The organism is Paenibacillus sp. Z6-24, assembly GCF_054161335.1.
This window is the reverse complement of sequence record NZ_CP096398.1, coordinates 1207501-1265171: the sequence shown is the minus strand read 5'-3', so window position 1 is coordinate 1265171 and position 57671 is coordinate 1207501. Positions and strand designations below refer to the sequence as shown.

General features: G+C 50.2%; 46 protein-coding genes, 10 tRNA genes, 2 rRNA genes and 1 riboswitch. Of the genes, 6 read left to right on the top strand and 52 right to left on the bottom strand.

Translation table 11 applies throughout. The features are described from left to right. Positions 1–30: 30 nt before the first annotated feature. From M1D61_RS05700 to cymR, 12 genes are all read right to left on the bottom strand, one after another. Positions 31–1389 (bottom strand): peptidase U32 family protein, encoded by a 1359-nt coding sequence (locus M1D61_RS05700; protein WP_458121500.1) that lies wholly within the window; start codon positions 1387–1389, stop codon positions 31–33. 29 nt (positions 1390–1418) lie between these two features. Beyond that, positions 1419–2348, bottom strand: a complete 930-nt coding sequence (locus M1D61_RS05695) for a peptidase U32 family protein (RefSeq protein ID WP_458121499.1) — start codon at positions 2346–2348, stop codon at positions 1419–1421. A gap of 218 nt (positions 2349–2566) precedes the next feature. Next, entirely contained in the window at positions 2567–3541 is a 975-nt protein-coding gene (mltG, locus tag M1D61_RS05690) for an endolytic transglycosylase MltG (RefSeq protein WP_458122418.1), read from the bottom strand. Between the two features lie 197 nt (positions 3542–3738). After that, complete coding sequence (locus tag M1D61_RS05685) at positions 3739–4047, bottom strand: DUF1292 domain-containing protein (RefSeq protein WP_458121498.1); 309 nt, start codon at positions 4045–4047, stop codon at positions 3739–3741. A gap of 4 nt (positions 4048–4051) precedes the next feature. Next, positions 4052–4348 carry a DUF1292 domain-containing protein gene (locus M1D61_RS05680; protein ID WP_017813467.1) on the bottom strand — a complete coding sequence of 99 codons (297 nt, stop codon included), beginning with the start codon at positions 4346–4348 and terminating at the stop codon, positions 4052–4054. 11 nt (positions 4349–4359) lie between these two features. After that, the gene (gene ruvX / locus M1D61_RS05675) at positions 4360–4776 is read right to left on the bottom strand and encodes a Holliday junction resolvase RuvX (RefSeq protein WP_458121497.1); all 417 of its coding nucleotides are present in this window, start codon (positions 4774–4776) and stop codon (positions 4360–4362) included. A gap of 16 nt (positions 4777–4792) precedes the next feature. Then, on the bottom strand, positions 4793–5053 hold the full coding sequence (locus M1D61_RS05670; RefSeq protein ID WP_046213411.1) for an IreB family regulatory phosphoprotein: 261 nt from the start codon (positions 5051–5053) through the stop codon (positions 4793–4795). A gap of 431 nt (positions 5054–5484) precedes the next feature. Continuing rightward, positions 5485–8112 (bottom strand): alanine--tRNA ligase, encoded by a 2628-nt coding sequence (alaS, locus tag M1D61_RS05665; RefSeq protein WP_458121496.1) that lies wholly within the window; start codon positions 8110–8112, stop codon positions 5485–5487. A gap of 495 nt (positions 8113–8607) precedes the next feature. Beyond that, positions 8608–8814, bottom strand: a complete 207-nt coding sequence (locus tag M1D61_RS05660) for a hypothetical protein (RefSeq protein ID WP_017813463.1) — start codon at positions 8812–8814, stop codon at positions 8608–8610. Positions 8815–8962: 148 nt separating this feature from the next. Next, entirely contained in the window at positions 8963–9469 is a 507-nt protein-coding gene (locus M1D61_RS05655) for a PRC-barrel domain-containing protein (RefSeq protein ID WP_458122417.1), read from the bottom strand. A 121-nt stretch (positions 9470–9590) separates the two neighbouring features. After that, a complete protein-coding gene (locus M1D61_RS05650; RefSeq protein WP_458121495.1) occupies positions 9591–10739 on the bottom strand; it encodes a cysteine desulfurase family protein in 1149 nt (382 codons plus the stop codon). A 247-nt stretch (positions 10740–10986) separates the two neighbouring features. Continuing rightward, a complete protein-coding gene (cymR, locus tag M1D61_RS05645) occupies positions 10987–11406 on the bottom strand; it encodes a cysteine metabolism transcriptional regulator CymR (protein ID WP_046213407.1) in 420 nt (139 codons plus the stop codon). A gap of 247 nt (positions 11407–11653) precedes the next feature. Between cymR and mnmA the strand changes: the two genes are divergently transcribed. Further along, positions 11654–12778: a tRNA 2-thiouridine(34) synthase MnmA gene (mnmA, locus tag M1D61_RS05640; protein WP_458121494.1), complete on the top strand. Its 1125-nt coding sequence runs from the start codon at positions 11654–11656 to the stop codon at positions 12776–12778. A 456-nt stretch (positions 12779–13234) separates the two neighbouring features. Beyond that, the gene (gene eno / locus M1D61_RS05635; protein WP_458121493.1) at positions 13235–14506 is read left to right on the top strand and encodes a phosphopyruvate hydratase; all 1272 of its coding nucleotides are present in this window, start codon (positions 13235–13237) and stop codon (positions 14504–14506) included. 144 nt (positions 14507–14650) lie between these two features. Here the strand turns inward: eno and crcB (M1D61_RS05630) are convergent, their stop codons facing one another. From crcB (M1D61_RS05630) to M1D61_RS05585, 10 genes are all read right to left on the bottom strand, one after another. Continuing rightward, the gene (crcB, locus tag M1D61_RS05630; RefSeq protein ID WP_458121492.1) at positions 14651–15016 is read right to left on the bottom strand and encodes a fluoride efflux transporter CrcB; all 366 of its coding nucleotides are present in this window, start codon (positions 15014–15016) and stop codon (positions 14651–14653) included. Next, on the bottom strand, positions 15006–15398 hold the full coding sequence (crcB, locus tag M1D61_RS05625) for a fluoride efflux transporter CrcB (RefSeq protein ID WP_458122416.1): 393 nt from the start codon (positions 15396–15398) through the stop codon (positions 15006–15008). The genes crcB (M1D61_RS05630) and crcB (M1D61_RS05625) overlap by 11 nt, the downstream gene beginning before the upstream one ends. A gap of 65 nt (positions 15399–15463) precedes the next feature. Then, positions 15464–15532, bottom strand: a riboswitch (Fluoride riboswitch). 190 nt (positions 15533–15722) lie between these two features. Beyond that, positions 15723–17042, bottom strand: coding sequence for a replication-associated recombination protein A (locus M1D61_RS05620; RefSeq protein ID WP_046213402.1), 1320 nt, complete (start codon positions 17040–17042; stop codon positions 15723–15725). Positions 17043–17461: 419 nt separating this feature from the next. Further along, a complete protein-coding gene (locus tag M1D61_RS05615) occupies positions 17462–19618 on the bottom strand; it encodes a HelD family protein (RefSeq protein WP_458121491.1) in 2157 nt (718 codons plus the stop codon). 255 nt (positions 19619–19873) lie between these two features. Beyond that, positions 19874–21169 (bottom strand): NCS2 family permease, encoded by a 1296-nt coding sequence (locus M1D61_RS05610; protein ID WP_458122415.1) that lies wholly within the window; start codon positions 21167–21169, stop codon positions 19874–19876. 129 nt (positions 21170–21298) lie between these two features. Then, positions 21299–22054 (bottom strand): tRNA threonylcarbamoyladenosine dehydratase, encoded by a 756-nt coding sequence (locus M1D61_RS05605; protein WP_046213399.1) that lies wholly within the window; start codon positions 22052–22054, stop codon positions 21299–21301. 130 nt (positions 22055–22184) lie between these two features. After that, positions 22185–23966 carry an aspartate--tRNA ligase gene (gene aspS, locus M1D61_RS05600; RefSeq protein WP_046213398.1) on the bottom strand — a complete coding sequence of 594 codons (1782 nt, stop codon included), beginning with the start codon at positions 23964–23966 and terminating at the stop codon, positions 22185–22187. A gap of 97 nt (positions 23967–24063) precedes the next feature. After that, complete coding sequence (hisS, locus tag M1D61_RS05595) at positions 24064–25308, bottom strand: histidine--tRNA ligase (RefSeq protein ID WP_046213397.1); 1245 nt, start codon at positions 25306–25308, stop codon at positions 24064–24066. 893 nt (positions 25309–26201) lie between these two features. Continuing rightward, positions 26202–26660 carry a hypothetical protein gene (locus M1D61_RS05590; RefSeq protein ID WP_458121490.1) on the bottom strand — a complete coding sequence of 153 codons (459 nt, stop codon included), beginning with the start codon at positions 26658–26660 and terminating at the stop codon, positions 26202–26204. A gap of 125 nt (positions 26661–26785) precedes the next feature. Further along, the gene (locus M1D61_RS05585; RefSeq protein WP_458121489.1) at positions 26786–27292 is read right to left on the bottom strand and encodes a type 1 glutamine amidotransferase domain-containing protein; all 507 of its coding nucleotides are present in this window, start codon (positions 27290–27292) and stop codon (positions 26786–26788) included. 200 nt (positions 27293–27492) lie between these two features. On the opposite strand from M1D61_RS05585, the gene M1D61_RS05580 reads away from it, so the two are divergent. Next, the gene (locus M1D61_RS05580; protein ID WP_458121488.1) at positions 27493–27717 is read left to right on the top strand and encodes a DUF378 domain-containing protein; all 225 of its coding nucleotides are present in this window, start codon (positions 27493–27495) and stop codon (positions 27715–27717) included. A gap of 191 nt (positions 27718–27908) precedes the next feature. Here M1D61_RS05580 and dtd read toward each other — a convergent pair whose 3' ends face one another. Together dtd and M1D61_RS05570 are read right to left on the bottom strand one after the other, a co-directional pair. After that, positions 27909–28367, bottom strand: coding sequence for a D-aminoacyl-tRNA deacylase (gene dtd / locus M1D61_RS05575; protein ID WP_458121487.1), 459 nt, complete (start codon positions 28365–28367; stop codon positions 27909–27911). Between the two features lie 107 nt (positions 28368–28474). Then, positions 28475–30655 (bottom strand): RelA/SpoT family protein, encoded by a 2181-nt coding sequence (locus M1D61_RS05570; protein ID WP_458121486.1) that lies wholly within the window; start codon positions 30653–30655, stop codon positions 28475–28477. Positions 30656–31091: 436 nt separating this feature from the next. Here M1D61_RS05570 and uraA point away from each other — a divergent pair, with 436 nt between their 5' ends. The 3 genes from uraA to M1D61_RS05555 all read left to right on the top strand — a co-directional run bounded on the left by uraA (position 31092) and on the right by M1D61_RS05555 (position 34036). After that, positions 31092–32411, top strand: a complete 1320-nt coding sequence (gene uraA / locus M1D61_RS05565) for a uracil permease (protein ID WP_458121485.1) — start codon at positions 31092–31094, stop codon at positions 32409–32411. Between the two features lie 243 nt (positions 32412–32654). After that, positions 32655–33704: a bifunctional transcriptional activator/DNA repair enzyme AdaA gene (locus tag M1D61_RS05560; protein ID WP_458121484.1), complete on the top strand. Its 1050-nt coding sequence runs from the start codon at positions 32655–32657 to the stop codon at positions 33702–33704. Then, positions 33704–34036, top strand: a complete 333-nt coding sequence (locus M1D61_RS05555) for a hypothetical protein (RefSeq protein ID WP_458121483.1) — start codon at positions 33704–33706, stop codon at positions 34034–34036. Before M1D61_RS05560 ends, M1D61_RS05555 begins: the two co-directional genes overlap by 1 nt. 100 nt (positions 34037–34136) lie before the next feature. Here M1D61_RS05555 and M1D61_RS05550 read toward each other — a convergent pair whose 3' ends face one another. The 28 genes from M1D61_RS05550 to M1D61_RS05415 form a co-directional block, all read right to left on the bottom strand. Further along, a complete protein-coding gene (locus M1D61_RS05550) occupies positions 34137–35330 on the bottom strand; it encodes a cation:proton antiporter (protein WP_458121482.1) in 1194 nt (397 codons plus the stop codon). A gap of 2 nt (positions 35331–35332) precedes the next feature. Next, complete coding sequence (locus M1D61_RS05545) at positions 35333–35827, bottom strand: cation:proton antiporter regulatory subunit (RefSeq protein ID WP_458121481.1); 495 nt, start codon at positions 35825–35827, stop codon at positions 35333–35335. A gap of 507 nt (positions 35828–36334) precedes the next feature. After that, the gene (locus tag M1D61_RS05540) at positions 36335–36853 is read right to left on the bottom strand and encodes an adenine phosphoribosyltransferase (RefSeq protein WP_458121480.1); all 519 of its coding nucleotides are present in this window, start codon (positions 36851–36853) and stop codon (positions 36335–36337) included. Positions 36854–36880: 27 nt separating this feature from the next. After that, entirely contained in the window at positions 36881–39295 is a 2415-nt protein-coding gene (recJ, locus tag M1D61_RS05535; RefSeq protein ID WP_458121479.1) for a single-stranded-DNA-specific exonuclease RecJ, read from the bottom strand. A gap of 11 nt (positions 39296–39306) precedes the next feature. After that, entirely contained in the window at positions 39307–40290 is a 984-nt protein-coding gene (locus tag M1D61_RS05530; protein WP_458121478.1) for a cation diffusion facilitator family transporter, read from the bottom strand. Positions 40291–40369: 79 nt separating this feature from the next. After that, positions 40370–41281, bottom strand: a complete 912-nt coding sequence (gene secF / locus M1D61_RS05525) for a protein translocase subunit SecF (RefSeq protein ID WP_458121477.1) — start codon at positions 41279–41281, stop codon at positions 40370–40372. Next, positions 41271–42755 (bottom strand): protein translocase subunit SecD, encoded by a 1485-nt coding sequence (gene secD, locus M1D61_RS05520; RefSeq protein WP_458121476.1) that lies wholly within the window; start codon positions 42753–42755, stop codon positions 41271–41273. The genes secF and secD overlap by 11 nt, the downstream gene beginning before the upstream one ends. 215 nt (positions 42756–42970) lie before the next feature. Continuing rightward, entirely contained in the window at positions 42971–43255 is a 285-nt protein-coding gene (locus M1D61_RS05515; protein ID WP_458121475.1) for a post-transcriptional regulator, read from the bottom strand. Between the two features lie 154 nt (positions 43256–43409). Next, positions 43410–44729, bottom strand: coding sequence for an SLC13 family permease (locus tag M1D61_RS05510; RefSeq protein ID WP_458121474.1), 1320 nt, complete (start codon positions 44727–44729; stop codon positions 43410–43412). A 215-nt stretch (positions 44730–44944) separates the two neighbouring features. Then, positions 44945–45262 (bottom strand): preprotein translocase subunit YajC, encoded by a 318-nt coding sequence (yajC, locus tag M1D61_RS05505; RefSeq protein WP_458121473.1) that lies wholly within the window; start codon positions 45260–45262, stop codon positions 44945–44947. 133 nt (positions 45263–45395) lie between these two features. Then, complete coding sequence (gene tgt / locus M1D61_RS05500; RefSeq protein WP_046213381.1) at positions 45396–46535, bottom strand: tRNA guanosine(34) transglycosylase Tgt; 1140 nt, start codon at positions 46533–46535, stop codon at positions 45396–45398. A 159-nt stretch (positions 46536–46694) separates the two neighbouring features. Next, positions 46695–47723, bottom strand: coding sequence for a tRNA preQ1(34) S-adenosylmethionine ribosyltransferase-isomerase QueA (queA, locus tag M1D61_RS05495; RefSeq protein WP_458121472.1), 1029 nt, complete (start codon positions 47721–47723; stop codon positions 46695–46697). Between the two features lie 6 nt (positions 47724–47729). After that, on the bottom strand, positions 47730–49850 hold the full coding sequence (locus M1D61_RS05490; protein WP_458121471.1) for a SpoIID/LytB domain-containing protein: 2121 nt from the start codon (positions 49848–49850) through the stop codon (positions 47730–47732). Positions 49851–50726: 876 nt separating this feature from the next. Beyond that, positions 50727–51743: a Holliday junction branch migration DNA helicase RuvB gene (gene ruvB, locus M1D61_RS05485; protein WP_458121470.1), complete on the bottom strand. Its 1017-nt coding sequence runs from the start codon at positions 51741–51743 to the stop codon at positions 50727–50729. Between the two features lie 89 nt (positions 51744–51832). Then, positions 51833–52450: a Holliday junction branch migration protein RuvA gene (ruvA, locus tag M1D61_RS05480; protein ID WP_458121469.1), complete on the bottom strand. Its 618-nt coding sequence runs from the start codon at positions 52448–52450 to the stop codon at positions 51833–51835. Then, positions 52447–52950, bottom strand: coding sequence for a crossover junction endodeoxyribonuclease RuvC (gene ruvC, locus M1D61_RS05475; RefSeq protein WP_458121468.1), 504 nt, complete (start codon positions 52948–52950; stop codon positions 52447–52449). Before ruvC ends, ruvA begins: the two co-directional genes overlap by 4 nt. Before the next feature lie 466 nt (positions 52951–53416). Continuing rightward, positions 53417–53490: transfer RNA gene (locus tag M1D61_RS05470), tRNA-Pro, on the bottom strand. A gap of 6 nt (positions 53491–53496) precedes the next feature. After that, positions 53497–53576, bottom strand: a tRNA-Leu gene (locus M1D61_RS05465). Positions 53577–53603: 27 nt separating this feature from the next. Then, positions 53604–53680: transfer RNA gene (locus M1D61_RS05460), tRNA-Arg, on the bottom strand. 5 nt (positions 53681–53685) lie between these two features. Continuing rightward, positions 53686–53760 (bottom strand) — tRNA-Gly (locus M1D61_RS05455). A gap of 101 nt (positions 53761–53861) precedes the next feature. Further along, positions 53862–53937 (bottom strand) — tRNA-Asp (locus M1D61_RS05450). Between the two features lie 7 nt (positions 53938–53944). Continuing rightward, positions 53945–54018: transfer RNA gene (locus M1D61_RS05445), tRNA-Met, on the bottom strand. A 21-nt stretch (positions 54019–54039) separates the two neighbouring features. Beyond that, a tRNA-Val gene (locus tag M1D61_RS05440) sits at positions 54040–54115 on the bottom strand. An 8-nt stretch (positions 54116–54123) separates the two neighbouring features. Next, positions 54124–54195: transfer RNA gene (locus tag M1D61_RS05435), tRNA-Glu, on the bottom strand. Between the two features lie 86 nt (positions 54196–54281). After that, positions 54282–54373 (bottom strand) — tRNA-Ser (locus M1D61_RS05430). Between the two features lie 3 nt (positions 54374–54376). Next, positions 54377–54452: transfer RNA gene (locus M1D61_RS05425), tRNA-Asn, on the bottom strand. 41 nt (positions 54453–54493) lie between these two features. Continuing rightward, a 5S ribosomal RNA gene (gene rrf / locus M1D61_RS05420) occupies positions 54494–54610 on the bottom strand. A 71-nt stretch (positions 54611–54681) separates the two neighbouring features. Next, a 23S ribosomal RNA gene (locus M1D61_RS05415) occupies positions 54682–57606 on the bottom strand. Positions 57607–57671 lie beyond the last annotated feature (65 nt).

The window sequence follows — 57671 nt, the reverse complement described above, 5'->3', positions numbered from 1 at the left end:
GGTTATGAGAACGTTCCATCGGCCGCTGAATTACACAGCAGCCGACATTTTGACCTTTTTGGCATTTTTTTTGCGCATCATATCAAAGTAGCGCACCGGCTGATCTACTTTCATTTTGATTTTTTGCAGTGGATGGCGGGCTGCATCCAGTTCATTGCCTTCTTCATCCCAGATCTGACCTACAATCTGCTTGAAGAATGTATTCCCCGGACCGAAAAATTCAATTTCCTGTCCCGGTTTGAAGTTGTTGCGCTGCTGGATGGTAGCCATTCCGGTCACCGCATCATAATCCAGTACCAGCCCGGCAAAGTCGTAAGGTACGGCTTTGTCTTCCGGCTCGTAGATATGATCTTCATTATCCGGCGTATCATAGAAAAATCCGGTATTCAGCGGACGGTTGGCTGCCTTGTTGATATCCTCCAGCCATTCCGGCTTGAGCACATAATTTTCCGGATCAGCCATATAGGAGTCGATCGCCTGACGATACGCATTAACCACCGTAGCGACATAGTGGATTGATTTCATCCGGCCTTCAATTTTGAAGCTGTCGATACCGACTTCGATCAGATCCGGAATGGATTCCAGCATGCACAGATCCTTGGAGCCCATGGAGAACGGATTATCATTCTCTTCATACAGCGCCTTCTGATTGACACCAAGACGGAACTGCTCCAGTACACGGTTGTCAGCCGCTTCCTCTTCGGATATCCATTCTTCCTGCGAACGGGCATCCTCAAACAGGTCGTATTTCCAACGGCAGGACTGACAACAGCCGCCACGGTTGGAGTCACGATCGGTAAAGTGGTTGGACAGTACGCAGCGTCCGGAAAAGGATGAACACATCGCTCCGTGAATAAATGCTTCGATTTCCACATCGACATGCTTTTTGATCTCGGCAATCTCTTCCAGGCTGGTCTCGCGGCCCAGAACGACACGCGGCAGTCCTTCTTCTTTCCAGAACTTCACGGCCTGCCAGTTGATCGTCGACTGCTGGGTGCTCAGATGAACTTCCAGCTTTGGCGCGCAGCGCAGGGCAATCTCGATAATGGTCGGATCGGCGACGATAATTGCCGAGATTCCGGCATTCTCCAGATTGCGCAGGTATTCTTCAATACCATCAATATCTTCATCATGGGCATAAATATTCGTAGCTACGAATACTTTAGCACCATATTTATTGGCAAATTCAACGCCTTCCCGCATCTCTTCAAAGCTGAAGTTATCCGCGTTGGACCGAAGGCCGTATTTTTGCCCGCCGATGTACACAGCGTCTGCACCATAATGGATCGCAAACTTGAGCTTTTCCAGATTGCCTGCAGGTGCAAGCAGTTCCGGCTTGGCGAGACGATGACGTTTTCCGAAATATTTTGGTTTATCCATGGTACTCATGGAGATCTCCCCCTTGATCTTGTTGCTTATCAATACACCTGTTCCTTGTAAAAGAACCCAAAACCGAGCTCACGTTCCGGATCTTGCAGACGACGCACCCCATCCAGCCATTCTTCCTTGAATTCATAACTATCCGGATCGGCTGCGTAGACATCAATCGCCTGGCGATAGGCACGAACGACAGCTTCATTGTATGCGATCGGCTTCAATATTCCTTCGATCTTGAAGCTCTGCACGCCTGCTTCCATCAGCAGATGCAGATCTTCCAAAATACAGATATCTTCCGAACTCATAATATGGGTACCATTGCTGTCCTCGTAGATCGGGAACTTCTCATCCCGGCGCTCCGCTTCAATCAGGAACAATCCACGCTGCAATCCCAGATCACCGCTCACTTCTCTACCCTGATGTTCCATATAACTCTGCACAAGCCGACGTTTGGAATGATAAATATTGGTCATACCATGTACCTGTACCTGGGCTTCCACTTCCATTTTGTCCATCATGCCTGTGATCTCGTCCATATTCAGCTCACGTGCCAGCACGGCTCGAGTCGCGCCTTTGCGGCCCCAGTAGTTGGCTGTGGATGAATTGGTCGAAGTCATTTCGGCATTCCAGTGCAGTGCCATCTCCGGTGCAATCTCCCGTACTGCCGTCAGTACCGACGGATCGCCAAACTCTATTCCGTCTACACCGGCATCACGCAGAGAAGCGATATAGGCTGGCAGCTCTTCCAGCACATCATTGGTCATCAGATTATTAACAGCTGCATAAATGCGTTTGCCCTCGGCATGCACATACGCTGCCGCTTCGGCAATCTCTTCTCTTGTAAATTCGCCGGGCATACGCATGCCATAACGTTCCTCACCGACCAGAAATGCGTCGGCCCCTGCTTCTGCCAGACGGCGCAGCTCCTCCATTGAGGCTACAGTCACCAACAGTTCGGGTTTGTTACTCATGTAAAGCCACCTCCCAGCCTGTACGGCTGTATATTCATACTGTTTCTGCGGGGTTTCCCTGTCTTGCTACATTGTTCATTGTATCAGTAATTCTATCGTTCTAACCGCCCTGGAGTGAATATATATTGTCTATTCCTCTCGTGTACGGACAGACAGGGATATACTCCGGACCAGCCGGACTATATCCCTGTGTATGTGTATGTTCTCACGATGCTGTCTTAGCCGCCGCTATCGGTACTGGTTGCTTTGCTGGTCTCAATATTTTTCAGATGTTGCTCGTAGGTCTTGGCAAACAGATGACTGCCGGAACCATCCTTTTTGGTTACATAATACAGATATTCCGACGTCTTGGGTTCCAGTGCGGCCCGGATCGCATCAATCCCCGGATTGGCAATCGGTCCTGGTGGAAGTCCTTCCTTCAGGTACGTATTGTACGGGCTGTCAATCTCCAGATCGGAGTACAGCAGACGCGATTTTTGCTTGCCCAGTGCGTATTGGACGGTGGCATCAATTTGGAGTCTCATGTTCTGTTTCAGACGGTTATCGATTACACCGGCGACTTCAGCGCGTTCCTCCGGTACGACGACCTCACGCTCCACCAGAGAGGCCTCGGTCAGCAGCTCATGCAATGACAATTTGCGCGTTTTGAGCTTGGCATCGAGATCGTCGATACTGTTCAGGTTAGTGCGTGTACCCGCCAGCATATTGGCAATCACATCTTCTTCGGTACTCTCAATCGGAAGATTGTAAGTGGCCGGGAACAGATAACCTTCCAGCGGATGAAGAATGCCTTTACCGGTCGGTACATTCCATTCACGTGCCTGCTTGAACCCGGACGGATCATCGACCAGTGCCATAAACCTGGCACGATCCACAAACCCTTCACCACTCAGTTTGTCGGCAATCTGGGTTACCGTATATCCTTCCGGGATGGTAAACTTCATCGTCTTCGGAACGATGACTTCTGCGTTGTTCAGCTTGGTAATGATCTGTTCGTATGTCATTCCTGGTGTGAATTCATAATCGCCTGCCTTGAACTGACTGCCCTGGCTGTTCATTTTCAGATACAGCCTGAATGCAGTCGCATTCCGGATCAATCCTTTCTCTTCCAGCTGATCGGCCAGCACCTCGCTGGACGCCCCCTGTTCGAGTGTATAAGCAACCGGCTGCTCTGACGCATCCGTTGGCTGCATCGCACGCCAGCCGTATACTGCTATTCCCACAACAATAATGATAACGATCAAAAACAGACAACCTAATCTTCCAGCCCGCCTACGCAATGGATATAACATCTCCTTTTACAGCCAAAAAGAGCGGAAAGATTCCGCTCTTTTCAGGTAAGTACATGAGTTGAGCACTTCACAGGAATACGTGTTGTAACCAGCCGTGATTAATCTTCAAACGGTAATGTCAGTTCGTCATACAGCTCGGCTACATCTTCCCATTCATCGTCATCATCGATCGTTACCAGCTCTGGACGTCCTTCAGTGGAGTCGATAATTTTGAGAATATCAACTTCATCCTCCGGCAGGCCTGTGTCTTTTTGCAGTACAGCATAAGCACCGGTCTCCGTCTCAAACTCGCTGATTAGACGATAAACTGTTGTCTGGCCCTGCTCATCGGTCAATTCGATCAGCACACCATAGGCTTCCAGCAGTCTTGTTGTTAACTTGACGCTACTCGCAGAAAGATCGCTCATCGGTTTATTCACCATCCAATTCAGCAACTAATGTATTGAACGTTTCTTCAACAATCTGCCATTCCGCTTCATCTTCAATGATGTAGAGTTTCAGATCGTCTTCTTCCTCTTCATAACGGAACGCATATACTTCGTCGGTATCGTCCTCTGTGGCTTCCATAGGCACGACCATCATATATTTGGCGTCCGAACCGTCGACTTCGAATTTCATGATGACTTCAAATTCCTCTTCGTTACCCTCATCATCAGGAATGTAAATAATTTCTGGTTCGTCCTCAAGCAAATTTTGATCCTTCGCCATATTAACCACCCTCACCTTTTACTTTTAGAATCCAAGTAATTTTGTAGTATCAAGCTTGCGGCCATCTTGTCGACGACCTGCTTGCGTTTCTTGCGACTTACATCAGCCTCAATCAATGTGCGCTCGGCTGACATTGTTGTAAGCCTCTCATCCCATAGGTGAACAGGCAGCTGCACAGATTCCCGAAGGTGTTCTGCAAAATCGACACATAGTTGACCACGTGGACCAATGGAACCGTTCATGTTTTTGGGAAGACCCACGACAATCTCGGTGATCTCATGCTCCCGTATAAGCTCGGCAATTCGTTCGTCTACAGCCGGGTTGCGCTGACGGTCGATGACCTCGACTCCCTGAGCGGTCCAGCCGAATGCGTCACTGACAGCGACACCGATCCGGCGGTCTCCGTAATCCAGTCCTAATATTTTCATTGCTTACGCTCCGCTTCTACCGATGACTGGCCAGGTAGGAACGGACCAGTTCTTCTATTAATTCATCCCGCTCTTTCTTTCCGATCAGGCTTCGCGCATTGTTATGACGGGGAATATAAGCGGGGTCCCCCGAAATGAGATAGCCGACAATCTGATTAATCGGATTGTACTCCTTCTCGACCAGTGCATCGTACACGGTGAGTAGTATTTCCTGTGAGGAGGTCTCCTGCTCATCACCCTTCACACTAAACTTGACCGTTTTGTCCATGGAGTCCACTCGCTGACACCTCGCTTTTCGGAAAAAGTGTTTGCTCACACGCTTCCTCAAAATGGAATCCCCTGATGTTCATGTTGATTCTTTCTCATCATAACACAACAAGGGATATACGAGAAATATTTACGCTAAAACAAATCAAAAAGTTACAATTTTTTAAAAGACTGGGTGGAAAATTCCAGCCGTTATGTGCGTCAAGCGCTGCGGAAAGGGATAGGGCACGTCCTCCGGTGGAGCACAGGAATCTTTGGAGTAGGTGGAAATGAAGATTCCTGTGCTCCAATGTCGTCCTTTGCCCTATTCCCTTGCCTCCGCTCTGTGCTTGTTTCATACATCCCACGTCTGATCTCCAAACCGATTTTTAAATTGAATTGTGGGTGGAGTACGCAAAATGAGCAAAAGTAATAGTTAGTTTTGATCCTGAAGCTTACAAATTAGACCGATGCAACGTGTTTCTTGGCTGCTTCGAGTGCTTCGTTCAGCTTGGATGCGTCTTTACCACCGGCCTGGGCCATGTCCGGACGTCCGCCGCCGCCGCCGCCGCAGATCGCTGCGACTTCTTTGACGAGCTTGCCGGCATGCAGACCGCGGTCGATACCGGATTTTGGTACGACGACGACAAAGTTTACTTTATCATCGATCGCTGCGCCCAGTACGAGTACAGCTTCAGGAAGTTTGCCTTTGAGTTCATCGGCCAGGCCGCGCAGGGCGTCCATACTGGATACGTGTACTTCGGTCGCCAGCAGCTGGGTGTCACCGATCATTTCAGCTTTGTCTGTCAATTGTCCCGCTTCGATCAGGCTCAGCTTGCTTTGCAGGGATTCGTTCTCACGGCTCAGCTCACGCAGCTGCTGGTTCAGCGCTTCTACACGTTTTGGCACGTCATGTACATTGGATTTCAGCTGTACAGCGGCCTGCTTGAGCAGATCCAGCTGGCTGTCCAGGAACATGTAGGCCAGACGTCCGGTTACCGCTTCGATCCGGCGTACGCCTGAACCGATACCGCTCTCGGATACGATTTTGAACAGACCGATCTGGGACGTGTTCAGTACATGGCAGCCGCCGCACAGCTCAATGCTGTAATCGCCGATTTTGACCACGCGTACGATATCGCCGTATTTCTCGCCGAACAGTGCCATTGCGCCCAGTTCTTTGGCTTCGTCAATACCCATGTAGTTGATTTCCACGTCCAGTGCTTTCCAGATTTCCTGGTTGACACGGCGTTCCACATCCGCCAGTTCTTCCGGTGTGATGCTGCTGAAGTGGGAGAAGTCAAAGCGCAGACGCTCTGCTTCGACCAGGGAACCTGCCTGGTTGGCATGGTTGCCAAGCACTTCCTTGAGCGCTTTGTGCATCAGGTGAGTGGCGGTATGGTTTTTGATAATATCATTACGGTTCGGTGCATCGACCTGGGCGGTAACGACATCACCGACAGCCAGTTCGCCGGAGCTTACGGTTACGATATGAACCGACTGTCCGCGTGGTGCCTTAAACAGTGTTTCAACCGAAGCTTCCACCTTGTCGCTGATCAGCAGACCAAGATCGCTTACCTGACCGCCGCTCTCTGCGTAGAAAGGTGTCACATCCAGAACGACCTGTACCGATTCGCCTGCGCCTGCATTTTCCACAAAAGCATCGTCCTTAATAATCGCTGCCACTGTGGATTGTACAGTCAGCTGCTCGTAGCCGATAAATTCGCTCTTGCCTTCAAAGTCGGACAGTACGCCGCCCTGTACTTTCATGCTGCCGCTGTCCTGACGGGCTGCACGTGCACGGGTACGCTGCTCTTCCATCGATGCATCAAAGCCAGCTCGGTCAACGGTCAATCCGTTCTCCAGTGCATAGTCTTCGGTCAGATCGAACGGGAAACCGTACGTATCATACAGTTTGAATGCATCGGCGCCGCTGATCACGTTTTGTCCCTGCTGCTTGGCCTGCTCAGCCAGTTCAGCCAGAATATTCAGACCGTCAGACAGCGTCTCGTGGAAGCGTTCTTCCTCGGTACGGATGATTTTCTCGATATATTCGCGCTGCTCGACAATGGTTGGATAGTACATACCCATCACATCGCCAACCGTTTTTACGAGGCTGAACAGGAACGGTTTGTCCAGACCGATTACTTTTCCGTAACGAACGGCACGGCGCAGCAGACGGCGGATGACATAACCGCGTCCTTCATTGGAAGGCAGTACGCCATCACCAACAGCGAAAGTTACCGTACGCACATGGTCGGCAATGACTTTGAGTGCGACATCGGTCTCTTCATTTTGCTTGTAGGTTACGCCTGCGATTTGAGCCGTTTCCTGGATCATCGGCTGGAACAAGTCGGTGTCGAAGTTGGAATCCACGTTCTGGATAATGGATGCAAAACGCTCCAGACCTGCACCTGTATCGATATTTTTGTTAGGCAGCGGAGTGTAGCTGCCGTCTTTGTTATGGTTAAACTGGGAGAATACGAGGTTCCATACTTCCAGGAAACGCTCGTTCTCGCCGCCCGGGTACATTTCCGGATCATTCGGGTCCAGCTTGCCGTAGGCATCGCCACGATCGTAGAAAATCTCGGTACACGGTCCGCAAGGGCCTTCACCAATATCCCAGAAGTTCTCTTCCAGCTTGATGATGCGCTCTGCAGGCAGACCGATCTTCTCGTTCCACAGTTTGAATGCTTCTTCATCTTCCGGGTATACGGTTACGGACAGACGCTCCGGATCAAAGCCGATCCATTCTTTGCCTGTCAGGAACTCCCATGCCCAGGTAATCGCTTCTTCCTTGAAATAATCGCCAATGGAGAAGTTACCCAGCATTTCGAAAAACGTGTGGTGACGGCGGGTTTTGCCGACGTTTTCAATATCATTGGTACGAATACATTTCTGCGAGTTGGTAATACGCGGATTTTCCGGTTTGACACGACCGTCAAAATACGCTTTCAGTGGAGCCATACCGGCGTTGATCCACAACAGAGATGGATCGTTGTTTGGCACGAGCGGTGCACTCGGCTCAACGTTATGTCCTTTGCTTTCAAAAAAAGCGAGCCATTTGGAACGAATTTCACTTGCTTTCATAAGTAATGAGCCTCCTTGGGGGTATGGACAGCATTTCGCAAAATGCTATGTAACAGCCTTAAAATCTAAAAAACGCCCCTGTCAAAGATCAGGGACGGTATTCTTGTATTCCGTACAGCGGTGTATCCCTGCAACCCTTTTTTATTATGCAAAGGCTGGTGAACAACAGGCATTAACCCACTGTATATCCAAATCACACAAATTACTGGCATTATCCGGGATTTCACGGCTTTTCAACAACCTATATCAGTATATCCAGCGTGCGAAAGTCTGTCAATCGTACAGCGCACCGCTGCGCCTGCGATGACAGTGATTTGTCTATGTCTGCCATCCCTGCTGCAAAAAGGCCTCCGGCCGATCCACTGTACATCGTTATTGAGGTACGCGATCTGCCGGGGCCTGTGTCATCAGCCTGCTGCTATATAAAGGGTATGTATTCTGCTAAGACTGTATGGTTACCGACCAACACCTGTACATACCATCATGTGTAAATGTTCACGAGGACATCTGCGCATGGGCAGATGCAGCCACCGGCTTCTCGATGAACAGATCGTCCAGCGAACTGAGCGTGCCATCCTCTTCCACCTGATACACTGACATTTTACCGCCGTTAACGGTCAGTTCAATGAAGCAGCCCCAGCAATAAAACTGATGGGAGCCGATCTTGCCGATATCTTTGGAACTACAGTTTGGACATTTCACTCCGCGCTCACCCTATCCGTCTAAAAGTTTGGGCAGTTGACCCATCCTTTGACGCTTGTCCTGATCTTCTCACACCGCAAAATACAAAGGTATCCTGTGTCTGCTTTAATTAATCAGAATTAACCGTCGATACAGCATCAACTGCAAATCAAAGGCATTCCTCCAACCGCTGATCACTGGCCATCGGCGCCATTATGGCGCTTTCACCAAAAGCGATCTGACTGCTGACAGGAAGCCATTTTCTGCCGCCAATTAAATCCGAGATAAAACCGTCACTGATTTCGATCCCGGTAATGCTTTTACCCAGTTCCGGATTAAAGTAAACATCCGAGACATACCCCAGTCTGGCACCATCGCTGGTCAGGACGGGCATATCCTTGATTTTGTTGTCTCCAAGAAGAAATGTATGCTTAATATCGTCAGCCGCCACCTGGCGCACTGCCTGTTGATTACGAATCATAATAGCGTCCTCGCCATAGGAGACAATATCTTCCCATATGACCGTACGGACCTGCAGTGAAAATAACCCTTTGCCTTCCAGCTCAAATCCCTGGACAGACCAGTCTTCCCCTAAGATGAAATCATGAATCTTGCCAAGCTGTTTGCCATCCTCGATATCAAATACGGCAAGCCCGATCATTCCTTGCATCTTCAACACTGGCAGGACCTCCTTATCGCACAAATTGCGCAGGTACGGAAATACATTCCTTCCTGCCCGGCTTGTTGGCGTCGTCTGACCTCTTCCCTCCCTTAGTCACCACACAGGGGAGCCCTGATCATCGTCTACGTACGCGTTGCAAAATGGTTGCAATTTTATGAGCGGTGCGCTCTATTTCTTCCCTAGTATTACCCAATCCAAAGCTGAAGCGAATCGCCGAATGCAGTACATTTTCAGGAAGCTGCATTGCCTGGAGCACATGGGAGATTTCCAGTGATCCGGAAGTGCAGGCCGATCCGCTCGCTGCAGCAATATGCTCCATATCCAGGTTCATCAGCATTGTCTCGCTGGTCACGCCAGGGAAGCTGATATTCAGAATATGCGGCAGGGAGCCTGACAGCGGTGTATTGACCACAAATGTGTCGGCGCCCGCTTCCTGTTCCAGGGTGTCGATCATGAGCTGACGCAGCCCGGTGAGCTGCTCCATGCGGCCTTCCAGCTGCTCTGTCGCCAGTTCGACCGCTTTGCCGAATCCGGCGATTCCGGCCAGATTCTCCGTACCGGCGCGGCGCTTGCGTTCCTGCAGTCCGCCATGCAGCAGCGGCTCCAGCTTGGTGCCCTGGCGTACATATAATGCGCCGATTCCCTGCGGACCATTGATTTTGTGGGAGGAGAGGCTGATCAGATCGACCGGCAGCTCGCTGCAGTGGATCGGTACAGCACCCAGTGCCTGAACCGCATCGGTGTGAAATACGACGCCGTGCTGCTGTGCGATCATGCCGATCTCGTGGATTGGCTGCAGAGTGCCGACTTCGTTATTGCCGAACATAATGCTGATCAGAATCGTATCCGGGCGAATAGCCACCTGTACGTCTTCGGGATTCACGCGTCCTGTGGCATCCACCGGCAGATAGGTCACTTCATAACCGCGGCTCTCCAGCGCCTCGCAGGCGTGCAGCACGGCATGATGCTCGATCTGTGAAGTGATGATATGGCGGCCTTTTTCCTTCAGCGCTTCGGCGGTTCCGAACAGTGCCATATTGTCGCTCTCGGTGCCGCCAGCGGTGAAGACCAGTTCATTCGGATGACAGCCGAGAGAGGCAGCGATGCTGTCACGCGCATTGCTCACGATCCGCTTGGCCGCACGTCCAAAGGAATGCACACTGGACGCATTGCCGTGAGTACCGGTCATTACCTGCATCATTGCCTCCGCTACCTGTGGATGAATCGGCGTGGATGCGGCATGGTCAAGATAAATGGATTTCATAATAGAGTCACCTGAACTTTCATGGGAATGGGAGATATGGACAGACATTTCAATATATATCAATTCAACAAATAGTCATCTGGATAGTTGGCAGCACAACGACAAAAAACGGAAGGGGCGGCTCTTCTGCCAATGTACCCTTCCGCGATCCGTTATGCTACTGCTGCCGGATGCACGAAAGCGGCTATGAATCACGCTCCGGTGCATCCGGCAGGGTATGTCGTTACCGGTCAGGATATGACTGGCTTTAGATGTAGAACATGTAGTTGTCTTCCTGTCCCTGCTCGCGATAGCTGATCAGGTCCTGCAGGGTCGTGGAATCGATCACTCCCGCGATCGCATCCCGAATCTGCATCCACAGATGGCGTTTGGCCGCTACATCTTCATCGGTAAAGTCAACGACGGAGATGGGACCTTCCAGTACGCGGATGACCTCGCCTGCCGTGATCTGCTCCGGCTCGCGGGACAGAATATAGCCGCCGTAGGCACCGCGGATACTTTTGACCAGACCGGCATTGCGCAGCGGTGCGATCAATTGCTCCAGATAGTGCTCGGACAGCTGGTTTTTCTCGGCGATGCTTTTGAGGGAAGTCGGTCCTTCGCCAAAACGGCCGGCCAGCTCCATCATAATTGTCAGACCATAACGTCCTTTGGTTGAAATTTTCATAAAAACACCTCATCTTTGATTTGACCAAAATCACGAAAGATTATTGCTTTATTTAGTAAGAGGAATTATAATTAGCAGTTGCATATCCGTTACGCACTTTCAATAATTCAGTGTATTCCGATCTTTATTCTTAACTATCGTAACATAGATATGCAGGGTATGGGAAATAATTCATTATTCGAGGTTTAACGACATATAGAGCTGTCCGGGAGACAGCCGAATTCTTTTATCAGGGAAGTGATCAGCCATGACCAAAGCAATATCAGACACACGTGTCGTCGTCGGCATGTCCGGCGGTGTGGATTCTTCTGTCACCGCGCTGCTGCTCAAGGAGCAGGGTTACGACGTAATCGGCATTTTTATGAAAAACTGGGATGACACCGACGAGTTCGGCAATTGTACCGCCGAGGATGACGCGGAAGACGTACGCCGCGTATGCGAGCAGATCGGTATTCCCTATTATACGGTGAACTTTGAAAAGGAATACTTTGACAAAGTATTCTCCTACTTCCTCGATGAGTACAAGCGCGGACGGACGCCGAATCCGGACGTCATGTGCAACCGTGAAATCAAGTTCGGGGAATTCCTGAACAAGGCGCTGGATCTGGGTGCGGATTATGTGGCCACAGGTCACTATGCGCGTGTCATTGAAGAAAACGGACAGTACAAACTGCTCCGCGGTGTAGACAACAACAAGGATCAAACGTACTTCCTCAATGCACTCAGCCAGCAGCAGCTGTCCAAAGCGATGTTCCCGATCGGCCATCTGCCGAAGCCGGAAGTACGCCGGATCGCTGCCGAAGCCAATCTGTACACAGCCAAGAAAAAAGACAGCACCGGTGTCTGCTTTATCGGTGAACGCAATTTCCGTGAATTCCTGAGCAACTATCTGCCAGCCAAATCCGGCGAGATGGTCGATATCGCCACCGGTGAAGTCAAAGGCAGACATGACGGTCTGATGTACTATACGCTCGGACAGCGCCAGGGACTCGGTATCGGCGGTTCCGGCAACGGTAACCCATGGTTCGTCGCCGATAAGGATCTGGAGAAAAATATCCTTTACGTCGTGCAGGGCGATGCTCATCCAAGTCTCTACTCGACCGGCCTGATCGCTTCCGGTGTCAACTGGATCGACGGAACGGTTCCGGCAGCAGGCACAACTGTGAAATGCACCGCCAAGTTCCGCTATCGTCAGCCGGACCAGGGTGTAACACTGACCTGGCAGGAAGACGGTAATGTGCATGTACAATTCGATGTACAGCAAAAAGCCATTACACCGGGACAGGCTGTTGTCTTTTATGACAGTGAGACCTGCCTTGGCGGCGGTACGATTGATGTCGTTGAGAAAGTGCCTTATGAGGCATTGGTATAATTTTTATATATATCGCTGTTCATCCACTCGAATAGGGCTTGTCAGCGTATAGGTTTATAACCTCATCCATTTTCTTCCTGTTTTATCGTTTGGCATGGTAACAGACCGTGTAAAAACACAATAGGGAGAATAATGGTTGACGGTTGATTAGAATGAGCTTTATGCATATGCTTGGAATATACAGCGCTCCCTGCTGATAAGGTCTCTGGCTTTAGAGACCCTGCACAGGGGCGCTTTTTTTATTCTCCGCTTCTCATATTTAGAGGCAACTTTTAGTTCCAGCCTTTTAAAAGCTGTTTTTAAGAGACATCTTCACAATCACATCTTTGTGCATATTTCCATCTTTTTTGTAAAAGTATGCCAAACATCGCTTGTTCTGCTGCCATGTCCTCTCCCTTCCGGTTCACCCGCATTTGTTCTCATCTTCAGTATTTTATCTACAGGAGGAGTCCTACTATGCCCAGTGCTACGATTTGTGCGATGCAAGGAAGAGAAATATTCGATTCACGCGGTAATCCTACACTTGAGGTTGATGTGCTGCTTGGTGATGGCACTTGGGGCAGAGCGGCTGTGCCGTCCGGTGCATCCACCGGTGAGCATGAAGCGGTCGAGCTGCGCGACGGAGGCAAACGTCTGGGCGGCAAAGGGGTACGCCAGGCGGTTCAGCATGTCAATGAGACTCTGTCCGAAGCGCTAAAAGGACACTCACCATTCGATCAGGCTGCTGTCGATCAGGTGATGATTGAGCTGGATGGCACACCGAACAAATCCAGACTCGGCGCTAATACGATTCTGGGCGTATCGATGGCGGTATGCCGTGCGGCGGCGCAATCGCAGCGAATGCCTCTTTACCGGTATCTGGGCGGTGTAGACAGTGAGCTGCCGCTGCCTTTTTTCAATATTATTAATGGCGGCAAGCACGCAGAGACAGGCATTGCGATGCAGGAGTTTATGATTACACCGGTAGGTTCCACGCATTTCCGGGAAGGGATGGAACGGGTGGTGGAGACGTATCATATGCTCGGTTCGCTGCTGTCTGCCCGCGGCTTGGCTACTTCTGTCGGCGACGAAGGCGGTTTCGCGCCACAGCTCGGCTCCAGCGAAGAAGCGGTCAAGCTGATGGTCGAAGCGATTGAACAGGCCGGTTATGAGCCTGGCAAGGAGATCGCGATTGCGCTGGACCCGGCAGCCAGTGAATTTTACCGGGATGGAGTCTATCATTTTGAAGGGAATCAATGGGACAGCGGCCAGATGAGCGATTACTATGAGCAGCTGATTGGCAGCTATCCGATTATCTCTATCGAAGACGGCATGTCGGAAAAGGATGAGACCGGATGGCAGGCGATGACCCAGCGGCTCGGACAAAGGGTTCAGCTGGTGGGAGATGATATTTTCGTGACCAATCCGGCGATTTTCCGTGAAGGTATCCGCAAGCATATTGGCAACTGCATTCTCATCAAGCCCAATCAGATCGGCACCGTATCCCAGTCCATGGAAGCGATCAAAATGGCCCGGATGGCCGGTTACACGACAATGATCTCCCACCGCTCCGGCGAGACGGAAGATACATTTATTGCCGACTTTGCGACCGGCATGAGTGCAGGCCAGGTTAAGACCGGCGCGGTTGCCCGTACCGAGGGAGTAGCCAAGTATAACCAGTTTCTGCGGATTGAAGAAGAGCTGAGCAAGTATGCTCGGATGGCTCCTTTTGTCTATCCAGGGCAGTAAGCGGCAAGGAGGCAGATGGGATGATCCGACCAGATCGTCTCACCTGCAATCCTATTCCCTTTAATACGAAAAACAGCTTCCTCTCCCGGCAGGAATGAGGAAGCTGTTGTATGATGTATGCTATGATGCCTGAACCACTACCTTTTATAAATATAGATGACCAAGCATAAGCCCCAGACCGGCCAGCACAATGCCGCATACATAGGATAAGCCCAGATAGCTGAACAGGGTCGTATGTTTCTGCTGCAGATGCAGTTCAATATTTTCCAGCTTGAACGTGGAAAAGGTGGTAAAGCTGCCCATGAATCCGGTACCGATCAGCAGCTGGATATGCTGGTCTGCTCCCGAACCGACCAGCATTCCGAGCAGAAACGAACCTGCACTATTAATCAGAAATGTCGCCAGCGGGAAATTCATCGGCCATCTGCGCTTCATCCAGTTGGACAAAAGCAGCCGCGCCAGCACACCCAATACCGCTCCACCCGCGACCAGCAAAATGTTAATGAACATGCGGCGCCTCCCTGCGTGACAGCCATCGTTCACTCAGGTAAAACCCAAGCCGCGAAGCCATGAGTCCGCCCAGCAGGCTGGCGATCACATACAGCGCGGCCAGTCCATACCACTGTTTCTCGATCATCTGGATACTCTCCACACTGAACGTCGAAAATGTGGTAAATGAACCGACAAATCCGGTGCCCATCGCAGTGATCCATATTGGCGAGACCTGCGGCAGCCGGGACAGATACTTCATAATCACTGCCAGCAAAAAGCATCCTGCCAGATTGATCACCAGCGTCGCCACCGGAAAGCCATGATTCGGGATCAGCACACTAATCAGATAGCGGCATACCGCTCCGAGTACGCCAAATACAGCTACAAGTACATACAGCATCATTTCATTCCCCTTTTCCATAAAAAATGACTCCTACCTGAACAGAACCGGCTCACATCGCGGCTCAACAGGTAGGAGTCATCAGCTGATTGAAATTACAGCGGTTAACGGTGAACTCCATCACCGATTCAGTTATTTACAATATAGCTCATTCCATGATGAGTGTAAACGCCAATGTGGTCTCCCCCATCATCGGTGAGCTCTGCTCCTGTATGCCTGTATAACATGGTCCCATCGGATTCGGGGGCAATCCTATTAACAGGTATCCGAGACGAATACCGGCAATACAGCAGATAGCGCAATCATACAGCCAGACAGTCAGACCTATGTGGTTCCCCGTCGCCGTTCCTGATTGATCCGGATTTTGGATTCATTGCCCTGATCGGTCGCTTTGTAGAATACACGGCGGGCCAGATTTTTGGGCAGATACTCCTGATCCACATAGTGATTGGGGAAGTTATGTGGATATTTGTAACCTTCGTGGCCGAGCTGGGCGGAGCCTTTGTAATGGGTATCGCGCAGATGCAGCGGCACCTCGGCAGACTTGATCTCGTCCATCGCGGACATGGCCCGGGAGATGGCGGTATAGACGGCATTGGACTTGGGACTCTCGACCGCAAACAGAATCGCCTGCGCAATATTCAGCTTGGCTTCCGGCCAGCCGTTGGTCCGGTAGGCATCCAGTGCGCCGAGCGCCTGCACCATCGCCTGCGGGTTGGCAAGACCGATATCCTCGCTGCTGGCCGCAATCAGGCGGCGGATAAAGGTCATCGGGTCCATGCCCAGCTTCTCGACCGCATACAGGAACCAGAACAGCGCCGCATCGCTGGACCCGCGGATACTTTTATGAAAAGCGGACAATACGTCATACTGGGTCGATTCATCCGCTCGTACGGTAGGACGGCGGATCGACTCCTCCGCCACCTCCAGCGTGAGATGAATGGTACCGTCTGCTTCGGGCGGCGTAGTCAATGCGGCCAGCTCCAGTGCATTCAGGGCGCGGCGGATATCACCGTTGGCCATCGAAGCGATATGTTCCAGCGCCGCATCATCCACCTGCAGCTTCATAAAGCCCAGCCCTTTCTGCTCGTCCGCCAGTGCACGGCGCATAGCAATCAGCGAATGTTCCTTGGTCAGCGGCTGCAGCTGGAACAGTGTTGAGCGGCTCATAAGAGCCCCATTGACATAATGAAACGGATTCTCAGTCGTCGCCCCGATAAAAATAATCGTGCCTTTCTCAACCGCCGGAAGCAGCGCGTCCTGACGGGAGCTGTTGAACCGGTGTACCTCATCCAGAAACAGAATTGTCTTGGTGCCATACAACGACTTGTTCGTCTGGGCACGTTCGATCACTTCACGGACTTCCTTGACGGTGGCATCCACGGCGTTGAGACGGACAAATTCACCCTGGGTATGCTTGGAAATGATATGCGCTAGCGTCGTCTTGCCACATCCGGGCGGGCCATACAGGATAATCGAGGTGACCTGATCTGCCTGAATCGCCCGGCGCAGCAGCTTGCCTGGTCCGACAATTTCTTCCTGGCCGATATATTCATCGAGCGACTGCGGACGCATCCGGTCTGCGAGCACGCCCATACCGTCTGCGCCGGCATTGGTATTCTCGTTAAAGGAGAACAAATCCATAAAGGGGTCACATCCTGTCTTTGATTTAGTAGTGTATATAATTCAATCGCTCCGGGAAGAGATTCCATCACGACCTCCGTTTAAGAATGGGAATCCTGAACAACCGCTCGCAGCGGTCAATCTCCCTTCTTAAAGGTCGGTCTAAGATGAAATTCTCTTCCCTTCACTATGTGCTTGGATATACGTTGTGGGTAGGAATGTAGTGAAATCACGCTCAAAGCTACTTTCAGAATAACTTTCTTTCAGTTAAATTCTGCATCGTTGACATTCACATCGCAGCTATACGGATTAGCCTTCAACCTATATATTTTACCACTGAAGCGCATAAATGAAAAAGAAGAGGCTCCAGTGGGAACTGGAACCTCTTGACCCGTAAGTCCGGATAGAGAAATAGTATAAAAACTGATCTGTATTGCAGATTATTCTGTTGCTGCGTCGTCAGCTTCGGCAGTGACATAATCCGGCAGCTCTTCTCCGTGCAGCAGCCACAGTTCGTGAAGGGCACGGGTGCAGCCAACGTAGAGCAGCTTGGCATCCCAGGAGTCGCTTCGGTAATGGTCGGTGTCCACATCGGTGACGATGACAGCGTCGAACTCCAGTCCTTTGGACAGGTAGACCGGCAGGATGGAATGGCCGCCCTGGTAGGTCGCTTTGCCTCCGTCGATCAGGTGGATGTCCAGACCGGCGGCGGTCAGCTGTTCATGCAGCTCCCGTGCTTCACGCAATGTGCGCGTCAGGATCGCTGTAGTGCGATATTCCTTGGCCTGCAGCTGTTGCCAGTGCTCGATCATGACATCGGTTCGGTTATCAACCGGGCAAGGCAGAAGACGGACCGGATCACCGCTGCGGAAGACCGGTACGGCCGTAATGCCGTTACGTACACCGCGCTCCAGAATGATATTGGCAAATTCGATAATCTCCATCGTCGACCGGTAGCTTCGAGTCAGCGGGAAATAATCGGTATTTTCCACTGGGAACAGACTGCTCATTTCTTCCCAGGCATGAACGCCGCGGTAGGCATGAATGCCCTGCGACAGATCGCCCAGAATGGTAAAGGAACTGCCGCGTACGTATTGATTGAGCAGGGCTACATGAAACGGCGAGAAGTCCTGCGCTTCATCAATGACCACATGGTCAAACCGGCGGCTTCCGTCCATCTCGTTCAGCAGGGTATGAATATAGACGAGCGCCGGCAGATCCTCATCGGTAATCCGGTCTTTTTTGAGCTCGGCGGATACACTTTTGAGGATAGGCGCCGGAATCTGCTCCCACACTGCAGCGAGGCTGTCTGCATTGCCGGTGATTTTGCCGGTTTTGAACAGCTGTTTGTAGAGTGCCAGCGGTTCATATTTGGGCCATTTGTTGGCATACGATTTCTCGCGCTGTCCCGCTTTTTTCTTGCGTTCCTTGCGGATCGCTTCCGAGGGAGCTTTTTTGAGCTTCATCTCGACCCAACGATGAATACGGGCAATGACCCGCTCCTTGCGCTTGGCGAGCGGATAGTGACGATATTCATTGCTAAACCAGTCCATAATCTCGGCCCGGGTCAGTACAGCGCCATCCCATGGGCTGAAGTCCATATCCGGCACGGCCGTATTTTCCAGCAGCTCGACAAACTGCCGCACCAGATCCATAAAGGCAATCGAGCCCTTGAACCGGGAAGGCGTCTCTTCGCTGACTTCCGGCCGGTCCGGTGATTCGAACCAGTATTCATACGTCTCCGAGACAGGCACGAGCCGGATATCGCTCTCCAGAATGCTCTGTGCCCAGTCGGCAAATGTACTCTGCTGGATATCGCCGACACCCAGCTCCGGCAGCACTTCCGAGATATAATCGAGGAACATATTATTCGGTGCAAAAATAATCATTTTCTCTGCAGATACCTGCTCCTGATACTGATACAGCAGGAAGGCGAGCCGGTGCAGGGCAACCGTCGTCTTGCCGCTGCCGGCAACGCCCTGGATGACCAGTGCGGTATTTTTGACCGCACGGATGATCCGGTCCTGCTCTGCCTGAATCGTGGAGACGATATCCCGCAGTTTGTTGTCTTTATTTTCCCCCAGCCGGTAGACGAGGAATTCATCGGTAACGACAGGCTCGGTGCTCTCCCGGTCGTATGTATCCGCGAGCCGCTCCAGGAGTCGTTGCCGGATTACAATATTGCGCTTCAGATAGACAAGGCCCTGAATCAGTCCTTCCGGAGATTCATACTCTGCCATCTCTTCCCCGCCGGTAAAGGAATAAAACAGGCTGGCAATCGGTGCGCGCCAGTCCACAACGAGCGGCTGGTCATCAATCTCCGATTTGCCGACGCCCACTTTGCCGATATAGAGCGGCTGACGTGCACCGCTGCCATTTTCCGCAAAATCAAGCCGTCCAAAATAAGGTTCACGTGCGCTTTTTGCCAGAGTCTGACGCTGCTGTTCACGACCGGCTTCCAGTACCTGTTCGGTAAAGTCGTGTCCGGTATAGACGGGAAATTGCCGCAGCCTGTTCAGCTGTGCATCGACCTCATCCAGTGTGTGCTGCAGCTTGTCCTTCTCTTCTTGATAGGCACTTTGAAAATCCTTTTCCAATTTCAGTTACCTCCTAAGAATTGCTTTAGTCTCTTTGTCCGGCAATAACAAGCAAAGAGCACACCAGGCATCCCCACAGCCGATATGGCGAGGTTCTGCCTGATGTACTCTTGTATGTTAGCGCTTCTGTTTATAGTTTTTACCATGAACAAAGGAATTTTAATATATCACAGCAGGAATGGAAATGCCAGCAGAAATACATATCAACCCGCGGGTCCTGTGCATTCCCTCATTCGGTACACTGCCAGTTTATCCCTACAGCAGTGCATTCACGACAAAGTTGGCCAGGAACAGCACAGCGATTCCGTACAGAATCTTCGGCACTTCCCTGCCTTTGCCCTGGGCCAGCTTGACGATCGGATAGGCGATAAATCCAAACGCCATGCCATCCACAATGCTGTATGTGAACGGAATCATGACGATGATCAGAAATGCAGGGAACGATTCGGCAAAATTGCTGAACTTGATCTCCTGGATCGCCTGCGTCATCATCGCCCCGATTACGATCAGCACCGGTGCCAGCGCACTGTCGGGAATATAGCCAAGCCATGGGATAAAGAAAAATGTCGCTCCGAACAGCACCGCTGTGATCAGCGGCGTGATGCCTGTGCGTCCACCGGCTGCGATACCGGCAGTCGATTCGGCAGCCGCCACCGTCGGACTGGAACCGATCACACCGGCCAGAATGTTGGAGATGGACAGTGCCCGCAGGCTGCCCTTGAACGTCTCTGGACGCTTGGCCATATCGGTCTGCGCACCGATCAGGCCGATATTTTCAAATACAAGAATCAGCAGCAGCAGGAACACCGCGATCCAGAACGGCAGACGTACCAATCCCTCCAGCGTAAAGGCGCCAAATACCGATGAATACGCCGACAGTACACTGCCTTCGCCAATATCTGCCGCACTGCCCACACCAAGCAGATGCGCCATAATCGTTCCAAACAGAATACTGATCAGCAGTCCGCCCGGCACATTGCGGATCACGAGCACTACAGCGACCACCAGTGTAAGACAGGAGACGATGACCGGCGGATCATTAAAATGACCGATGGCGACAAATGTCGTCTGGTGCGCAATCACAATCCCGCTTTTTTGCAGACCGACAAAGGTCAGGAACAGGCCGATCCCGACCGTGATGCCCAGCTGCAGAATCGCCGGTATCGCTTGGCTGATAATCCGGTGCAGCGAAGTAAACGCGACGATCGCAAACAGCAGACCGCTCACCGTAACGACCATCAGCGCTTCCTGCCAGCTGAGTCCCATCGACCTTACAAGCGTATAGGTGAAAAAAGCATTGACCCCCATGCCTGGCACGACGATAATCGGCGACTTGCCGAGAAAGGCAATCACCAGACAGCTGACGATGGAAATGAGCAGCGTCGCCGCCATTCCCGCCTTGAGCGGTATACCCGCGTCAGACAGAATCGTGGCATTGACCAGCACGATATAGACGACGGCAAAATAAGCTACCACACCGGCCAGTATTTCTTTACGCAGCACATCACGAGCCGGCATAAAGCCCAGCATCCGCTGTAACTTTTCACGCATCATATAACTCCCTCTCTCTTATGATTAGCTTCGAATCATTTCCAATCAAAAAGCGTGCCTTCCGCGAATGGACAGGCACGCTTCAATAACCTGGGGCAGCGGACCAATCCGACTACCGGAAAATTAAAATTAAATTTCAATTCCGTGCTTGGCAAGCATCTCTTTGACAACCACACTTACCATAATCAAGCCGGCCACTGGCGGCACAAAAGCATTACTTGCCGGCGGCTGCTGGGCTTTGCGGATTTCCGGTGCATTGTCGGGAACGATCTTCTCGGTCACATCCTGACGCGGCTTTTTCGGCTGCTCGGTGGAGAAGACGACTTTGACCCCTTTATGAATACCATCCTTGCGCAGCTTGGTACGCACGACACGGGCGATCGGGTCCATATGCGTTTTGGAAATATCGGCGACCTGGAACAGCGTCGGATCCACTTTGTTGGCAGCACCCATGCTGGAGATGATCGGAATTTTGCGTCTCAGGCATTCCTTGATCAGATGCACCTTATAGATAATCGTATCCGAAGCATCCACCACATAATCGAGATCGTATTTGAACAGTTCCTCATACGTCTCTTCGGTGTAAAACATATTGAGCGCGATCGCTTCACATTCCGGATTGATCAGCTTGACCCGATCGACCATCAGATCCGCTTTTTTCTGTCCCACTGTAGTGGTCAAGGCATGAATCTGCCGGTTGATATTGGTAATATCAACGACATCCTTGTCGATCAGAATGATTTTGCCGACACCGGTACGGGCCAGTGCTTCGACGGCGATCGAACCGACGCCGCCGATGCCGAGCACAGCGACGGTGCTATTTTTCATCACTTCAATACCTTCCGGTCCAAAAGCCAGCTCGGTACGTGAAAATTGGTTCAACATCCTTATTCGCTCCTTTCATTTTCTGTACTGTGTTTCGTGCTCTACACAAAACAACTGCTGCAAATGGTGCATCACACCTTTGCAGCAGAAGATGATTCTGGTGATCGTGCTTAATGGGTATTTACCCGCCTCAGTTTTTATCTACCACTGGCTTTGGCGGTGCCAGACGGATATGCAGCTGGTCGAGCTGTGCTCCATCTACCGGTGCCGGAGCGTTCATCAGCAGATCGGTAGCGCTCGCCGTTTTCGGGAAAGCGATCGTCTCACGCAGGTTCGTGCGTCCTGCCAGCAGCATGATCAGACGGTCCAGACCGAAGGCGATACCGCCGTGTGGAGGCGTACCGTATTCGAATGCATCCATCAGATAACCAAACTGTTCGCGTGCCAGTTCTGGTGTGAATCCAAGCATTTCGAACATTTTCTCCTGCAGTTCGCGCTTGTAGATACGCTGGGAACCGCCGCCTACTTCGTAACCGTTCAGAACGATATCGTACGCCTGGGCACGGATTTTGCCCGGATCGGTGTTGAACAGTTCCAGATCTTCCTCGTAAGGACGTGTGAACGGATGATGCTCGGCCACATAACGTTTGGCGTCTTCGTCGTAACCGAACAGCGGGAAGTCTACGACCCATGCAAATTTGTATACATTGTCGTCGATCAGACCGAGATCACGGCCGATTTTCACACGCATTGCGCCGAGTACATCCGCAACCACCTGTTTGGTATCTGCGGAGAACAGCAGCAGATCGCCTTCTTCGGCATTGGTCGTTTCGCGGATTTGCTGGATTTCGCCTTCGCTCAGGAATTTGACGATAGGACCTTTGAATTCGCCATCCTTGATCTGGATCCATGCCAGACCTTTGGCGCCATAACGCTTCGCATACGGCTCCAGACTGTCGATTTCCTTACGTGTCCATGTACCGCAGCCTTTGGCGTTCAGTACTTTGACTTCGCCGCCTTTTTCGATTACGGATGCGAATACTTTGGCACCGCTGCCTGCCACGATATGGCTGACATTTACCAGTTCCAGCCCGAAGCGCAGATCCGGTTTGTCCGAACCGTATTTGTCCATCGCTTCCGCATGGGTAATGCGCTGGAACGGTACAGGGATATCCACATTGATCGTTTCCTTGAACAGCTTGACCATCAGCTGCTCCATCATGCCCAGCAGCTCGTCACGATCCATGAAGGCAGTCTCGATATCGACCTGAGTGAATTCCGGCTGACGGTCGGAACGAAGATCCTCATCACGGAAACAACGGGCGATCTGGTAGTAACGCTCCAGTCCGCTCACCATCAGCAGCTGCTTGTAGATCTGCGGAGATTGCGGCAGCGCGTAGAACTCACCTTCATGCACACGGCTTGGTACGAGATAGTCACGGGCACCTTCCGGCGTACTCTTGGTCAGAATCGGTGTCTCTACATCGATAAATCCATTCTCATCCAGGAAGTCACGGAAAATTTTGGTCGCTTTGGAGCGCAGCATCAATGTTTTTTGCATTTCCGGACGACGCAGATCCAGATAACGATATTTCAGACGCAGGGATTCATCTACTTCCACACCATCTTCAATAAAGAATGGGGGTGTCTTCGCTGCGTTCATGACTTCGATTTCGGTAATGCGTACTTCAATATCACCATTTTCCATATTCGGGTTGATCGTCTCTTCTTCGCGGCGTACCACTTCACCTTTGACAGCCAGTACGTATTCACTGCGTACACGGTCTGCTACCTGCAGTGCATCTCCGGAGAATGATGGGTTAAATACGATCTGTACCAATCCGCTGCGGTCGCGCAGATCAATAAACAGTACGCCCCCCAGGTCACGGCGGGTCTGTACCCATCCGTTCAGTGTTACTGTCTCGCCGATGTTCGCAGCGGTCAATTGGCCGCATTTGTGAGTCCTTAACATATTATAGTCTCCTTTAATTATCGATAATGAAATATAGGGGTCTATCCCATACAGCAGAGTATTCGCCCTGCTGCAGAGATAGAAGATTCCGTACTTTTTATTTCAGATGGTCAGCAAGCTCATCCAGCTTCACGGTCTGCTGCTCGCCGGTATCCATGCATTTCAGCGCAATCTCGCCCTTGGACAATTCATCGTCACCGAGAATAGCGGTATAACGGGCATGGAAGCGATCAGCCGATTTCATCTGTGCCTTCATTTTGCGTCCGAGGTAATCACGTTCTGCCGAGAAGCCCAGTGTACGCAGCTTGAACAGCTGGCGAACCGTCTCCTGCTCTGCAGCTTCCCCGAGTCCTACCAGATAGACATCCAGCGGCTTGATCGCCGGAATATCCACACCCTGACTTTCCAGAATCAGCTGCAGACGCTCCAGACCGATACCGAAGCCGATACCCGGCTGTTCCGGGCCGCCCACTTCGGAGACCAATTTATTATACCGCCCGCCGCCACCGATCGTATCGATCGCACCGATGCCTTCGGCTTTATACTCAAAAGCGGTGTGTGTGTAATAATCCAGACCGCGCACAAGGCGTTCATTGACTGTAAATTCCACATCCATCGCTGTCAGATAATCCTGTACACGCTGGAAGTATGCACGGCTCTCTTCATCCAGGCTATCCAGAATGGACGGAGCTCCAACAAATTTATCCTGATCCACTTTGCAATCGAGCACGCGCATCGGGTTGCGTTCCATCCGCTGCTGACAGTCTCTGCACAGCGTATCTTTCATCGGACGCAGGAAGCCAAGCAGCGCTTCGTTATAGGCAGCACGGGTCTCCGAAGTACCTACGGAGTTGATCTCGACTGTCACGCCCTGCAGCCCCAGTTCCTTGAAAAACTGCAGGCCAAGCGCAATAATTTCCACATCAATCGCCGGATCTACCGAACCGAATGCCTCTACGCCGAACTGGTGGAACTGGCGATAACGTCCTGCCTGCGGACGCTCATAACGAAACATCGGACCCATATAATACAGCTTGGTCACATCCGGCTCGCCATACAGCTTGTTCTCTGCATAGGCACGTACTACACCGGCTGTTCCTTCCGGACGCAGCGTCATACTGCGGCCGCCTTTATCTTCAAAGGTGTACATTTCCTTTTGTACCACATCTGTGGTCTCGCCTACACCGCGCTGGAACAGCTCGGTTTGTTCAAATAACGGTGTGCGGATCTCCCGGTAATTGAACCGTCTGCACAAATCTCTTGCTTTCTCTTCGACATACTGCCACTTCTCTACCTTGCCCGGCAAGAAGTCCTGTGTGCCTGTCGGTTTTTGAAATGCCATAATCCATCCTCCTTTATTCAACTGATCCAGTGATCTCTCTATGGGAACACAAAAAAGCCCCTCGTCACTGTTCATTACAAACAGGGACGAGGGACTGGTTATCTACCATTCACCCGTGGTGCCACCCACATTTCGAATGCAACCGTACTGACGGCACCGCATACTCTGTATCTATCGGGTCCTATAATCATCCGATCACAAATACAGCGGCAATACGGCATTCCAGGCCATTCCACCAGTATACATTCGCTTCATTAAGCGGTTAACGCCCGCTGACTACGCATGAGGTTACTTGGATTCCAAAAGCGAATTTACCTGATCCATCAGGTAACCGGATACCGACACAACAGCGAGCAGTGTCTGCTCCCTTTGTGCACGCTTTTCCATCTTTCACATCATGTTCTCGGGGAGGTCTTTTCGCACCGTCGTTCAGGGATTCCTTGCAGCCCAGGGGAATGCCTCTCTTTTCCAAAAAGGAACTGTCCGTTATCGGTGGTACTTTTCCCGTCCATGAATCATTCATTATACACACACAATCATCGACATCCGCTCTGCCAGCAGCAAAGTCAGAACGATGTTATATTTAACGATTTTAATGAACCGCTGTGCTAAAGTCAACACTTTTCATGCAAGTTGGCAAATCTGCCTGCTTGTGAAAGGTGAAAAAAGCAAAGAAAAAACCTGCAGCAACGGGCTGCAGGCCAACATAGTATGTTAAAAGGGGGTCATGGGTTCATTATAGGACATCATTGTTAAAATAAGATGTTTCCTATATTACAGTTCCATTACAATAGGTAAAACCTGTGTAAAGACCTTAGTACAGGCACATCTTCAACAGCAGATGACCATGAGTCCATTTCCCTTTTGGGATCATGTATTCAAGCGGCTGTCGACTACTCCAGGATTTCCACGAATGCATTGTTCGTGCGCAGCTTTTGCACGACATTTTCAACATCCGATTCCATCACTGTGGCAGACAGTACATATTTCAGATCATCATAGTCCTTGTCTGTTGCGTTAATGGCACTCCATGCATCGGTATCGTCATTATCATGGCTGGCTGCCGAGTCATCGTCAGTCACTTCATTGCGTTTGCCGTCATTGTCTATGATCGCAGTCGGCGGGATAATGGTACCCGGCCCTGCTCCACCGGATACGCCTGCAGAATTGCCTGTCACCCCGCCTGCACCTGCATTTAACGGCAGCAGTGGAACCATGACACGGCTACCCTGGCTGATCTGCGTTTCCAGACGGCTGACTTCCAGATTTTTCACATCATAGGTACTGACGGACGTTCTGGCACTCTCTGCCTGATCTTCGGTGCGGAAATAAGCCTGAATATGCTTGGTCATAATAATGGCCTCCTTACTGTACGCAGAATTCTCTTCTGCCCAGTATTTATTTGATAGGCTTACGAAAATAAAAGTACATTCTTCTCAGAGACGATCAAAACAATACCTTTTACCACACTTTTAAATTACAGAACTTTCAACAGTTCGCGTACAAATGCAGGCTCGTCGTCCGGTGTACGGGACGTGATGAAATTGCCATCAATGACAGCTTCCCCATCCTTGAATGTTGCTCCCGCATTGATCATATCCACTTTCAGCGGCGGATAAGCAGTGATCGTACGGCCTTCCAGCAGGTTGGCACTTGCCAGAATCTGTGGGCCGTGACAAATTGCACCGATGGTTTTCTTGGCATTGTTGATTTCGGTAACAAAGTTCAGTACATTCGGGTCCAGACGCAGCGCTTCCGGTGAGGAACCGCCCGGAATTACCAAAGCATCATAATCGGATGCACTTACTTCGGTGATTGCTTTTTCAATTGTATATTCGGCTTTACCATTTTTGCCGGTTACCTTCTGGCCTTTTTCAAGACCGATGATATCCGCTTCATGGCCTGCTTTTTTCAGTTCATCATAAGGTACCTGCATTTCGGAGTCTTCGAATTCATTTGCTAATAAAAAGGCGATTTTGCTCATTGGAATAGTTCTCCTTTCAAGGCTTATGGTTAGTGTGATCCTGTTCCTCTACTTGCATACTATAGAGGTTTCCGCTCTGTTATTACCCGATTCCGTGGCAAATCTAAACAGTTATACAGAAATGATTCGCAGCTCCACAATCGGGTATATTAACATTGTCAACGACTGCTAACATCTAACATAACAGGAGGTGAATTCTAATGAGAACTCTGGACATGATTGCGCTGATCCTGCTGATCGTCGGTGGTATCAACTGGTTGCTGGTAGGTCTTTTCCAATTCGACCTCGTTGCTTCCCTTTTTGGTGGACAAGATTCTGTTCTGTCCCGAATCATCTATGTTGTTGTAGGTCTGTGTGCCCTGTACTGTCTTAAATTCTTGTCGAGTACAAGAAATACAAGAACTGATACTACAACAAGAGCATAAACGTAAGCATAAGCACAAAGGAATGAGCTATTTGACAAAACTGCAACTTACTTATATGGAGCAATCCAGACAAAAAAGGTCTCCGCTGAATTGATAAAATTCAGAGAGACCTTTTTTGCTGTGTTTTAATCAAATTATAGGTGCTTGGCGTATTGATGGGATATCGTATATATGCTTAAACTACGATCGGTTTATTGTCCGTTTGCTCTGACAGGGCTGTCAATAATGAGCGTGACGGGACCCCAGTTGGTCAGTGATACATCCATATCTGCACCAAATATGCCCTGCTCCACGACCAGTCCCTGTTCCTTCAGCGCCTGATTGAATGCTTCATACACCGGAATCGCCTGTTCCGGACGGGCGGCTTCGATAAAGCTTGGACGCTTGCCTTTGCGGCAGTCCCCATACAGGGTAAACTGCGATACCGAGAGCACCTGCCCCCCGATATCGGATAATCCCAGATTCATCTTACCCTGCTCATCTTCAAAAATGCGTATTCCCGCGACCTTGCCTGCCAGATAGCGGGCATCCTCAATTGTATCTCCATGTGTTACACCGACCAGTACCATCAACCCTTTGCCAATCTGGCCGACTATTTCTTCGTTTACCCTAACAGATGCCTGTTTGCAGCGCTGGATAACTACTCTCATTTCCCATTCTCCTCTTCTATGTCTATAGGTATGTAGCAAAGAAGCCAATCACCGCTATGCTGCCGGGATTGGCTCCTCTGTTCAAAACGTCATTCACTAAAAAGCATCTATTGCATAATACGGTGCACGGTATAGACATCCTGCACACGCTTGATTTTGTCCACGACCGACTGCAGATGATCGGTATTACGAATCATGATGGTCATATGGATCATGGCCATTTTGTTTTTATCGGAGCGTCCGGAGACGGCAGAGATATTAGTCTTGCTCTCGGCAACAGTCTGCAGTACTTCATTGAGCAGTCCACGGCGATCATGACCGGTAATCTCGATATCCACGTTGTAGTTCGCTTCCACTGCAGATTCCCATTCCACTTCGATGATGCGTGCCGCTTCGCTGTTGTCGCTCACATCCGGTACATTGGTACAGTCGCTCCGGTGAATGGAGACGCCGCGTCCACGGGTGACATAGCCAACAATATCGTCGCCCGGTACCGGATTACAGCAACGTGCAAACCGCACGAGCAGATTGTCCACGCCCTTGATGCTGACACCATGGGTCGGACGGCTGCGCTTCTGCTGTTCCGGCGCACTTTTCACTTCCTTGATCTGAGAAGTCAGCTCGATAATGCTCGCTTCTTCCTGCTCTCGGCGCATCTTTTCGGTCAGACGCGTACAGATTTGGGCAGCAGTGATGCCGCCAAATCCGATCGCAGACAGCATATCCTCGATATCATGGAAAGCGAATTTCTTGCCGACTTCGGACAATTTGTCATCGGTCAGCCAGGCGGAAGCTTCCAGGTTGAGGCGTTTCATCTCGCGTTCGAGCGCATCCCGGCCTTTTTGTACATTTTCTTCGCGTTTTTCCTTTTTGAACCACTGCTTGATTTTGCTGCGTGCATGGGAAGACTGCGCGATTTTCAGCCAATCCTGGCTTGGTCCATAGGAATGTTTGGAAGTCAGAATCTCGATAATATCACCGGTCTTGAGACGGTGATCGAGCGGTACGATACGGCCGTTGACCTTGGCGCCGATCGTTCGGTTACCTACTTCGGTATGAATCCGGTAGGCAAAATCGAGCGGAACCGAGCCATTGGGCAGCTCGATCACTTCGCCTTTTGGTGTAAATACAAACACGAGATCAGAGAAAAAGTCCATTTTGAGGGATTCCACAAATTCCGAAGCATCCTGTGCTTCATGTTGCAGCTCCAGAATCTCCTTGAAAAAAGGAACCTTATTCTCGATATTGCCACCAGTGGAACCTTCCTTGTATGCCCAGTGGGCCGCGATACCGAATTCGGCGGTGCGGTGCATATCCCATGTACGAATCTGCACTTCGGTTGGCTCTCCCGTAGGGCCGACCACCGTCGTATGCAGAGACTGATACATATTCGTTTTGGGCATGGCGATATAATCTTTGAATCGGCCCGGCATCGGCTTCCACAAGGTATGGATAATACCGAGTGTTGCGTAACAATCCTTAATATTATCAACAATAATCCGGATGGCCAGCAGATCATAGATTTCATTGAACTGCTTGTTTTTGGTTGTCATTTTCTGGTAGACACTGTAAATATGCTTTGGACGTCCGGACAGATCCGCTTCGATGCCCATTTCCTTGAGCTTCTCGCGAATGCGGTCAATGACGTTCTCGATGTACTGCTCCCGCTCTGCACGTTTCTTGTGCATCAGGTTGGCAATACGGTAATACTGCTGAGGGTTCAGATAACGAAGTGCGATATCCTCCATCTCCCATTTGATAGCGGAAATACCGAGACGGTGAGCGACCGGACAGAAAATCTCCAGCGTCTCATACGCAATACGGCGCTGGCTCTCTTCGGACTGGTACTTGAGCGTACGCATATTGTGCAGACGATCCGCCAGCTTGATCACGATGACGCGGATATCCTGCGCCATCGCGATAAACATTTTGCGGTAGTTCTCATTCTGCTGTTCTTCCTTGGAACGGAACTTGATCCGCTCCAGCTTGGTCAGACCGTCGACCAGCATCGCACAATTATCGCCGAACCGGCTGCGGATTTCCTCCAGGGATACGGTGGTATCTTCAACAACATCATGCAGAAGCGCCGCAATGATGGAGATGGTATCCATCTCCATGCCGACGACAATATCTGCAACTGCCAATGGATGCAAAATATAAGGTTCTCCTGATTTACGCACCTGTCCATGATGGGCCTGATCGGCGAACTCATAGGCTTCTTTGATGCGTTCAAGATCCTTCTCTTTAATGTAGGCGGACGCCTTTTCAAGTAATCGCTCTATGCCCATGGAATCGTTGTCGTATCCTTTCTATTCATGAATAACATTCAAGACACTCTTGCCTTAAATGTAATGAAAATGGTCTGTATCTATAAGGTAACTTGTAGAACCACTATACTCTCTACAGGGTAAAAGCCGAATATTTAGCGAAATGGTTGTCCTTCATTTACAAGCATACTCAGAAGCTGCTGGTGTATACATCAGGCTCCGGCCGCATAAAAATTCAAAATGGAACCTGTTCATGCTTGCTGCGGCAACAGGTCCCGGAAAGGGGTTTCCTATAATTATGCCTCTTGCGCATAGCCGCGTCAACCGTATTAAATGAAGGGTTCCTGAAGAATTGACCCCCTTTTGAAAATCGGTATTGAAAAAACCATGCAAACTCATTAAGCTATTAAGGATGCAACGAAGAGAAGGGGAAGTAAGATATGAAGGAGTGGATACATTGCAGCGTGAAATTCAGGTAAATGAGAAATTGCCGCTCGGGCCCGGGTTGCTGTTAAGCTTGCAGCATCTTTTTGCCATGTTCGGAAGTACGGTACTGGTGCCCAATCTGTTCAAGGTCGATCCAGGGATGATTCTGCTCATGAACGGAATCGGGACACTGCTGTATATCTGGATCTGCCGGGGGAAAATCCCTGCCTATCTCGGTTCCAGCTTTGCGTTTATCGCACCGGTCTCGCTCGTACTGACACAGCACGGGTATAACGATACCGGTTATTCGCTTGCGCTGGGTGCTTTTATCGTCACCGGCATTATTTTTATCATCGTGGCATTGATTGTAAAATTTGCCGGGACACGCTGGATTGATATCGTGTTTCCACCGGCAGCGATGGGAGCCATTGTGGCCCTGATCGGTCTGGAGCTGATCCCGGTAGCGGCGCAGATGGCCGGCTTTATTGCACCGGCAGATGCCGATGCAGCGACATGGACGCCGGATATGAAAGTGATTACACTGTCTCTGGTTACGCTCGGAGTGACACTGATCGGTGCGGTTACCTTCCGCGGGTTCCCCAAAATCATACATATTCTGATCGGTATTGTAGTGGGTTATGCCCTCTCCTTCCCGCTGGGGTTGATCGATACGACAGCGATTCGTAGCGCCAGTCTGCTGCAGGTACCGCATGTGGTGACGCCTTCCTTTGACTGGTCGGTTATTCTGACGATCATTCCGGTCGCACTGGTCGTTATTGTCGAACATATCGGTCACCTGCTCGTTACCGGCAATATCGTCGGCAAAAATCTGTCCAAAGATCCAGGTCTGCATCGCTCCCTGATGGGTAACGGGATCTCGACCATCCTGTCCGGGTTTGTCGGTTCCACACCGAATACCACTTATGGTGAGAATATCGGTGTCATGGCTCTGACGCGTGTCTATTCGGTCTATGTAATCGGCGGCGCAGCTGTCATCGCGATTCTGCTTTCCTTTTCCGGTACGTTCACCGGTACGGTAGCAGCGATCCCGACTCCGGTCATGGGCGGCGTGTCACTGCTGCTGTTCGGTGTTATTGCCGCTTCCGGTCTGCGCATTCTGGTGGAGCAGAAGGTCGATTATTCCAAAGCGCAAAATATGCTGCTGACCACAGTCGTATTGATTACCGGTCTGAGCGGCGCAACGATCACGCTTGGTTCCGTACAGCTCAAAGGAATGGCACTCGCAACTATCGTCGGTATCCTGCTCAGTCTGTTCTTCCGCATTTTGCAGGTGACAGGCTTGTCCAATGACAAAAATGACGAATCCCCTCCGGCAAAAATTCCGGATTGATTCGTCCGGTTATCGATAATCGAGTATTCAGCAGTATAAGCGAATGGAATACCTTTGCTGAACGAATCGGCAAGTAAAATAAAGACTGTCCTTTTAGAGGGCAGTCTTTTTTGTTCTAAGCTTTCCAGAATAACCTTCTTCTCTATGCCATATCAATATCAATGCCTGAATTTCGGCGATGGATCCCAGCAGCACGGTTATAATAGAGCTATCCATATTGATTAAGAAGAAGGTGGTGTATTAATGAATCCCATTACACGCGACGATGAGTATTATCAGGCTTTACTGGAGAAAAATTCGGAGTATGAAGGATTATTCTACGTTGGCGTCCGAACAACCGGTGTATTCTGCCGACCTACCTGCCCAGCGAGAAAGCCCAAATTCGAGAACTGCGAGTTTTTTGGAAATGCGCAGCAGGCACTGCTCGCCTCCTACCGTCCCTGCCAGCGCTGCCGTCCGCTTTCGCACCCGAATCAGGTATCCGATATCGTGCGACTGCTGGTCGAAGCGGTCGAGCAGCAGCCGGACAAGCGGTGGAAAACGTCCGACTTCCAGGCTTTATCTGTCGATGAGTCTACCGCACGCCGTCAGTTCAAAAAGCGGTTCGGCATGACTTTTGTGGAATATGCCCGTGCCCGCCGTATGGGACTGGCACTTAAAAGTATTCGCTCCGGGCAAACCGTGATCGACAGCCAGCTGTCCAGCGGATACGAATCAAGCAGCGGCTTCCGCGATGCCTTTTCCCGTATTATGGGCGCTGCGCCTACACAGATCACCGAAGGTGCTATACTGCGGGCAGCCTGGATTGACACGCCGCTCGGACCGATGATGGCGATCGCTGATGAACATCGACTGTATCTGCTCGAGTTTATTGACCGGCGCGGGCTGGAACGCGAAGTCGAGCGGCTGCGCCAGCGTACGCGTATGGTGATCATCCCCGGTATGACGGAACCGATACAGTCGATCGAGCAGGAGATACTGGCTTATTTGGCCGGGGATCTAAAGATGTTTCGGACACCACTGGCTCTGCTGGGATCGCCTTTTCAGCAGAGTGTATGGCAGCTGCTGATGAACATTCCGCCGGGTGAGACACGTTCCTATCTCGATCTGGCGCGTGCATTGAACCGCCCTACTGCTTTCCGCGCGGTAGCACAGGCTAACGGGGCCAATCAACTGGCGATCATTATCCCCTGCCATCGTGTGATTAACACGAGTGGCGAGCTTGGCGGCTATGGCGGTGGACTGACGCGCAAGAGGTGGCTGCTGGAGCATGAACGGGCGGGACAGAGCTGATGATCTGGTTGGTATATGCTGCTTTTTCAATAACTGTTTTATGGATTGTTTTTATGGAGTGTTATGGCTTGGGCAGAGCAGAACGTTTTTCTTTTCATCCGCTCGCAGTATCATTTTCTCATCGTAAACCAGAGCAAAGGCGCTCAGCGGTAATTACCGTCAGCGCCTTTGCTCTGGTTTTATTTGGTCTGATTTTAATTGGTATGATTCACTTTTCATTGTATTGCTCACTTTTTGAGGATCGGTTCAATCATTTGTTGTATCTGTATCTGTATTTCCCCCTGGGATATCCCGGTTCATTGAACCATCCCGAGCAAGTGATTTTCTTATAATACGATCATTCCAGAATCGCTTCTGCGCCGAATTCATGAAGATCACCTCGGCTTACGCATTATAGGAAAATAATTTGCTTCTGTCTCTGGTTATGGAAATTTATTTGTTAAGCCGGAATACTTTGGCTATTCCTTTATAAATGAATTTGGATTCCTTGGTCAGCAGCGGACCGAGAATTGCCAGTATCAGTACATAGATCGCGGCAAAAGGCTGCAATATACCGGACAGTGCGCCTGCTGCGCCCAGATTGGCGACGATAATGGAGAACTCTCCGCGTGACATAATGGTCAGTCCGACATTCGCTGAGGCCTGCGGGGAAAGGTTGGCTGTCTTGCCGGCCAACATTCCGGCGGTATAGTTACCGATCATGGTGACGATGACTGCTCCAATGGCGAGCCATACCGCACTGCCTCCCAGCGACAGCGGATCAATCGTTAATCCGAAGCTGAAGAAGAACAGAGCGCCAAAGAAGTCACGGAACGGTAAAATAATTTTCTCGATCCGGTGCATATGCGAAGTCTCGGCGAGTACCAGCCCGACCAGCAGCGCGCCAATCGCTTCAGCGACGTGGATTGTTTCGGAAAATCCGGCAATCAGGAACAATGCGGCAAAGATAACACACATGAATATTTCATTGGACGGAATATTCAGCAGCCGGTTCAGCAGCGGCACGGCCTTGCGTCCGACGATAAGAATAAGCAGCATATACCCGAGTGCTATTCCGGCAGACAGCAGAATACCGCCAATCGAAGTCGCTCCACTAAGCAGCAAACCAGACAGAATCGACAGATAAACAGCGAGGAATACGTCTTCGAACATGATGATGCCGAGAATCATTTCCGTCTCCGTGTTGGCGGTACGCTTCAGATCCACCAGTACCTTGGCAACGATCGCACTGGATGATATGGTCGTAATACCCGCGATCACCAGAATTTCCTTGATTTCGAATCCGGTGAGCCAGCCAAACAGCAGACCAAGCGTAAAGTTAATCCCGATATAAATGGTCCCGCCTATGGCAATCGAGCGTCCTGCCTTGACCAGCCGACCTACCGAGAATTCGAGTCCCAGATAGAACAGCAGGAAAATGACACCGATTTTGCCCATAAATTCGATCAGTTCCGCACTCTGGATAAACCGGAAGTCCACGATCCCGAATACCGGAGCATGCGGACCAACGGCCATCCCTGCCAGAATATAAAATGGAACGACCGAGAAGCGCAGTTTGGAAGCGAGCAGTCCTGCCAGTGCAACGAGCAGTACCGCGATTCCGATTTCAAATACAATATAGTCCATACTCAGCCGCCCCCTCTCTCAAGCAGCTGTTTCAGCGACTGAATATCATTCCGCTCACCGGCAATGACCAGCGTATATCCATCCTGCAGTACGTATTCCGGTCCGGGACTGATTTTCTGCTGTACCGGTTCCAGGCTGGCGATAATTACGGTTCCCGTATTCTCACGAATAGCGAGTTCACCAATACTTTTACCGATACAGTTCATACCTTTCCGGAGCTTGTACCACTCGATACTCAGTTTGGAAATCGAAAATTCCACCTGCTCCAGCGCAGTTGGCTGATAACTCATACCACCGATAATACTGGCCACCTGCCGGGCCTCCCGATCATTGAGCGTCATCACCAGCTCATGATCGTCCGGGCTTGCCGGAGAGCTGTGATAGACCTCCCGTTTGCCATCTTCATGCACAACGATCGCCACCTTCTCACGATCATCGGTCTCCACCATAAATTTCCTTCCAATACCGGGCAAGTCCGTCTCACGAATAATAGCCATACTTCCCCCTCCTTTTTCTCTAAGTTAACATTGCCATAGGATATGCATTCATACTGTCACACCCATGCCATGCCTCTCTACACTATACGTCCCAGAGACAGGACGGTTTCAGAAAAAAGACGATTTTCGGTCATTTTTGTTCAAAAATCGTCAAAAAAGGCGATTTTCAAAAAAACGAATTTGAGATTAAGATAGCTTCTTGCGTATCTTCTTCAACATCATGCATCGCTTTTACATCTCATAAATACACCGATTGCTGCCTATGCTTGTTCATTCCGGCGTTATGACGCAGCTGAACAAGAACTCTCCGAATACGAACCCACAGAAAATATATCGAGAAAGCAAAAAAGAGCATAAAGCAGAGGATATCTCCAGCTTTATGCTCTTTCCCAGTATACGCTTATACATTACCACTCTGCTTTTCACCAGCCGGACGACAATCTATGTCCTGTTGCACATTAAGCCCTACAGCTCAGAGACAGCTGTCATTCCCCGGGAAATTTCTGATCAGAACGGATATTGTGTCAGTGTGAATACTTCCACATCCGGCAGTTTCTCACGGCCGTTCAGATCCTGCAGCTCGATCATGAAAGCTGCGCCAACCACATTACCGCCCACTTGACGGATCAGGTCGACACAAGTTGCGATCGTGCCGCCTGTTGCGAGCAGATCATCCGCGATCAGTACGTTCTGGCCTTCCTGAATTGCGTCCACGTGCATAGCCAGCACATCTTTGCCATATTCCAGCGCATACTCGGCCTGGATTGTTTTGTAAGGCAGCTTGCCTGTTTTACGAATAGGAATAAAACCTACGCCCAGCGCGTAAGCCAGCGGCGCTCCAACGACAAAACCGCGTGCTTCCGGTCCAGCAATAACATCGATTTTCAGTTCTTTGACCAGCTTTTTCAGCTCATCGATCGATTGCTTGTAGGCTTCACCATTTTGCAGCAGGGTTGTAATATCTTTAAAACTGATTCCTTCCTGCGGAAAATCCGGAATCACACGAATATGCTCTTTAAAATCCAAAAAAATCTCCTCCTAAAAAAATATCGGTTATGATGCGCCTTGCATGCGGGAAATCATCCATGAAGTTAATTGCGGCAGATCACTTTCACATAACATATATTCCATTTCAGCCAGTTCGCCAAGTTCCCGGTACAGCTGCGAGCTGTCGAGCGGACGTTTTACAGGAGCATTATTCAGCATCACCCGTCCATCCTGACGGATAATAAACTCCAGTTCCTCGAACACTTCCAGCATCATCCGTACCATTCTCACCGAGCTGGAGGTTTTTTGACTTAGATAGGGAATCAGCTTCGCTTCCTCCGCGATTGTCTCGCTGGATTTGACGAGCCACCCGTATATCAGTTTAAAACGGTCCCGGTCGGGTATTTGCAGACGTTCCTGCTGTTGCGGCCGATCATGAAGCAGGACGATATTTTCAAGAGAAGTAAACCGTTCGAAAATAGAATCCAGCTGCTCGATATGCGCCGGTAATGATAACAGACATAATGTGCGTATAGCTTCTGCCCCATACTGTGTGGAGACATGATTGCAAGCTGCGATATCAACTTTTCTATCATAACCCCAAAGGGATACATCCGACAATTGGGTTTTTAAAGTTTCCGCCCGATCTGCGCTGCACAGTACACCCAGCTGACCGGTGTCCACGCCCATATAGCGGGACCATTTCTGCCGCAGCGTCTTCAGATTCTGTTCCCATTGACCGGAGCCACGGCGGTCCCAGATCTGCAGACCGGGTACAGCCAGATCCTGCACCATCAGCTGCGGCTTGCGATTGCCGCGCCATTCATTGATGCTTGTCTCTGCCAGCAGATCGATCCGATCGCCCTCGGTCAGCAGTTCGGCCATTTCTCCTTTGCCAAACGCAACACCTTCCATCATCGTACCATCCTGCTCCACGACCAGCCGCAGATGATCCTGCGTCTTGCCGATTGCTTTGGCCTGGGTCACGGTTACTCCGCGCAGCACAATGCGCGGCAGTGGATTGGACATGCCAAACGGTGCCAGCTGATCCAGCTCCTCAATCGCGTTCAGAGTCAGCTGATCCAGTGTACACTCATTATCTGCCTCTGTCTGCGGCGTAAGGTCTTCCTCGGTGAGCATCCCGGCTGCCCGTTCATTCAGACGCTGACGGAAAGTGTCCAACTGATCCCGGTGCAGGCTCATCCCCGCTGCCGACGGATGACCGCCAAAATGGTCCATGACATCCGCACAATCCAGCAGCGCCTGATAAATGTCGTAAGCCGGAATCGAACGTGCAGAGCCTTTGCTCATGCCGGTCTCCGGGTCGGTTCCCAGTACAATTGTCGGCCGATAATAACGATCCAGCAGCTTGGACGCCACAATCCCAACGACGCCGGGATTCCAGCCTTCACCCGCTACAACGATAACATGAGGTATCTGTCCATTATTACGGGTTTTCTCGGCTTCCAGCGTGGCGACCGCTTCCTGCACCATCCGGTTCACCAGATCCTGACGCTCTTTGTTCAACTGATCCAGCTCAAAGGAGATCTGATCTGCCTCTGCCTGATTGGTCGTAGTCAACAGCTCTACCGCCCGCTTGGCATGTTCCATCCGCCCGCTGGCATTGATGCGTGGTGCCATGGCAAAGGCGATATGGGTAGCCGACATCTGCGCCGGATCGATAGCTGCAATATTCATCAATGCCCGCACACCGGCAAAAGCACTGTTTTTCATTCGCTCTACACCGGTACGGACCATCATCCGATTCTCATCTTCCAGGGGCATCAAATCGGCTACCGTGCCGATCGAGACGATCTCCAGCCATTCTTCCGGAACATGGTCCTTGCCCAGCAGCGCCTGTGCCAGCTTGTAGGCTACGCCTACGCCCGCCAGTCCCTTGAATGGGTAAGGACAGTACGGAAGCTTCGGATTCACCAGTGCGCAGGCTGCAGGCAGCTCTGCCGGCGGCTCATGGTGGTCCGTTACGACCACATCGATCCCCAGCTCTGCCGCATAGGCGATCTGGGATACCGCACTGATGCCTGTATCCACCGTTACCATCAGGGTAACCCCTTGCTGATGTGCCTGATCAATCGCATGATTATGCAGGCCGTATCCTTCTTTGGAACGATGTGGAATATAAATATCGTAATCGGCCTGCATATGGCGCATCAGCTGAATCATCAGCGATGTACTGGATACACCGTCCGCATCATAATCGCCATAGATCCATATTTTCTCGTTCGCCGATAATGCCTGGCGTATCCGCTGGGCCGCTTCTTTCATACCGGCCAGCAAATAGGGATCGTGGGATAGACTGCGGCTGCCGGACAGGAATTCTGCCGCCTCTGCCTCTCCCGTATAACCCCGGCCTGCCAGCAGCGATGCTGTCAGCTGCGAGATGCCCAGCTTTGCACTGAGTTCCTGGGCTGCTGCCGGATCGGGATGATGTATATTCCAGTGATATTGTGAATGAATCATGATGTGCCTCCTTAATGAATCATGCCGTCGCCGGACCGGTCCCGACCCTGTGTCCATTCGTAATTGGACTTGTACGGGTAACCGCCGGTATACGGCAGCACCTGCACCTCCACACTGCTCACATGAGCAAACCGGGTTAGCAGCAGGTTTTTGGCATAGTCTGCAATTTCAGCTGCAGCCTGTACACTGATCTGGGGATTAACCCCTATTTTCAAATGAATACGAACCCCGTCTCCGTACTCCTGGGCTTTTAGATCTTCAATCGTAATCACGCCCTGTACACGCTGTACTGTCTCCATAAAATTAGCCGCGTCCTCGCGCTCCAGTTCCTGGACGAGCGATCCATAGACCGTTTGCCGGGCCATTCGATATCCTTGACGCCAGAGAATGATCGAGACCAGAATGGCAGACACCGGCTCTACATAATACAGCCTGTCGATCTGCAATTCCAGTGCGGCAATCGTACTGAGCATACCTGCCAGTACGAGAATGGAGGAATACAGCGAGTAACGGTGCATATCGATCTCTTCGACGAGTCTGGATGTTCTCTGCTTTTTGACATATCGGTACCGATAGCGGAACAGCGCTTCATTCACCGCCATCGCGAGAAAGACAATCACAATTGCATACGGCTTGGGATCAGGCATCGTCTCCGACATCAGATCACGAACCGCCGAAATGGCAATCTCCAGACCACCGAGCAGCAGCAGAACCGTTAGCAGCAGGTTGGTAAACGGAAATGTCGTTTTGTTACGACGTTCCTTAACTGCCGTCTGATCTTTCTGTTCCCTGCGTCGCTTTGTACGCTGATGGTTTTTGGACAGGCGTTCGGCCAGACTGCTGACCGCACTGGAGGCGGTATAGAGCGCATCTCCCATCAGTGCCTTGTTGCTGGCCGCATAAGCGGTGACTGCTTTGACGACAGCCAGTATCAACCCGGCCAGTATGGAGGTCCAGAATACCTTTTCCTGCTGACGGATATCGTTATTTCTCACCCTACTTCCTCCTAAGACAAGATGAAGCCGCGTCGGTATGAGGACCAGGACGCGGCTTCAGGCAGGTTAGCTTGCGATGTTAGGCCGTCGTCTTCGACGGTGTTTTCGCTTTTGGTTTCTGTCTGTTTTTGAGTACCAACCACAGCGGGCTTGCGATAAAGATCGAAGAATACGCTCCGAAAGCAAGGCCGATCATCATAGCCAGCGAGAACATACGAATGGACTCACTACCCAGAATGAACAACAGCAGACAGGCGATGAATACAGTCAGTACCGTATTCAGGGAGCGTGTCATCGTCTGAGAGATACTCTTGTTGACGAGATCAGCAATATCTCCACGTTTTTTCTGTTTGGAGAAACGCAGGTTTTCCCGGATACGGTCAAAGATAACGATCGTATCATTCAGGGAATAACCGATAATCGTCAGTACAGCAGTGATAAAGGTCAGATCGACTTCCAGACGGAAAATGGAGAAGATCGAGATGACCAGGAATGCATCATGCAGCAGAGCTACTACCGCCGCTACAGCAAAACGCCATTCAAACCGGATCGTTACATAAACGATAATTCCAAGGCTGGCAAGCAGTACTGCCCACAAAGCATTACGTTCCAACTCTTTGGCAATCGTTGGGTCAACGGTATTGACCTCGAAGGAAGCACCGCTGTCCAGCTGCTTGTTGAACGCCTGTTTCAGCTGATTTTCCTGTGTATCGGTCAGTACAGTCTCGAAACGAATAGACATCCGTCCGTCACCACCGATATTGATACTCGGATCTTTGCCCAGATTCAGACTGTCTACCACAGGCTGTACCTGCTCTTCTGTCAGTGTCTTGGTCAATGTTATATCGACATTGGAACCGGAACGGAAGTCAACGCCATAATTCAATCCGGCGACCGCCAGAGAGATAATACCGGCAATTGTTACGATAATGGAGAATGTATAGAAATACTTGCTCAACTTAACAAAGTCATAATTCCACTTAAAGCGCATTGCGTTCACTCTCCTTTACGCCAAAATACTCCGGTTTGTTAACCAGTTTCCCTTTAACGAGCAGGGATAGCAAAAAGCGGGAGAAGAACACGTTCGTGATTATACTTACCAGAATGTTGAAAATCAGTACCAGTGCAAAACCTCTTACAGCACCTGTACCCAGAGCAAACATTACTGTAGCAGCAATAATGGTCGTTAACTGGGCATCCATGATGGTACCGAATGAACTTCTACTTCCTGCTTTGAAAGCGGATGGGATACTCTTACCGTTACGAATCTCATCCTTGATGCGCTCATAGGTGATGATATTAGAATCGACGGCCATACCCACACCCAGAATAAAGGCTGCTATCCCTGGCAGTGTCAATGTAAAGTCGCCAGCGATAAAGATCATAAGAGTCAGCCATACATAAGTAAGGATACTGAATCCGGCAATTAGGCCCGGAATACGATATACCAGAATCATAAATATCAGAATGATGATGGAAGCGACTACTCCGGCTTTTACTGTCTCGTTAAGCGACTGTTGACCGAGCGAAGCTCCTACACTCTGTGAATAGATTTCGGTCAGTTTTAGCGGCAGTGCACCCAGATTGATCTGGTCTTTAAGCTGCTGTGCTTCCTCCACCGTATAGCTGCCGGAAATGCTGGCTTTACCATCTGTAAGTTCAGCTCTTACTGTTGGTGCGGACAGCAGTTGACCATTCAGGAAAATGCCCAGCGGCTGATTGATCAGACGTTTGGTAATTTCGCCGAATTTCTTGGCATCTTTCACTTCAATAGTGATTTCAGGCTGCTGCAGTGAGTTATACACCACAGATGCACCGTTCTCTTTGAAGTCATCCCCCGTCAATTCCACTTTACAATAGATTTTGGTCGGATCTTCATTGGCATAAGTATTTTCTACAGCCGTTGTGCCGGCTCCAGTGTCAGGAGTGACCGTCACTCCTTGCGGCAATCCTTCGGTTTGTGCAGATACTGCATTGGCATCCGAGGATTTGCTATCGATGCTACTCGTTGTATCTGCAGCTTTGGTATCTTCTGCAGATTTGGATTTGCTGGTGTCCTGGCTCTGTTTTTGCGCAGGCGTATTATCGGCGTTCTGTGAAGCATCCGTTGAACATCCATCCATACTCCGGAATGTCAGTTCAGCCGGCTCTTTCATGGTCTGACGGACAGTAGCTTCATCCGTAACACCGGCGATTCTCAGACGAATACGATCCGTACCCTCTGTTGTGATTTCCGGCTCACTTGTACCAAGGGCATTGGCACGCTGTTCCAAACTTCTTGCAGTCTGTGTCAGAGATTCTCTGGTGACTGCTTCCCCCTGCGTGGTTGGCGTAGCCTGATACAAGATTTCGAAACCGCCTTTAAGATCCAATCCCAGACGGATGTCTTTAAATAGCGGGGTCGTGGCGCCGATAATACCGGTCACGACAAGTATGACGACTACGAAGCTGATGATTCTTTTCATCCCGTATGTGGTTCCCCTTTCATTCTCAATATTCCTATTATAGCGATGCGGCAAATGACAGTCAATTTACCAGTGGTCGGCAAAACAAACAAGCTGATGCCCGTCAAACACCGGCCCAGCTTATCCTTGGTCCAATGGGTTCATACAATCTGCCTGCGAACAAACCTTACCATCTGTCAGGCAATATGCGCAATACCATATTTCCTGACACAGCATTATCCGAGAAATGGAGGCTTAAATTCCCGGGTATCCGCACTCTCCATTTTCTTATAAGAAGACATCGTCAAATAATGCATCAGCTGATTCGGTTTCATCGACAAAATGTCATTGACCAGCTCATGCAGACGGGGCATGCCCTGCTTTTCATACTTGTTGTTCAGACAGTCCCAGAGTTCATCCGAGGTCAGCTGCTCATATCCCAGCATCCCAAATTCTTCTATTTTGCTCTGGCAGAGCGAGTCGATCAGTTCCGTCAATTCCGCATTGCTTAATTCTTCCATGTCCACCAGCTACCTTCCCGTTGCTTATCGCTTATTCATATTGGACTGCCGTCATTCCAGTCTTATGAACTGTACAGGTTACACATTCTTCAACTGTACCCTAATTCCTGCCAGCCGCCTAGTATAATACACATAATAATGGGGAAATTTCTGGTTACAGCAAAATCGCATACAGATACCATGATGCAATCCCTAACGAAATCAGTGTCAGCGGCAGACCTACTCGCAGAAATTCCAGATAACCCAGGCGCTGCTGACGGCGGTCTGCCATTGATGCAGCGATCAAGCCTGCAGCAGATCCCAGCAGTGTACCACTGCCTCCCACGCCTGCACCGATCGATAGTGCCCACCATAATGGATTAATGACTGCCGATGTGGAAGCATCCATCTGTACAGCTGTCTCTTGAACCATTGGAATCATGACTGCGATCCATGGCATATGATCCATCACGGCAGACAACAGACCAGTGATCCATAGCAGAATCAGTGCAATCCAGGACATGCTGCCGTTCGTCAGTTCGATCAGATAACGGGCCCCAGCCTGAATCCAGCCGGTCTCCATCAATCCGCCCGCCAGAACAAACAGCCCTGCAAAAAATAACAATGTATCCCATTCCAGATGACGCAGCACCGAAAATGGCTTTGCTCCCAGCGAGACGGCAGCCAGCAGCATAAGAACCGCTCCAGCGGCTGCAACCAGGGATAAACGCATATCCAGCCATGATCCGATAATCAAGCCTGCGATAACGAATACAAAGACCATTAAAACGACAAAAGCGAGTTTGCGATTCTCGATGGAACTCTTCATTTCCTGTTCCAGCTTTATTGTGCTTCCCGTATGCCAGGCAGTTCGGAAGCTTTTCCAGTACAACAGCGCGATCAGCAGCAGATTTACTGCCAGCAGAATCAGCATGAGAGGTCCCAGCACAGTCACAAAGGACACGAAGGTCAGTTGTGGATTGGCCGTACCGATCCACATATTGGCCGGATTGCCGATCAGAGTGGCCGTGCCGCCAATATTGCTTGTAATTACCGCTGCGATTAGAAAAGGAACCGGATTCATCTTCAAGAGGTTGGTTACCGTCAAGATCAGCGGTACCATTAGAATGATGATGGTAATATGATCCAGAAGCGCAGCTCCCAGAGCGGTCCACAGCATCAGAACAATAAAAATTACCAGCGGATTGCTGCGCGTCCATTTCAGACTGTGGACGGCGGCATAATGAACAAGACCGCTGCGGCTGATCACGCCTGTAATCACCAGCATACTCATCCAGAGCAGCAGTGTATCCCAGTTGATATGCATCGTGTAGGCATTTTCCCAATGAACCAGACCGAGCAGCAGGAACAGCACCGCTCCAATCACCGCAATCATCGCCCGGTTCATTTGATCCGTAATCCATACCGCATATATGATTAGAAAAATGATAATAGCCGCTGTTGGCTGCCATGTCAGCATTTCTAATATTTGCACAAGGCACATCCTTTCTTCATTTCTTTATCCGGCCCTGGTCCTGGTCCAAAAAGATCCTTGTCATAGGCTCGGTTCAATTCCCTATCATAATGAATTTTGTTCGGGATAGCAAAGCCTAACTACCAGCAGCAGCCATAAAAAAAGCAGACCTGCAGGCAGGTCCGCTCCTTATGAATAGATTATACTGAATCCGTTCCGAAATCAGCCGGATATCCTTAGACTTTGGCATCTGGTGCTGTGTCTTTGGCTGTCGAGTGGCTGATTGCCGAACGATCAAATGTCAGTTTGGTGACATCGTTTACACGAAGTACGACAATATCGTCTGTGATTTCAGTGATCGTACCGTGCAGACCACCGATAGTTACCACTTTGTCGCCTTTGCCGAGTGTGTTCAGCATCATGTTACGCTGCTTTTGTTTCTTTTGCTGAGGACGAATCAGCAGGAAATAGAATACAACAAACATCAATACAAATGGAACGATAGCTCCCAAAATTCCGGTACCGCCACCAGCGGCTGCTGCTACATTAAACATGGTATTGCCCCCTTTTTGATATAAACCGGAAACCGGAATTCCGGTTCCCGAAGTGTTTCCGTTTGTTGATCGGCAAAATATACAGCGATTATCCGGTGCATTATCCGATGTTCTTTATGATGTAAAGATTGGCTTAGAAGCCTTTATCATTATCATGCAGTCCATATTGCGTGAAGAATTCATCACGGAAATCAAGCAGACGGTCATCCATGATCGCCTGGCGTACATTTTTCATCAGGTTAAGCAGGAAGTGCAGATTGTGATACGTAGTCAGTCGCAGACCAAAAGTCTCGTCTGCTTTGATCAGGTGACGCAAATACGCGCGTGAATAATTGCGGCAAGTGTAGCAGTCGCAATTGGGATCAAGCGGTCCAAAGTCTCTGGCATACTTGGCATTACGTACAACAACACGGCCTTCGCTGGTCATTGTGGTACCATTACGTGCAATTCGTGTAGGAAGTACACAATCGAACATATCCACACCACGAATAGAGCCCTCGATCAGTGCATCGGGTGAACCAACGCCCATCAGATAACGAGGCTTGTTACCCGGCAAAAATGGCATTGTGTATTCGAGAGCTTCATACATTAAATGCTTGGGCTCCCCAACACTCAGTCCACCAATAGCATACCCCGGGAAATCCATCGAAGTCAAATCAAGTGCGCTCTGACGACGCAGGTCTTCATGCATACCGCCCTGCACAATCGCGAACAGTCCCTGGTCCTGTGGACGGGCATGACTATTCAGGCAACGCTCGGCCCAGCGGGTCGTGCGTTCAAGCGACTTCTTCACATAGTCATACTCTGCCGGATAGGGCGGACATTCATCAAATGCCATCATAATATCGGAACCGAGTGCATTTTGGATTTCCATAGCCACTTCCGGTGACAGGAACAGCTTGTCCCCGTTCAGATGAGAGCGGAAATGAACGCCCTCTTCGGTAATTTTGCGCATTTCACTAAGACTGAATACCTGGAAACCGCCGCTGTCTGTCAGAATTGGACGATCCCAGTTCATGAACTTGTGTAGTCCGCCTGCTTCCTTGATTAGATCATGGCCGGGACGCAGAAACAGATGGTACGTGTTGCTGAGAATGATGTGCGCATCCATTTCCTTGAGTTCTTCCGGGCTCATCGTTTTTACGGTCGCCTGGGTGCCTACAGGCATAAAAGCAGGTGTCTCAATCACACCATGCGGAGTATGAACCCGTCCAAGCCGGGCTCCTGACTGTTTACAGGTTTTGATATGTTCGTACGTTATAGGTCCAGACATAATATTTATTCTCATCCTTCTGGTGATTTAATAGGCAAAACAGATAGGACCGGCAGTACCGTTCCTGCGATCAACCGACATTTAATTATAACGGAGCAACCCCATCAAGCACAATATATGTTCATACTGATATATTTATTATTTACAGCCGTTCCTTCATTAATAAATGAACATTGCATCCCCAAAGCTGAAGAACCGGTATTCCTGTTCAATCGCCGCCTGATAGGCAGCCATAATATGCTCTCGTCCGGCGAGCGCACTTACGAGCATAACCAGCGTGGATTTGGGGAGATGGAAATTGGTAATCATCGCATCCACCAGTCCAAAAGTATGTCCCGGATAAATAAAGATCTGTGTCCATCCGCTTGCAGCTTCCAGCGGACGATCCTGAAAATCACGTGCCACCGTCTCCAGCGTACGCGCTGAAGTAGTACCTACCGCAATCACCCGGCCGCCGCGAGCCTTGGTCTCGTTCAGCAGTGTAGCAGTCTCGGCAGGCAGGGAGTAGTACTCTTCATGCATCACATGCTCTTCGACTGTCTCTGCACTCATCGGACGGAATGTTCCCAGACCGACATGCAGCGTCACAAAGCCGATTTGTACTCCTTTTGCCCGAATCTGATCCAGCAATTCTGTCGTGAAATGAAGACCGGCTGTAGGTGCAGCTGCAGAACCTTCATTTTTGGCATATACCGTCTGATAACGTTCACGATCGTCCAGCGTTTCCTTGATATAAGGAGGCAGCGGCATTTCTCCCAGACGGTCCAGAATCTCCTGGAAAATCCCTTCATACCGGAAGGATAACACGCGCATCCCCATATCGCCTTCTTCTTCGATCACCGCTTCCAGTTCATCGCTGAAATGAATGACCGCTCCGGCTTTGATCTTTTTGCCCGGCTTGACGAGCGCTTCCCAGCGATCACCTTCCAGCTGGGTCAGCAGCAGAACCTCTGCTTTAGCTCCAGTATCCTTTTTGGTTCCGAACAGACGCGCCGGGATTACCCGTGTATCGTTCAGAATCAATGTATCTCCCTCATTGAAATAGTTAATAATATCAGCAAAATGCTCATGCTGCACTTCACCGGTTACTTTATTCAGCGTCAACAGACGGGAAGCTGTCCGCTCTTTGAGAGGTACCTGCGCAATCAAATGCTCCGGCAGGTCAAAATCATACATATCCACTTTCATCTTCATTTATCCTTTCGTAATTACTGCACCTTTATAATAATGCTGTAAAATTTCTTTATAACCAAAACCCTTGTCAGCCATGCCTTTGGCGCCCCATTGCGACAGCCCCAGTCCATGGCCATTACCGCGTCCGGTGAATAGAAAGCCTCCCGGCTCGGTGACACGAGCGTTTCCGTCACCGTTCATAATGACGGTGGATGAAGTGCCTTTACCCTGTCCCGAGGCTCCCAGAATGACTACTCCTGCTGCAGGCAGTTCATTCTGACTGCTGCCAGCGCCGATTACCGTATATTTCTCGGTATGCACCACATCGAATAATGTACTTGGCAGACCATTCAGTGCCGAGCGGAACATATCCGGATACTTCACATTCACGACGTTTCCATTGACCTTAATCTCCGTCACACGCCCGGATGGGCCGCGTTCGCTGACCTGAATGGAAGTAATCGTAGATGGCAGACTGGATGTTGTTTTGCCTTTCAGGGCAGACAGCAGCTGGGCAGATGTATACGGACCACGGATCCATTCATAGCTATTGGATTCCGGTACGATTTCCAGCACAACCGCCTGATCTCCCGGATTCAGCTGGGCGACCGCTTTGACGCTGTTTTGTACGACCGGCAGTTCGCGTACATTGGTGTTTTTGGCAGTCACCGTCATATAATCCAATCCAGCCTCGGTCTGCTTGCCTGCAAGCTTGGCGTTATCTTCCCGGATATAGCCGGAATCCCCGTTATTCAGCAGCACATGATACCATTTTTTGAGATTGGCCTGTGCGGCTGCATCCCCATCGGATATGACGCTAACATAAGCATCTCCGCTGCCTTTCCATACTTCCGAATTATCGGCGCTCATCCCGCCGGCATTGGCGGAGAAAATGGTCTCCAGCACTTTGTTATTTTTCATGACCAGTTCGCCGGCCGTGTCATCTACCGCTTTGATAATACGTTTGTCCTCTGCACTGACTCCATTATAAGCCTGGCTGAGCGTACCATCGACCACATCTGCTATTTTAAACCGTGATGTTCCTTCTTGAAAGCGGGCATAACTGCGTGCCGCCACAGCCTGCGCTTTGAGCGCTTCTGCAGGCCAGGAAGCGGACACCTCGCCGCCCACGACGGAATAGAGGTAATCTTCCATCGGCAGTACATTAATCCAGGCGAGTTGTCCATTATAATTACTAATTTCAAAGTCGCCACGGTATGAACGGGCAGAACGTTCGGTGACCTGGGTGCCGGCATCGCTTCCTTTGAGCCGCATCACCGCTTTACTGCCGCTCACGATATAATGATCAACCGGGGAAGGGCCCGTAATGCTTGAAGTTACGTTTTGCCGGATGATCAGAGCCGACTCGGTGCTGCTTACGGTTGTCAAAGACACATCAGGCACTGCTGCTACGGCAGCAGCCTTTACAGCGCCAAGACCTGCACTATTCGCCTCCTCGCCTACCCATACATTATAAGTGAGCTGTCCACCACTATGCGTCAGAGCGATAAATGCGTCCAGTCCAGCATTTTGTACAGCCGCCAATGCAGATTGTGCCTGCGCTTCACTTCCATAACCGCCAGCAGACAGATGCATGCTGCCTTTAACAGTTGGAATCTGTCCGCTCAGTAGAGAGCGTACGGTTGAGCTTACACGAGAAGCTGCTGTGGCAGCATTCGCTTCGGTAGCATACATGCCGGTATACAGCTGATAGACCGTACTGCCGTTTTTGGAAGAAGTAAATACGATCGGTTTGTCGCTTGTGGGCTGCAGCAGCTTGATCCCTGCTGCAGCGGTAGAGAAATCGGAAGTTTCCAGTACTTTGACCCGATATCCATCAATGCCAAAGCTCGCTTGCTTCCCAATCCTCAGCCAGGAATCAAATGTCTTGCCGCTCATCTCTCCCAGCTCCAGCTCGCTTGCAGATTTCACATTCACGACGGGCACTATGGATGTATACGTACTACCACCATTAAAAAATATCCCGACCCGAACCTCATCATCTGCTGCTCCAGCCGCATAAGAAGGTGCCACATAACTGATCATAAGCACAGCAACGAGCGCAAGCACGCCAACTGTACGCACAGCCATTTTACGCAGCACCGAACCATAATTGCGGCTGTACTTGTGCTGATTTCCCATTTCAGTATTCCGTCTATAGAATTCTGAGGCGATACAAGACTGTACTTCTACCTGTTCCTGTATAAAGTCAGAATCATGACCAGTCTGCATAGGATAGTGACCTTTCGCCAAGCTATGCATATCCCACTGACAGTCTGGATGACTATGATTACCCTTGGGCGGCTCCTCCTGAGAACGTCTTTTCAGTACTGTAAATTTTGCCATCGCCATCTTCCTTTCCCTATGCTCTAAAAAGATCCCCGGATCATACGATAGGCTCTTCCTACACCATTCAATTTTCATCATACATTGACTGACTGTTATGAAATATCGACTAAATCTCATAACACATCGATGGGGAACCTGCTGGATCTCATCATACATCAATTGCATTTCATCACATTGATTAATATTCGTAACCTATCTTCGACGTTAGTGATAGATCCATTAGCCTTGTTGATACAGCAATTGACTATATTGATATCAAGCTGTCCAGCAAATGATCCGGCACGTATGAGCGCATAATATTTTAATTTTTTACACATTACTCATTATACGCAGGAACAACGTAAATGACTTGCTGACCGACCCAAATGATTGAATAGCTGCTTCTCAGATGCTTATAAAAGTCTGTTGAACAGACACAGACACCTACAGAACATAGATGCCAAACATTATAAAACCGCTCTATTACTACCTGAATGACCAAACATATATTGACGATACAATATACATTGACTATTCAAGTTTATACCGGTCGCACAACTATCCACTACTCACACAAACACAATAAAAAACCTGTCATTTATAGAAGATAAAACTCTATAAATAACAGGCTTGGCGCTATTCAGAGGCTCTATCTACATATCAGAGTCTCCATTATAACATGCCTTTTGTTTATTTACCCTTCAAGTCTTCAGGCATGGGTATACCCAGATGATTGTAAGCTTTTGGCGTAACGACACGACCACGCGGAGTTCGCTGCAGGAATCCAAGCTGCAGAAGATACGGCTCGTACACATCCTCGATCGTCTGGCCTTCTTCTCCAATAGTAGCTGCAATCGTATCCAGCCCTACCGGTCCACCACGGAAGCTATGAATCATGGCTTCCAGCATTTTGTGGTCAATCTGATCCAGTCCGCATGGATCAACCTGAAGCATATCAAGCGCTTCCGCAGCAATCTCCGGCGTAATGATCCCATCGCCACGTACCTGAGCATAATCCCGCACCCGTTTGAGCAGCCGGTTCGCAATCCGCGGTGTTCCTCTTCCCCGCAGAGCAATCTCCTCGGCAGCATCCCCCAGAATTTCTATTCCCAGAATATCCGCCCCACGGCTAACGATAAAGGTCAGTTCATCGACCGTATAAAACTCCAAGCGGCTGACTACACCAAATCGATCACGCAGCGGCGCAGACAGCAAACCTGCTCTGGTCGTTGCTCCGATCAGTGTAAATGGCGGAAGATCCAGTCTTACCGAACGCGCACTTGGTCCTTTTCCGATCATAATATCCAGTGCAGAATCTTCCATCGCCGGATACAGTACCTCTTCAACCGATCGGTTCAATCGGTGAATCTCATCAATAAACAGAACATCCCCATCCTGCAGATTGGTCAGCAGTGCTGCCAGATCGCCCGGACGCTCGATCGCAGGACCAGAAGTCGTACGCAGGTTAACACCCAGTTCATTGGCAATAATGTTGGCAAGTGTCGTTTTACCGAGTCCTGGCGGACCGTAGAGCAGCACATGATCCAGTGCCTCACCCCGCATCTTTGCCGCTTCAATATAAATTTTCAGGTTTTCCTTTACCCGGCTCTGACCGATGTACTCTGCCAGGTAACGGGGACGCAGACTGAGTTCCACCGCTTGGTCTTCCATCATCAAGTTAGCCGATATAATGCGGTCATCCGTCATCTTTATCGCTCCCCTCTCATTACATTTCGTGTCTCAATCTTCAAAGCGTATATTTATCCCAATTGTTACATCCAGTCCAATTCGCTATGTTATCCAGTATACAGCATTTTCAGTGCACGTTTCATTACGGAGTCGGCTGTATCTTCCGGGAATACTTCATGCTTCAGTGTTTGCCACATACGATCTAGCTCGGTCTCTGTGTAGCCAAGTGCTTTAAGCCCTTCACGAACTTCCGGCCATACATCTCCTGAAGCAGCCAGTGGAGATTCTGCCTGTGCAAATAGCCCTGTAGCGATAAGTGCGTCGCCAATACCATCCAGCTTGTCTTTGAGGTCCAGAATCATACGCTGAGCCGTTTTCTTGCCAATGCCGGGCAGTTTGGTCAGGAAAGTAATATTCTCCTGATAGATGGCTGTAATGACACCTTCCGGAGTGCCACCACTCAGAATCCCGAGAGCAACCCGTGGTCCGATACCCGAGACTTCAATCAATTTACGAAACAGCTTCTGTTCGTCACGACTCGGGAAACCAAAGAGCTGTATAGCATCTTCACGTACATGATGATGGATGTAGACCGTAATCTCTCCCGTATGCTTGGCCCAGGCGAATGGATTCGGACAAAACACCCGATATCCGACACCATTGATATCCATAACAATATATTCATTCTCCAGATGGACCAGAGGCCCGCGTAAATAATCAATCATTTTTTGAGTACCTCATTTAATTTAGAATTCAACACATAGGAATGGGCATGACAAACCGCAACAGCCAGTGCATCTGCGACATCATCCGGCTTTGGAATTTTTTGCAGGTTCAAAAACATCCGGACCATCTCCTGAACCTGTCTTTTCTCTGCTTTACCGTAGCCAACAATAGCTTGTTTGACCTGCATCGGTGTATATTCTCCGATAGGCAGTCCACGCTGTGCAGCCGCCAGTATGGAGACGCCCCGTGCCTGACTGACTGACATGGCTGTAGTCACATTACGACTAAAAAACAATTTCTCAAAAGCGACAGCGTCCGGCTTATACTTGTCGATCAACTGTATCATAGCTTCATATACATGCACTAGCCGTTCTTCATCCGGTGTATGAGCCTCGGTCTGAATACACCCATATTGAACCGGTGTCAGCTTGCTACCGTTTTTATCAATAAACCCGAACCCGACAATCGCGATTCCCGGGTCAATCCCCAAAATACGCAAACTTATCTCTCCCTTATTCTGCATTCTACCTCATTTATGAATTGCACATCTTTTATTTGTAATGAACTTCCTGCGTGCATATCCAGATCATCTGATAAGGTACACTTCAGCAGCACAGTAATCAGCGACTTACTGTTTCCTCATTTACAGTGGTTTAGTGTGGTTTAATGTGCTCTTGTTTGCTATGCTCTTGTTTATTTTCAAGAAAAATGTTCATGAAAATATCTAACTAATAACATGCTAACTAAATCGTTCTCTTCCGTTCATCATACTATATCATAAGCCAAATAGGCGAACATATGTATCATTTTTTTATTATAACAAAAACAAGTTCACTCAGGCTACGGAACTCATTAAATAAATGCAGTAATAAAAGGTGGCGCAACGAACTAATAAAAAACTCAATACCAGCAAAACTACAAAAAAATAAAAAAGCACCACTCTATAAGAGTGATGCTTTTGCATATCGGGATGACACGATTTGAACATGCGACCCCCTGGTCCCAAACCAGGTGCTCTACCAAGCTGAGCTACATCCCGATGATATGCCGGTGAAGGGACTCGAACCCCCACGGTTTCCCTCACGATTTTGAGTCGCGCGCGTCTGCCAATTCCGCCACACCGGCAAATATGTGGTCTTTCAAAATGATAAATGGCGCGCCCTAAGAGATTCGAACTCCTGACCTTTTGATTCGTAGTCAAACGCTCTATCCAGCTGAGCTAAGGGCGCATAAATGGAGCGGACGACGGGAATCGAACCCGCGACCCTCGCCTTGGCAAGGCGATGCTCTACCGCTGAGCCACGTCCGCAAACAAACTTGTAGTTCTACATACTGCATTACGTTGATAACCCAATTGATTATCAATTTTATTTCTCTCGTTAATCCACTAATGAATAACCAAGAAATAAATGGCGGAACCGACGGGATTTGAACCCGCGATCTCCTGCGTGACAGGCAGGCATGTTAACCCCTACACCACGGTTCCAAAACTATTGCGGGGACAGGATTTGAACCTGTGACCTTCGGGTTATGAGCCCGACGAGCTACCGGACTGCTCCACCCCGCGTCATCATGCAAAAAGTATCTATGGTGGAGACTGAGGGGATCGAACCCCCGACCCTCTGCTTGTAAGGCAGATGCTCTCCCAGCTGAGCTAAGTCTCCATAAATAATGACCCGTAGGGGATTCGAACCCCTGTTACCTCCGTGAAAGGGAGGTGTCTTAACCCCTTGACCAACGGGCCATAGTAACATGCATTATATGCTATACTAACATGTATTTGATTATCCAACAATATTTTTATTATACATACAGAGAAAATAATCATTCTGGCGGAGAGAGAGGGATTCGAACCCTCGAGACGCTTGTGACGCCTACACGATTTCCAATCGTGCTCCTTCGGCCAACTCGGACACCTCTCCATATGGCTCCCCGAACAGGACTCGAACCTGTGACAACTCGATTAACAGTCGAGTGCTCTACCAACTGAGCTATCAGGGAATAATACCCGCTCTCTTCGAGCGGAAGTCTTGCTTGTTTTCGCTTGGCAACGTCCTACTCTCCCAGGACCCTGCGGTCCAAGTACCATCGGCGCTGGAGGGCTTAACGGTCGTGTTCGGGATGGGTACGTGTGGAACCCCTCCGCCATCATCACCAAACGTCTTGCCTTGCAGGTGTTGATCACCTGAAAACTGAATCCGAAACGAAACTTCGCTGTTTTAGAAGCTTTTTGGATAAGCCCTCGACCGATTAGTATTGGTCAGCTCCATGCATTGCTGCACTTCCACCCCCAACCTATCTACCTCGTCGTCTTCAAGGGGTCTTACTAATTGGGAAATCTCATCTTGAGGGGGGCTTCACGCTTAGATGCTTTCAGCGCTTATCCCTTCCGCACGTAGCTACCCAGCGATGCTCCTGGCGGAACAACTGGTACACCAGCGGTGCGTCCATCCCGGTCCTCTCGTACTAAGGACAGCTCCTCTCAAATTTCCTACGCCCACGACAGATAGGGACCGAACTGTCTCACGACGTTCTGAACCCAGCTCGCGTACCGCTTTAATGGGCGAACAGCCCAACCCTTGGGACCTACTTCAGCCCCAGGATGCGATGAGCCGACATCGAGGTGCCAAACCTCCCCGTCGATGTGGACTCTTGGGGGAGATAAGCCTGTTATCCCCAGGGTAGCTTTTATCCGTTGAGCGATGGCCCTTCCATGCGGTACCACCGGATCACTAAGCCCGACTTTCGTCCCTGCTCGACTTGTAGGTCTCGCAGTCAAGCTCCCTTATGCCTTTACACTCTTCGAATGATTTCCAACCATTCTGAGGGAACCTTAGGGCGCCTCCGTTACATTTTAGGAGGCGACCGCCCCAGTCAAACTGCCCACCTGACACGGTCCCTGTACCGGATTACGGTACCAGGTTAGAACTCAGATGCGATCAGGGTGGTATCCCAACGGCGCCTCCAAGGAAGCTTGCGCTCCCTCTTCGTAGGCTCCCACCTATCCTGTACAAATCGCACCCCAGTTCAATATCAAGCTGCAGTAAAGCTCCATGGGGTCTTTCCGTCTTGTCGCGGGTAACCTGCATCTTCACAGGTATTAAAATTTCACCGGATCTCTCGTTGAGACAGCGCCCAAATCGTTACGCCATTCGTGCGGGTCAGAATTTACCTGACAAGGAATTTCGCTACCTTAGGACCGTTATAGTTACGGCCGCCGTTTACTGGGGCTTCGGTTCATAGCTTCGCTTGCGCTAACCACTCCCCTTAACCTTCCAGCACCGGGCAGGCGTCAGCCCGTATACTTCGCCTTGCGGCTTCGCACAGACCTGTGTTTTTGCTAAACAGTCGCTTGGGCCTTTTCACTGCGGCCCCCTCGTGCTATTCACACTACCGGGGCACCCCTTCTCCCGAAGTTACGGGGTCATTTTGCCGAGTTCCTTAACGAGAGTTCTTCCGCGCGCCTTAGAATTCTCTTCTCGCCCACCTGTGTCGGTTTGCGGTACGGGCACCTGCTTCCTGGCTAGAGGCTTTTCTTGGCAGTGTGAGATCATGACCTTCGCTACTGTAATTTTCGCTCCCCATCACAGCCTGGCCTTGGAGTGTGCGGATTTACCTACACACAAGCCTCACTGCTTGGACGGACATCCATCAGTCCGCGTCACTACCCTCCTGCGTCACCCCATTGCTCATAACGGCTTTCGGTGGTACAGGAATTTCAACCTGTTGTCCGTCGACTACGCCTTTCGGCCTCGCCTTAGGTCCCGACTTACCCTGAGAGGACGAGCCTTCCTCAGGAACCCTTGGGCTTTCGGCGGATCAGATTCTCACTGATCTTTTCGTTACTCATACCGGCATTCTCACTTGAATTCTGTCCAGCGCTCCTTACGGTACACCTTCAACCTAAATTCAACGCTCCCCTACCCCTGATACTAGTGTATCAAGCCATAGCTTCGGTGGTGTGTTTAGCCCCGTTACATTTTCGGCGCAGAGTCACTCGACCAGTGAGCTATTACGCACTCTTTCAATGGTGGCTGCTTCTAAGCCAACATCCTGGTTGTCTAAGCAACTCCACATCCTTTCCCACTTAACACACACTTGGGGACCTTAGCTGATGGTCTGGGCTGTTTCCCTTTTGACAATGGACCTTAGCACCCACTGTCTGACTCCCGGAATAAAGTCTGCGGCATTCGGAGTTTGACTGAACTTGGTAACCCTTGCGGGCCCCGCATCCAATCAGTGCTCTACCTCCGCGACTCACCTTCCGAGGCTAGCCCTAAAGCTATTTCGGGGAGAACCAGCTATCTCCGGGTTCGATTGGAATTTCTCCGCTACCCCCACCTCATCCCCGCACTTTTCAACGTGCGTGGGTTCGGACCTCCAGTACGTGTTACCGTACCTTCATCCTGGACAGGGGTAGATCACCCGGTTTCGGGTCTACGTCCACGTACTAATGTCGCCCTATTCAGACTCGCTTTCGCTGCGGCTCCGGCTTTTCACCTTAACCTTGCACGGGAACGTAACTCGCCGGTTCATTCTACAAAAGGCACGCCATCACCCCTATATCGGGCTCTGACTTTTTGTAAGCACACGGTTTCAGGTTCTATTTCACTCCCCTTCCGGGGTCCTTTTCACCTTTCCCTCACGGTACTGCTTCACTATCGGTCGCTAGGGAGTATTTAGCCTTACCAGATGGTCCTGGCAGATTCATACGGGGTTTCACGTGCCCCGCACTACTCGGGATCCGTCTCGGAGAGAACTGACTTTCAGCTACAGGGCTTTCACCTACTATGGCGGGCCTTTCCAGACCTCTTCACTTACCCAGTTCCTTTGTAACTCCAAAGAGACGTCCCACAACCCCAAGAAGCAAGCTTCTTGGTTTAGGCTGTTCCGCGTTCGCTCGCCGCTACTGACGGAATCACTCTTGTTTTCTCTTCCTGAGGGTACTTAGATGTTTCAGTTCCCCTCGTCTGCCTCTGCACATCCTATGTATTCAGATGTGAGTAACTGGAGATGAATCCAGCTGGGTTTCCCCATTCGGACATCCCCGGATCAATGCTTGCTTACAGCTCCCCGAGGCCTTATCGTTGTTCGCCACGTCCTTCGTCGGCTCCTAGCGCCTAGGCATCCACCGTGTGCTCTTAGTAGCTTAACCTAGTTGCTTTCCTAAGAAAGCAACGACTTCTTCTAGTCCAATCAAAAAGTGGTTTTTGCAAAGCA

Coding starts and splice junctions, on each gene's coding strand:
- M1D61_RS05700 (WP_458121500.1), bottom strand. CDS start 1,389: ATGAGTACCATGGATAAACCAAAATATTTCGGAAAACGTCATCGTCTC.
- M1D61_RS05695 (WP_458121499.1), bottom strand. CDS start 2,348: ATGAGTAACAAACCCGAACTGTTGGTGACTGTAGCCTCAATGGAGGAG.
- mltG (WP_458122418.1), bottom strand. CDS start 3,541: ATGCAGCCAACGGATGCGTCAGAGCAGCCGGTTGCTTATACACTCGAA.
- M1D61_RS05685 (WP_458121498.1), bottom strand. CDS start 4,047: ATGAGCGATCTTTCTGCGAGTAGCGTCAAGTTAACAACAAGACTGCTG.
- M1D61_RS05680 (WP_017813467.1), bottom strand. CDS start 4,348: ATGGCGAAGGATCAAAATTTGCTTGAGGACGAACCAGAAATTATTTAC.
- ruvX (WP_458121497.1), bottom strand. CDS start 4,776: ATGAAAATATTAGGACTGGATTACGGAGACCGCCGGATCGGTGTCGCT.
- alaS (WP_458121496.1), bottom strand. CDS start 8,112: ATGAAAGCAAGTGAAATTCGTTCCAAATGGCTCGCTTTTTTTGAAAGC.
- M1D61_RS05650 (WP_458121495.1), bottom strand. CDS start 10,739: ATGAAATCCATTTATCTTGACCATGCCGCATCCACGCCGATTCATCCA.
- cymR (WP_046213407.1), bottom strand. CDS start 11,406: ATGAAAATTTCAACCAAAGGACGTTATGGTCTGACAATTATGATGGAG.
- mnmA (WP_458121494.1), top strand. CDS start 11,654: ATGACCAAAGCAATATCAGACACACGTGTCGTCGTCGGCATGTCCGGC.
- eno (WP_458121493.1), top strand. CDS start 13,235: ATGCCCAGTGCTACGATTTGTGCGATGCAAGGAAGAGAAATATTCGAT.
- crcB (WP_458121492.1), bottom strand. CDS start 15,016: ATGTTCATTAACATTTTGCTGGTCGCGGGTGGAGCGGTATTGGGTGTG.
- crcB (WP_458122416.1), bottom strand. CDS start 15,398: ATGCTGTATGTACTTGTAGCTGTATTTGGCGTACTCGGAGCGGTATGC.
- M1D61_RS05620 (WP_046213402.1), bottom strand. CDS start 17,042: ATGGATTTGTTCTCCTTTAACGAGAATACCAATGCCGGCGCAGACGGT.
- M1D61_RS05610 (WP_458122415.1), bottom strand. CDS start 21,169: ATGCGTGAAAAGTTACAGCGGATGCTGGGCTTTATGCCGGCTCGTGAT.
- M1D61_RS05605 (WP_046213399.1), bottom strand. CDS start 22,054: ATGTTGAACCAATTTTCACGTACCGAGCTGGCTTTTGGACCGGAAGGT.
- aspS (WP_046213398.1), bottom strand. CDS start 23,966: ATGTTAAGGACTCACAAATGCGGCCAATTGACCGCTGCGAACATCGGC.
- hisS (WP_046213397.1), bottom strand. CDS start 25,308: ATGGCATTTCAAAAACCGACAGGCACACAGGACTTCTTGCCGGGCAAG.
- M1D61_RS05590 (WP_458121490.1), bottom strand. CDS start 26,660: ATGACCAAGCATATTCAGGCTTATTTCCGCACCGAAGATCAGGCAGAG.
- M1D61_RS05585 (WP_458121489.1), bottom strand. CDS start 27,292: ATGAGCAAAATCGCCTTTTTATTAGCAAATGAATTCGAAGACTCCGAA.
- M1D61_RS05580 (WP_458121488.1), top strand. CDS start 27,493: ATGAGAACTCTGGACATGATTGCGCTGATCCTGCTGATCGTCGGTGGT.
- dtd (WP_458121487.1), bottom strand. CDS start 28,367: ATGAGAGTAGTTATCCAGCGCTGCAAACAGGCATCTGTTAGGGTAAAC.
- M1D61_RS05570 (WP_458121486.1), bottom strand. CDS start 30,655: ATGGGCATAGAGCGATTACTTGAAAAGGCGTCCGCCTACATTAAAGAG.
- M1D61_RS05560 (WP_458121484.1), top strand. CDS start 32,655: ATGAATCCCATTACACGCGACGATGAGTATTATCAGGCTTTACTGGAG.
- M1D61_RS05555 (WP_458121483.1), top strand. CDS start 33,704: ATGATCTGGTTGGTATATGCTGCTTTTTCAATAACTGTTTTATGGATT.
- M1D61_RS05550 (WP_458121482.1), bottom strand. CDS start 35,330: ATGGACTATATTGTATTTGAAATCGGAATCGCGGTACTGCTCGTTGCA.
- M1D61_RS05545 (WP_458121481.1), bottom strand. CDS start 35,827: ATGGCTATTATTCGTGAGACGGACTTGCCCGGTATTGGAAGGAAATTT.
- recJ (WP_458121479.1), bottom strand. CDS start 39,295: ATGATTCATTCACAATATCACTGGAATATACATCATCCCGATCCGGCA.
- secF (WP_458121477.1), bottom strand. CDS start 41,281: ATGCGCTTTAAGTGGAATTATGACTTTGTTAAGTTGAGCAAGTATTTC.
- secD (WP_458121476.1), bottom strand. CDS start 42,755: ATGAAAAGAATCATCAGCTTCGTAGTCGTCATACTTGTCGTGACCGGT.
- M1D61_RS05515 (WP_458121475.1), bottom strand. CDS start 43,255: ATGGAAGAATTAAGCAATGCGGAATTGACGGAACTGATCGACTCGCTC.
- yajC (WP_458121473.1), bottom strand. CDS start 45,262: ATGTTTAATGTAGCAGCAGCCGCTGGTGGCGGTACCGGAATTTTGGGA.
- tgt (WP_046213381.1), bottom strand. CDS start 46,535: ATGTCTGGACCTATAACGTACGAACATATCAAAACCTGTAAACAGTCA.
- queA (WP_458121472.1), bottom strand. CDS start 47,723: ATGAAAGTGGATATGTATGATTTTGACCTGCCGGAGCATTTGATTGCG.
- M1D61_RS05490 (WP_458121471.1), bottom strand. CDS start 49,850: ATGGGAAATCAGCACAAGTACAGCCGCAATTATGGTTCGGTGCTGCGT.
- ruvB (WP_458121470.1), bottom strand. CDS start 51,743: ATGACGGATGACCGCATTATATCGGCTAACTTGATGATGGAAGACCAA.
- ruvA (WP_458121469.1), bottom strand. CDS start 52,450: ATGATTGATTATTTACGCGGGCCTCTGGTCCATCTGGAGAATGAATAT.